Source organism: Pseudomonas sp. NPDC089392, from assembly GCF_044749595.1.
GTDB lineage: Bacteria > Pseudomonadota > Gammaproteobacteria > Pseudomonadales > Pseudomonadaceae > Aquipseudomonas.
This window is the reverse complement of record NZ_JBIVIF010000001.1, coordinates 340,391-396,449: the sequence shown is the minus strand read 5'-3', so window position 1 is coordinate 396,449 and position 56,059 is coordinate 340,391. Positions and strand designations below refer to the sequence as shown.

Annotated in this window: 48 protein-coding genes and 2 pseudogenes (1 of these 50 only partly in view); 26 read left to right on the top strand and 24 right to left on the bottom strand. The window is 63.6% G+C overall.

Features of this window, described 5'->3' with window-relative positions; all coding sequences use genetic code 11:
• On the top strand, positions 1-513 hold the 3' portion of the coding sequence (locus tag ACIP1G_RS01740) for a LysR substrate-binding domain-containing protein (protein WP_400733037.1). Its footprint begins 414 nt before the window's first position; only the last 513 of its 927 coding nucleotides appear in the window; the start codon falls outside the window, past its left edge; it ends in the stop codon at positions 511-513.
• A gap of 112 nt (positions 514-625) precedes the next feature.
• Here ACIP1G_RS01740 and ACIP1G_RS01735 read toward each other — a convergent pair whose 3' ends face one another.
• Complete coding sequence (locus ACIP1G_RS01735) at positions 626-2,020, bottom strand: VOC family protein (RefSeq protein WP_400733035.1); 1,395 nt, start codon at positions 2,018-2,020, stop codon at positions 626-628.
• 203 nt (positions 2,021-2,223) lie between these two features.
• Entirely contained in the window at positions 2,224-3,114 is an 891-nt protein-coding gene (locus ACIP1G_RS01730) for a LysR family transcriptional regulator (RefSeq protein WP_400733032.1), read from the bottom strand.
• A 136-nt stretch (positions 3,115-3,250) separates the two neighbouring features.
• On the opposite strand from ACIP1G_RS01730, the gene ACIP1G_RS01725 reads away from it, so the two are divergent.
• Together ACIP1G_RS01725 and ACIP1G_RS01720 are read left to right on the top strand one after the other, a co-directional pair.
• Positions 3,251-4,741, top strand: a complete 1,491-nt coding sequence (locus tag ACIP1G_RS01725) for an aldehyde dehydrogenase family protein (RefSeq protein WP_016712672.1) — start codon at positions 3,251-3,253, stop codon at positions 4,739-4,741.
• 181 nt (positions 4,742-4,922) lie between these two features.
• Complete coding sequence (locus ACIP1G_RS01720; RefSeq protein ID WP_400733029.1) at positions 4,923-6,209, top strand: NAD(P)/FAD-dependent oxidoreductase; 1,287 nt, start codon at positions 4,923-4,925, stop codon at positions 6,207-6,209.
• Between the two features lie 89 nt (positions 6,210-6,298).
• Here ACIP1G_RS01720 and ACIP1G_RS01715 read toward each other — a convergent pair whose 3' ends face one another.
• Positions 6,299-7,726, bottom strand: a complete 1,428-nt coding sequence (locus tag ACIP1G_RS01715) for a mechanosensitive ion channel domain-containing protein (RefSeq protein WP_400733027.1) — start codon at positions 7,724-7,726, stop codon at positions 6,299-6,301.
• Positions 7,727-8,087: 361 nt separating this feature from the next.
• Here ACIP1G_RS01715 and ycaC (ACIP1G_RS01710) point away from each other — a divergent pair, with 361 nt between their 5' ends.
• The 4 genes from ycaC (ACIP1G_RS01710) (at position 8,088) to ACIP1G_RS01695 (ending at position 12,220) form a co-directional block, all read left to right on the top strand.
• The gene (gene ycaC, locus ACIP1G_RS01710; RefSeq protein WP_009681621.1) at positions 8,088-8,717 is read left to right on the top strand and encodes an isochorismate family cysteine hydrolase YcaC; all 630 of its coding nucleotides are present in this window, start codon (positions 8,088-8,090) and stop codon (positions 8,715-8,717) included.
• Between the two features lie 117 nt (positions 8,718-8,834).
• The gene (locus ACIP1G_RS01705; protein ID WP_400733024.1) at positions 8,835-9,143 is read left to right on the top strand and encodes a hypothetical protein; all 309 of its coding nucleotides are present in this window, start codon (positions 8,835-8,837) and stop codon (positions 9,141-9,143) included.
• Between the two features lie 39 nt (positions 9,144-9,182).
• Positions 9,183-10,001: an alpha/beta fold hydrolase gene (locus tag ACIP1G_RS01700; RefSeq protein ID WP_400733021.1), complete on the top strand. Its 819-nt coding sequence runs from the start codon at positions 9,183-9,185 to the stop codon at positions 9,999-10,001.
• 236 nt (positions 10,002-10,237) lie between these two features.
• Complete coding sequence (locus ACIP1G_RS01695) at positions 10,238-12,220, top strand: amidohydrolase (protein WP_400733018.1); 1,983 nt, start codon at positions 10,238-10,240, stop codon at positions 12,218-12,220.
• Positions 12,221-12,387: 167 nt separating this feature from the next.
• Here ACIP1G_RS01695 and ACIP1G_RS01690 read toward each other — a convergent pair whose 3' ends face one another.
• The 3 genes from ACIP1G_RS01690 to ACIP1G_RS01680 all read right to left on the bottom strand — a co-directional run bounded on the left by ACIP1G_RS01690 (position 12,388) and on the right by ACIP1G_RS01680 (position 16,368).
• Complete coding sequence (locus ACIP1G_RS01690) at positions 12,388-13,986, bottom strand: MFS transporter (protein WP_400733016.1); 1,599 nt, start codon at positions 13,984-13,986, stop codon at positions 12,388-12,390.
• 1 nt (position 13,987) lies between these two features.
• The gene (locus ACIP1G_RS01685; RefSeq protein ID WP_400733013.1) at positions 13,988-15,250 is read right to left on the bottom strand and encodes an OprD family porin; all 1,263 of its coding nucleotides are present in this window, start codon (positions 15,248-15,250) and stop codon (positions 13,988-13,990) included.
• 206 nt (positions 15,251-15,456) lie between these two features.
• Entirely contained in the window at positions 15,457-16,368 is a 912-nt protein-coding gene (locus ACIP1G_RS01680) for a LysR substrate-binding domain-containing protein (protein ID WP_400733011.1), read from the bottom strand.
• 280 nt (positions 16,369-16,648) lie between these two features.
• Between ACIP1G_RS01680 and ycaC (ACIP1G_RS01675) the strand changes: the two genes are divergently transcribed.
• Complete coding sequence (ycaC, locus tag ACIP1G_RS01675) at positions 16,649-17,278, top strand: isochorismate family cysteine hydrolase YcaC (protein WP_400733008.1); 630 nt, start codon at positions 16,649-16,651, stop codon at positions 17,276-17,278.
• Between the two features lie 195 nt (positions 17,279-17,473).
• On the opposite strand, the gene ACIP1G_RS01670 is transcribed toward ycaC (ACIP1G_RS01675), so the two are convergent.
• Both ACIP1G_RS01670 and ACIP1G_RS01665 read right to left on the bottom strand, forming a co-directional pair.
• Positions 17,474-18,052, bottom strand: a complete 579-nt coding sequence (locus ACIP1G_RS01670; protein ID WP_400733006.1) for a PBECR2 nuclease fold domain-containing protein — start codon at positions 18,050-18,052, stop codon at positions 17,474-17,476.
• 172 nt (positions 18,053-18,224) lie between these two features.
• Positions 18,225-18,516: pseudogene (locus ACIP1G_RS01665) on the bottom strand (hypothetical protein).
• A 684-nt stretch (positions 18,517-19,200) separates the two neighbouring features.
• Between ACIP1G_RS01665 and ACIP1G_RS01660 the strand changes: the two are divergent.
• Both ACIP1G_RS01660 and ACIP1G_RS01655 read left to right on the top strand, forming a co-directional pair.
• On the top strand, positions 19,201-19,479 hold the full coding sequence (locus ACIP1G_RS01660; RefSeq protein ID WP_400733003.1) for a type II toxin-antitoxin system RelE/ParE family toxin: 279 nt from the start codon (positions 19,201-19,203) through the stop codon (positions 19,477-19,479).
• Between the two features lie 12 nt (positions 19,480-19,491).
• Positions 19,492-19,776 (top strand): HigA family addiction module antitoxin, encoded by a 285-nt coding sequence (locus ACIP1G_RS01655; RefSeq protein ID WP_400733001.1) that lies wholly within the window; start codon positions 19,492-19,494, stop codon positions 19,774-19,776.
• A 4-nt stretch (positions 19,777-19,780) separates the two neighbouring features.
• On the opposite strand, the gene ACIP1G_RS01650 is transcribed toward ACIP1G_RS01655, so the two are convergent.
• Together ACIP1G_RS01650 and ACIP1G_RS01645 are read right to left on the bottom strand one after the other, a co-directional pair.
• Positions 19,781-21,568, bottom strand: coding sequence for a monovalent cation:proton antiporter-2 (CPA2) family protein (locus ACIP1G_RS01650; RefSeq protein ID WP_400732999.1), 1,788 nt, complete (start codon positions 21,566-21,568; stop codon positions 19,781-19,783).
• Between the two features lie 226 nt (positions 21,569-21,794).
• Entirely contained in the window at positions 21,795-22,769 is a 975-nt protein-coding gene (locus tag ACIP1G_RS01645; RefSeq protein ID WP_400732996.1) for a GlxA family transcriptional regulator, read from the bottom strand.
• Positions 22,770-22,949: 180 nt separating this feature from the next.
• Between ACIP1G_RS01645 and ACIP1G_RS01640 the strand changes: the two genes are divergently transcribed.
• Positions 22,950-23,312: a helix-turn-helix domain-containing protein gene (locus ACIP1G_RS01640; protein ID WP_400732994.1), complete on the top strand. Its 363-nt coding sequence runs from the start codon at positions 22,950-22,952 to the stop codon at positions 23,310-23,312.
• Positions 23,313-23,383: 71 nt separating this feature from the next.
• Positions 23,384-24,010, top strand: coding sequence for an isochorismate family cysteine hydrolase YcaC (gene ycaC / locus ACIP1G_RS01635; protein ID WP_004375560.1), 627 nt, complete (start codon positions 23,384-23,386; stop codon positions 24,008-24,010).
• A 131-nt stretch (positions 24,011-24,141) separates the two neighbouring features.
• Here the strand turns inward: ycaC (ACIP1G_RS01635) and ACIP1G_RS01630 are convergent, their stop codons facing one another.
• Positions 24,142-29,190: an AAA family ATPase gene (locus ACIP1G_RS01630; protein WP_400732992.1), complete on the bottom strand. Its 5,049-nt coding sequence runs from the start codon at positions 29,188-29,190 to the stop codon at positions 24,142-24,144.
• Between the two features lie 240 nt (positions 29,191-29,430).
• Between ACIP1G_RS01630 and ACIP1G_RS01625 the strand changes: the two genes are divergently transcribed.
• From ACIP1G_RS01625 to ACIP1G_RS01615, 3 genes are all read left to right on the top strand, one after another.
• Complete coding sequence (locus ACIP1G_RS01625) at positions 29,431-30,423, top strand: response regulator (protein ID WP_400732989.1); 993 nt, start codon at positions 29,431-29,433, stop codon at positions 30,421-30,423.
• Entirely contained in the window at positions 30,420-30,788 is a 369-nt protein-coding gene (locus ACIP1G_RS01620) for a response regulator transcription factor (RefSeq protein ID WP_400732987.1), read from the top strand. The genes ACIP1G_RS01625 and ACIP1G_RS01620 overlap by 4 nt, the downstream gene beginning before the upstream one ends.
• 204 nt (positions 30,789-30,992) lie before the next feature.
• The gene (locus ACIP1G_RS01615; RefSeq protein WP_400732985.1) at positions 30,993-31,421 is read left to right on the top strand and encodes a DoxX family protein; all 429 of its coding nucleotides are present in this window, start codon (positions 30,993-30,995) and stop codon (positions 31,419-31,421) included.
• 33 nt (positions 31,422-31,454) lie between these two features.
• Here ACIP1G_RS01615 and ACIP1G_RS01610 read toward each other — a convergent pair whose 3' ends face one another.
• On the bottom strand, positions 31,455-32,945 hold the full coding sequence (locus ACIP1G_RS01610) for a YifB family Mg chelatase-like AAA ATPase (protein WP_400732982.1): 1,491 nt from the start codon (positions 32,943-32,945) through the stop codon (positions 31,455-31,457).
• A gap of 256 nt (positions 32,946-33,201) precedes the next feature.
• Between ACIP1G_RS01610 and ACIP1G_RS01605 the strand changes: the two genes are divergently transcribed.
• Positions 33,202-35,196, top strand: a complete 1,995-nt coding sequence (locus ACIP1G_RS01605; RefSeq protein ID WP_400732980.1) for a DUF4034 domain-containing protein — start codon at positions 33,202-33,204, stop codon at positions 35,194-35,196.
• A gap of 122 nt (positions 35,197-35,318) precedes the next feature.
• Here the strand turns inward: ACIP1G_RS01605 and ACIP1G_RS01600 are convergent, their stop codons facing one another.
• Entirely contained in the window at positions 35,319-35,747 is a 429-nt protein-coding gene (locus ACIP1G_RS01600) for a molybdopterin-binding protein (RefSeq protein ID WP_400732978.1), read from the bottom strand.
• A 24-nt stretch (positions 35,748-35,771) separates the two neighbouring features.
• Complete coding sequence (locus ACIP1G_RS01595; RefSeq protein WP_400732976.1) at positions 35,772-36,035, bottom strand: accessory factor UbiK family protein; 264 nt, start codon at positions 36,033-36,035, stop codon at positions 35,772-35,774.
• 386 nt (positions 36,036-36,421) lie between these two features.
• Between ACIP1G_RS01595 and glnK the strand changes: the two genes are divergently transcribed.
• The 3 genes from glnK (at position 36,422) to sutA (ending at position 38,897) form a co-directional block, all read left to right on the top strand.
• Complete coding sequence (gene glnK / locus ACIP1G_RS01590; protein WP_002555808.1) at positions 36,422-36,760, top strand: P-II family nitrogen regulator; 339 nt, start codon at positions 36,422-36,424, stop codon at positions 36,758-36,760.
• A gap of 46 nt (positions 36,761-36,806) precedes the next feature.
• On the top strand, positions 36,807-38,138 hold the full coding sequence (locus ACIP1G_RS01585; RefSeq protein ID WP_400732974.1) for an ammonium transporter: 1,332 nt from the start codon (positions 36,807-36,809) through the stop codon (positions 38,136-38,138).
• A gap of 429 nt (positions 38,139-38,567) precedes the next feature.
• Entirely contained in the window at positions 38,568-38,897 is a 330-nt protein-coding gene (sutA, locus tag ACIP1G_RS01580) for a transcriptional regulator SutA (protein ID WP_201207493.1), read from the top strand.
• Positions 38,898-39,076: 179 nt separating this feature from the next.
• On the opposite strand, the gene ACIP1G_RS01575 is transcribed toward sutA, so the two are convergent.
• From ACIP1G_RS01575 to ACIP1G_RS01550, 6 genes are read right to left on the bottom strand one after another with little or no spacing between them, the layout of a single operon-like run.
• Positions 39,077-39,772, bottom strand: a complete 696-nt coding sequence (locus ACIP1G_RS01575; RefSeq protein ID WP_400732972.1) for an HAD family hydrolase — start codon at positions 39,770-39,772, stop codon at positions 39,077-39,079.
• Positions 39,769-40,668, bottom strand: a complete 900-nt coding sequence (gene xerC / locus ACIP1G_RS01570; RefSeq protein ID WP_400732970.1) for a tyrosine recombinase XerC — start codon at positions 40,666-40,668, stop codon at positions 39,769-39,771. The genes ACIP1G_RS01575 and xerC overlap by 4 nt, the downstream gene beginning before the upstream one ends.
• The gene (locus ACIP1G_RS01565) at positions 40,668-41,378 is read right to left on the bottom strand and encodes a DUF484 family protein (protein ID WP_400732968.1); all 711 of its coding nucleotides are present in this window, start codon (positions 41,376-41,378) and stop codon (positions 40,668-40,670) included. The genes xerC and ACIP1G_RS01565 overlap by 1 nt, the downstream gene beginning before the upstream one ends.
• Positions 41,379-41,391: 13 nt before the next feature.
• Positions 41,392-42,222: a diaminopimelate epimerase gene (dapF, locus tag ACIP1G_RS01560; protein ID WP_400732966.1), complete on the bottom strand. Its 831-nt coding sequence runs from the start codon at positions 42,220-42,222 to the stop codon at positions 41,392-41,394.
• A gap of 4 nt (positions 42,223-42,226) precedes the next feature.
• The gene (gene lysA / locus ACIP1G_RS01555; protein WP_400732964.1) at positions 42,227-43,474 is read right to left on the bottom strand and encodes a diaminopimelate decarboxylase; all 1,248 of its coding nucleotides are present in this window, start codon (positions 43,472-43,474) and stop codon (positions 42,227-42,229) included.
• 9 nt (positions 43,475-43,483) lie between these two features.
• Complete coding sequence (locus tag ACIP1G_RS01550; protein WP_400732961.1) at positions 43,484-43,699, bottom strand: lipoprotein; 216 nt, start codon at positions 43,697-43,699, stop codon at positions 43,484-43,486.
• 297 nt (positions 43,700-43,996) lie between these two features.
• On the opposite strand from ACIP1G_RS01550, the gene cyaY reads away from it, so the two are divergent.
• The 3 genes from cyaY to rnk all read left to right on the top strand — a co-directional run bounded on the left by cyaY (position 43,997) and on the right by rnk (position 45,112).
• Complete coding sequence (gene cyaY, locus ACIP1G_RS01545) at positions 43,997-44,329, top strand: iron donor protein CyaY (protein WP_346646228.1); 333 nt, start codon at positions 43,997-43,999, stop codon at positions 44,327-44,329.
• Between the two features lies 1 nt (position 44,330).
• Positions 44,331-44,555: a DUF1289 domain-containing protein gene (locus tag ACIP1G_RS01540; RefSeq protein WP_400732959.1), complete on the top strand. Its 225-nt coding sequence runs from the start codon at positions 44,331-44,333 to the stop codon at positions 44,553-44,555.
• A gap of 146 nt (positions 44,556-44,701) precedes the next feature.
• The gene (gene rnk / locus ACIP1G_RS01535; protein ID WP_016712630.1) at positions 44,702-45,112 is read left to right on the top strand and encodes a nucleoside diphosphate kinase regulator; all 411 of its coding nucleotides are present in this window, start codon (positions 44,702-44,704) and stop codon (positions 45,110-45,112) included.
• Positions 45,113-45,204: 92 nt separating this feature from the next.
• Here rnk and ACIP1G_RS01530 read toward each other — a convergent pair whose 3' ends face one another.
• Positions 45,205-48,060, bottom strand: coding sequence for a class I adenylate cyclase (locus ACIP1G_RS01530; RefSeq protein WP_400732957.1), 2,856 nt, complete (start codon positions 48,058-48,060; stop codon positions 45,205-45,207).
• A gap of 170 nt (positions 48,061-48,230) precedes the next feature.
• Between ACIP1G_RS01530 and ACIP1G_RS01525 the strand changes: the two genes are divergently transcribed.
• Complete coding sequence (locus tag ACIP1G_RS01525) at positions 48,231-48,683, top strand: YaiI/YqxD family protein (RefSeq protein ID WP_400732954.1); 453 nt, start codon at positions 48,231-48,233, stop codon at positions 48,681-48,683.
• A 144-nt stretch (positions 48,684-48,827) separates the two neighbouring features.
• Here ACIP1G_RS01525 and elbB read toward each other — a convergent pair whose 3' ends face one another.
• Positions 48,828-49,487 carry an isoprenoid biosynthesis glyoxalase ElbB gene (gene elbB / locus ACIP1G_RS01520; protein ID WP_400732951.1) on the bottom strand — a complete coding sequence of 220 codons (660 nt, stop codon included), beginning with the start codon at positions 49,485-49,487 and terminating at the stop codon, positions 48,828-48,830.
• Positions 49,488-49,593: 106 nt separating this feature from the next.
• Between elbB and ACIP1G_RS01515 the strand changes: the two are divergent.
• Positions 49,594-50,226: pseudogene (locus tag ACIP1G_RS01515) on the top strand (sterol desaturase family protein); the annotation flags it as partial.
• A 501-nt stretch (positions 50,227-50,727) separates the two neighbouring features.
• Here ACIP1G_RS01515 and ACIP1G_RS01510 read toward each other — a convergent pair.
• On the bottom strand, positions 50,728-51,372 hold the full coding sequence (locus ACIP1G_RS01510) for a DedA family protein (protein WP_400732948.1): 645 nt from the start codon (positions 51,370-51,372) through the stop codon (positions 50,728-50,730).
• Between the two features lie 213 nt (positions 51,373-51,585).
• Here ACIP1G_RS01510 and ppk1 point away from each other — a divergent pair, with 213 nt between their 5' ends.
• Positions 51,586-53,868: a polyphosphate kinase 1 gene (gene ppk1, locus ACIP1G_RS01505; protein ID WP_400732946.1), complete on the top strand. Its 2,283-nt coding sequence runs from the start codon at positions 51,586-51,588 to the stop codon at positions 53,866-53,868.
• Here the strand turns inward: ppk1 and ppx are convergent.
• Positions 53,855-55,357, bottom strand: coding sequence for an exopolyphosphatase (gene ppx / locus ACIP1G_RS01500; RefSeq protein WP_400732943.1), 1,503 nt, complete (start codon positions 55,355-55,357; stop codon positions 53,855-53,857). The genes ppk1 and ppx overlap by 14 nt on opposite strands.
• Before the next feature lie 257 nt (positions 55,358-55,614).
• On the opposite strand from ppx, the gene trxA reads away from it, so the two are divergent.
• A complete protein-coding gene (gene trxA, locus ACIP1G_RS01495; RefSeq protein ID WP_012274768.1) occupies positions 55,615-55,941 on the top strand; it encodes a thioredoxin TrxA in 327 nt (108 codons plus the stop codon).
• The last annotated feature ends 118 nt before the right edge of the window (positions 55,942-56,059 follow it).

The window sequence follows — 56,059 nt, the reverse complement described above, 5'->3', positions numbered from 1 at the left end:
CAGGAACCGTTCGATTGCGCGGTGTTGCTTGGCGACGGGGTGTTTCCGGCCGACTGGGAGGTGCGCAAGCTGTTCCCGGAGCTGTTGATCCCGGTGGGTGCGCCGGACCTGCTCGACGAAGAACCCTGGGACGTGTGCCGGCTGGCTGGCATCGAGTTGCTGCACCCCACGGTGGACAAGCGCGACTGGCGCGAATGGCTGGAGCGTATGGGCCTTGGCGACAAGGTATCGCTCAAGGGCGGGCAGGTGTTCGATACCCTGGAGCTGGGCATGATTGCCGCGGCACGTGGCTACGGGATTTCCATGGGCGACTTGCTGATGGTGGCCGAGGATGTGGCGCAAAAGCGTTTGAGCCTGCCATGGCCGACGGCGGTGCCCAGCGGCATGGATTACTACCTGGTGTGGCCGCGCACCCGGCGCGGGGGCGAGCGGATGCGGCGGTTGAGTGCATTTCTTGAGCAGGAGGTGGCGGCGATGGATTTGCCCGATGTGGAAATCCTGCCGCCCCTTTGATCGCCTGTACGGGCCCTTTCGCGGGTAAACCCGCTCCCACAGGACTGCGCAGGCAGCAGACCCGTGCGATCCCTGTGGGAGCGGGTTTACCCGCGAAGAGGTCGGTACAGTTTTACATCGAGCCCAGGTTCAACGCCTGCGCACAAGCCTGTAGCGAGCGGCGCTCGCTCTGCGCGTACAGCGCCAGCTCATCCTGCACCTGCAACCCCAATGCCGCTTCAAAGGCATCGCGGTTGGCATTGCTGCCGTACTCAGCCTGCGCATCGTCACCCAGGTTGGACTGGAAAATCCCCGCCGCACTCACCGGCAGGAAGTCCTCGTACACCAGCGCCTCGAAGTGCACATGGCCAGCCTCGATCAGGCCCTGCAGGGTAGTCGGGCGGCCATCCTGGTCACGTGCGGCCAGGCCTTTCTCGGTGGCGAAGTAGCGGAAGTACGCCAGGCCCTGCTCACGCATCTGCGCCAGGTCATCCGGGAATTCGGCAAAGGTTTCTGCAAGCAGCGCCATGTAGCGCTCGGCGTTGGCCTCGGCCGGTGCACCACCCAGGGCGGCGCGGGTAGCATCGAGCAGCTTGTCGTACAGCTGGCGACCTTTCGGTGTCAGTGCCGCGCCGCGTTGCTCGATCTCGCCAAAGCGCGCGGTGTGGCTGCCTTCGTTGCCTTGCTGGTCGCTAAACGCGACCTTTTCCTGCAGGGCCTTGAAGCTGGTCTGGCGCAGCAGGATCGGGTGGCGGCGGGTGGGCGGGCCTTCGACCACGGCCTTGGGCGGGATGCCCTTGGCTGGCATGCCGACCTGGATCGCATCGATGTCCAGGGTGCGCGGCGTCAGGTGGTTGATGTGCGGGCCCTTGAAGGCCACCACATCGGCAATCAGGCGGTGCTGGTCGTGCAATTGCTGGTACTGCTCGGCCGTGACGGTGGCGTCATGGTGCCAGCGGAAGGTGTGCAACGCTTCCTGCACGAACGCCTCGGCATCTGCGGCGTTCAGGCCGCCATCGCGTTCGCACTGGGCGATCAGTTCAAGGGCGCGGGTGGTGAAGATCTGGCGCTTGGCCAGGATGCCCTGGGCCAGCTCACGCAGCTGCGGGTTGTCGATCAGTTCCAGGCGCAGCAGCGAGGTGAACACGCGGAACGGGCTGATATGCAGCGACTGCTCGTGTACGGCGCGGAAGGCGGTGGAGTGCACCGGCACGCCGGCCGAGCTGAGGTCGTAGTAGCCGACCGGCTGCATGCCCATCACCGCGAACAGGCGGGCGATGGTGGCCAGTTCTTCGGCGGTGCCGACACGGATGGCGCCGTGGCGCTCGTGGTCCAGGCGCTCGATTTCGCCGGTCCAGCGCAGAGCCTCGGCAACCTCGGGTTGCTGGGCCATGACCTGCTGGTTGATTTCGCTCACCAGCTCCAGCAGCGTGCCGTACAGCGGCACTTCCTGTTTGTACATGAGCGACATGGCGGCAGAGAACTGCGCGCGGATGCTGTCGGGGCTGACGAAATCATGGGCGGGCATCGCTAGCTTCCTGGTTAGGTTCGGACGCTTACATGAAAGCTGGGAATGCACTTGGCTCACAAGCGAAAAAAAGTGAGTGTGTCATTCCTTTTTTGATCGACCTTCAGGGCCCTTTCGCGGCTAAAGCCGCTCCTACAAGGTAATGCACATGCCTTGAACCTTGCGCGGGCCCTGTAGGAGCGGCTTTAGCCGCGAAGAGGCCTTCAAGCCTGCAACTGCTCGCGAATCCACTCCACCAACGCCCTTACCTTGGGCACCTCCGCCGCATGCTCGGCATACGCCAGGTAATGCGCCCCGGCACTGCGCATCGCATGGTTCCACGGCACCACCAAGCTACCGTCAGCCAGTTCCTTCGCCGCCAGGTAACGCGGCACCAATGCCACCCCGCACCCGGCCTGCGCCGCACTCAACGCCATGTAGAACGTATCGAAACGCGGCCCATGGTAGGCACTCACGCTCTGCAGGTCTTGCTCCAGGAACCACTCGTGCCAGGCCTCCGGCCGCGACGTGCTCTGCAACAGCACCAGCTCGGCCAGCTCCGCAGCATCGCCCAGCGTGCGCCCGGCCAGCAGCTCTGGCGCACACACCGGCACCACCTCCTCGCGGAACAGCTCCACGCAGGTAGCCCCTGGCCAAGTGCCCTGGCCATAGAAGAACACCACATCCGCCGAGCCCTGCAGCAGGGCGAACGGCTCCATCTCGTTGCGGATGTCCAGGTGGATATTGCTGTGCCGTTTACCAAAGCCCTTGAGGTGCGGGATCAACCAGCGCACGCCAAAACTCGGTTGAGTGGCTACCTTCAATATCTCGGTCTGCTCGCCGTAGGTGAGCACGTAGCGGCTGGACATGTCCACCTGGGTGAGGATCTTGTTGACCTCGGCCAGGTACAGGCTGCCGGCCGGGGTCAGCTGCAAGCGCCGGCGAATGCGCAGGAACAGGTGGTGGCGCAGCATGTCTTCCAGCTGCGCCACCTGCTTGCTGACCGCACTCTGGGTCAGGTGCAGCTCTTCGGCAGCACGGGTAAAGCTCAAATGGCGGGCTGCAGCTTCAAAGCACTGCAGGGCGGTCATGGAGGGCACCAGGCGTTTGGACATAGTGGTCTCTGCGGTTCAAATCATTACCTGATGGAATGATATGCGGAATAAAGGTCGTTTGTTGCACCGGTGCGATCGGATTAATACTGATCCACATCATTTTTCCACCCCATCACCCGATGTAGGAGATGCACAAATGGTTGCTGGATTGCTCGAGCGCCTTGGCGTTGCCGCCGAGGCTTACACCCAGGGCGACTACCCTGTTCACACGCCGATCGACGGCAGCCAGATCGCTTCGGTGAAACTGCTCGGCAAAGCCGAGACCATCGCCCGCATCGATCAGGCCCAGAGCGCCTTCGAAGCCTGGCGTACTGTGCCAGCTCCACGTCGTGGCGAACTGGTGCGCCTGTTCGGCGAAGTGCTACGTGAGCACAAGGCCGACCTCGGCGAGCTGGTTTCGATCGAAGCTGGCAAGATTACCCAGGAAGGCCTGGGCGAAGTGCAGGAAATGATCGACATCTGCGACTTCGCCGTCGGCCTGTCGCGCCAGCTGTACGGCCTGACCATCGCCTCCGAGCGCCCTGGCCACCACATGCGTGAAACCTGGCACCCACTGGGCGTGGTCGGCGTGATCAGCGCCTTCAACTTCCCGGTTGCCGTATGGGCCTGGAACACCGCCCTGGCCCTGGTGGCCGGTAACTCGGTGGTATGGAAGCCGTCCGAGAAAACCCCGCTGACCGCCCTGGCCTGCCAGGCTTTGTTCGAAAAAGCCCTGAAAGCCTTCGGCGATGCCCCGGCTGGCCTGGCGCAACTGGTAATCGGCGGCCGTGAAGCCGGCGAAGCCATGGTCGACGACCCACGTGTACCGCTGGTCAGCGCCACCGGCAGCACCCGCATGGGTCGCGAGGTCGGCCCACGTGTGGCTGCCCGCTTCGGCCGCAGCATCCTCGAACTGGGCGGCAACAACGCCATGATCCTGGCCCCGAGCGCCGACCTCGACCTGGCCGTGCGCGGCATCCTGTTCTCGGCTGTCGGCACCGCCGGCCAGCGTTGCACCACCCTGCGCCGCCTGATCGTGCACCGCTCGATCAAGGACGAAGTGGTTGCCCGCGTCAAAGCCGCCTACGGCAAAGTGCGCATCGGTGACCCACGCAAGGACAACCTGGTTGGCCCGCTGATCGACAAGCTGTCGTTCGACGCCATGCAGGGCGCGCTGGCCAAGGCCCGCGACGAAGGTGGCCAGGTGTTTGGTGGCGAGCGTCAGCTGGCCGACCAGTACCCGAACGCCTACTACGTGTCGCCCGCCATTGCCGAAATGCCGGCGCAAAGCGACGTGGTGCGCCACGAAACCTTCGCCCCGATCCTGTACGTGCTGGCCTACGACGACTTCGAAGAGGCCCTGCGCCTGAACAACGAAGTGCCACAAGGCCTGTCGTCGTGCATCTTCACCACTGACATCCGTGAAGCCGAGCGCTTCCAGAGCGCCTCGGGCAGTGACTGCGGCATCGCCAACGTCAACATCGGCACCAGCGGCGCCGAGATCGGCGGTGCATTTGGTGGCGAGAAGGAGACCGGCGGTGGCCGTGAGTCCGGCTCGGATGCCTGGAAAGGCTACATGCGTCGCCAGACCAACACCGTGAACTACTCGCGCGAGCTGCCATTGGCGCAGGGTATCGTGTTTGACTGATAAGTAGGTGCTGCATGGCCGGGGGCGTGGCCCCCGGTTCGCGGGTGAACCCGCTCCTACAGGGACTGCACAGATTTTGGAACCTGTGCGGTCCCTGTAGGAGCGGCGGTGCGGCGTTCCGATTTACCCGCGAATGGGCCGCCCTGCGGCCCCAACAAGAACAAATTGCTGGAGCCGGGCCATGTCCGAATTGCGTCAAGAATGCTTGTGGGAATTCGTCAGCAAACCGAGCGTGGCCGCCCAGGCCCTGGCCGGTGAACACAAGGCCGATGTCTGTGTGATCGGCGGCGGCATTACCGGCCTGTCGGCGGCCATCCACCTGCTCGAACAGGGCAAGTCGGTGATCCTGCTGGAGGCCTGGAAGATCGGCCACGGTGGCTCCGGGCGCAACGTCGGCCTGGTCAACGCCGGCACCTGGATCCGCCCCGACGACGTCGAGGCCACCCTCGGCCAGAAGCAGGGCAGCCGCCTGAACAAGGTGCTTGGCGAAGCCCCGGGCGAAGTGTTCGCCATGATCGAACGCCTCGGCATCGACTGCCAGGCCCAGCACAAAGGCACGCTGCACATGGCGCACAACGCCACCGGCATCGCCGACCTCGAAGCCCGCCACGAGCAATGGCGCCGCCGCGGTGCCGACGTCGAGCTGCTGACCGGTGCGCAGTGCCAGGAATACTGCGGTACCAACAAGATTTCCGCCGCGCTGCTCGACCGCCGCGCCGGCACCATCAACCCGATGGGCTACACCCAGGGCCTGGCAGCTGCGGTGGCGCGCCTGGGTGGCAAGCTGTTCCAGCAGTCCTCGGTCGAAGGCCTGGAGCGTGAAGGCGATGCCTGGCGGGTGAAGACTGCCCGTGGCTCGGTGCGCGCCGACAAGGTGGTGATTTCCACCGGCGCCTACACCGAAGGCGACTGGAGCAACCTGCAGAAGCAGTTCTTCCGTGGTTATTACTACCAGGTGGCGTCCAAGCCGTTGCAGGGCGCTGCGGCCGACAAGGTGCTGCCACATGGCCAAGGCTCGTGGGACACCCGCACCGTGCTCAGCAGCATCCGCCGCGACGACCAGGGCCGCCTGCTGCTCGGCAGCCTGGGCCGGGTCGACAACAAGCCGGCGTGGTTCGTGCGCAGCTGGGCCGACCGGATCCAGAGCCATTACTACCCGGAGCTGGGCAAGGTCGAGTGGGAGATGCACTGGACCGGCTGTATCGATTTCACCCCTGACCACCTGATGCGCCTGTTCGAGCCAGCGCCGGGGCTGGTGGCGGTGACCGGGTACAACGGGCGGGGTAATACCACCGGTACCGTGATTGGCCGGGCGTTTGCCGAGTTTCTGCTGAAGGGCGAGGCGGACAGCCTGCCGATACCGTTCTCGCCGATGAGCGGCGTGAGTGCGCCTTCGCTGCGCACCGCGTTCTACGAATCCGGGTTCTCGCTGTACCACGCGGGGCAATGCTTGAGGGTTGTGTTGTAAGTACCGGCCTCTTCGCGGGTGAACCCGCTCCTACAACGATCGCGGTCCTTGTAGGAGCGGGTTAACCCCGCGAAGAGGCCGGTCCAGGCTTACTTGTGCAACCAGCTGAGGAAGCCGCCTTTCTTGATCAAGGCCGGCTTCTGCAGCAACAACGACTCCCGGCTCTGGCGCCGGAACCGCTGCAACTTGCTCAGCGCCGTCTGCACATCGCCACGCTGCACCAGGCAACTCTTGACCTGTTCCTTGTCGATCCGGTACAGCACGCAACTGGTCAAGGTGCGGAACTCGGCAAACGAATCGTCTTCATCGATGATCCCCTCGATCCCCAGCACCTCGCCCGGCCCCATGCGCCCGGCTTCCAGCAGCTTGTCGCCATCACGCACCGACGCCGACACCACGCCGCTGCCAATCACCAGCAAATGGTCGGAATGCCCGCCCACCTCCAGGATCACCTGATCCGCCAGGTACTCCACGGCAGTCATGCGCTGGCTCAACGCATCGCGTTCCTCAGCGCTCAGTGAGCGGAACACCCGCACCTCGTCCAGCACCTCGCGCTGGCGGCTGCGCGGCGGCAGGGCCAGGTCGACGTTCCACATCACCCCGCTGGCCTCCAGGTGCCGGTGGGCCAGGTCGAACAGTTGGTTGCGTGCTTCGGTCTTGCCGCCCATGTCGGCAATGAAGCCGCTGGCTTCGTACTCCACCGACTCCAGTGTCGAAGCCTTCACCGTAACCTTGGGTGCCGGTGAGGTGAGGATCGCACGGGTGCCCTGCAAGGCCTTTTCCAGGGCATCGAACACCCGCCTGGGGCGCACCTTGGCCGGCACTACCACATTGATCGATACCCCGTGCACATCGGCCGGCCGGCTGTGGTTGAGCAGCCGCGCCTTGGCCGCCACCGAGTTGGGGATCACCGCCAGGCTGCCTGTGCCGGTGAGCAGGCGGGTGGCACGCCAGTCGATTTCCAGCACCTTGCCATCGGTGCCGTCGATCGAGATCGAATCGCCAATCTGGTACGGCCGCGTGGTGTTCAGAATGATGCCGCTGAACACGTCGGCCAAGGTGCTCTGCAGCGCCAGGCCGATGACGATGGCCATCACCCCCGAGGTGGCCAGCAGGCCCTTCACCGGCAATTGCAGCACATAGCCTGCGGCAGCGACCACGGCGACCAGGAAGATCAGCGCCCCCAGCACATCTTGCAGCAGGCGCCCGCCATGGCTGCCCCGGGCCACCAGCAACAGGCCGAACACCACCGTTACCGTGCGCGCGCCGAACAGCCACCAACCGATGGCCAGCACCGTGGCCATCAAGTTGCGCGAAACATCGTCGGGCCAGGGTGGCGGTTGCAGCGGGCTCATGCCGGCGGCCACCAGTACCGAGCTGAATAACAGGAAAAGCACCAGCCGCGTGCCGATGCGCCAGGCCCGGTGCTGGAAGGGGATCAACTGCCAGAGCACGAGGTCGAGCAGGATCAGGGCGGTACCGAGCAACAACGGGGACGACTGGATGAACGCCAGCATGGTGGTCTCGGGTGTGAGGGGAGGGCTGTGGGTAGTAATAGAGCAGGTTGCTGTTGCAGGCAATGGGGCCTGCCCCTTCGCGGGTAAACCCGCTCCCACAGGGCGTGCGCTGGATTTTAATTCTGTGTAATCCCTGCAGGAGCAACAGGTACTGCACTGGCTTTGAATCCTTTGCGATCCCTGTGGGAGCGGGTTTACCCGCGAAGAGGCCAGTAAATCCAACGCCAATCTATCGTTCACAAAACAGAACGCTAAAGCCAAAAACCACTATCTACCGCTCAAAAGGTGATGATTTTAATCTTCTCCCATCAACGCGAAACACCCAAATTACTGAAAATCAAAACCCTTAGGAGCTACCCCCATGACCAACTTCAAATACAACCGCCTGAACAAAGACGACGCCGCCGTACTGCTGGTCGACCACCAGGCTGGCCTGCTGTCCCTGGTCCGCGACATCGAGCCGGACGCGTTCAAGAACAACGTGCTGGCCCTGGCCGACCTGGCCAAGTTCTTCAACCTGCCGACCATCCTCACCACCAGCTTCGAACAAGGCCCCAATGGCCCGCTGGTGCCCGAGCTGAAAGCCCTGTTCCCGGACGCCCCGTACATCGCCCGCCCAGGCCAGATCAATGCCTGGGACAACGAAGACTTCGTCAAGGCCGTGAAAGCCACCGGCAAGAAGCAGCTGATCATCGCCGGCGTGGTCACCGAAGTGTGCGTAGCCTTCCCGGCGCTGGCCGCCCTGGAAGAAGAGTTCGACGTGTTCGTGGTCACCGATGCCTCCGGCACCTTCAACGCCATGACCCGCGACGCCGCCCATGACCGCATGAGCCGCGCCGGCGCCCAGCTGATGACCTGGTTCGGCGTGGCCTGTGAGCTGCATCGCGACTGGCGCAACGACATCGAAGGCCTGGCCGCGCTGTGCTCCAACCACATCCCGGACTATCGCAACCTGATGACCAGCTACAACGCCTTCAACGCCAACAAGTAAGCCCACCCGCCGCGGGCAGCGCCAGTCGGTGCCCGCCCAGGGCAGCACACCTATCCAATCCTCCGCCCGTTCGCCGTTGCACAGTGGATGCGGGCAAGCTCATCCCAAGGAACGCCGATGAACACCGCACTCCAGAACAACCGCGAAGTGGTAACCGTATGCCTGCAGCACCAGGTTGTTGAAAACCCGCCCGGTACTGCGATGGCGCAACCACCGCGCTGGAAGCAGGCACTGCTGACCTATCTGGTGATCTGCCCGATGACCATGGTCATTCCGCAACTGCTGGCGCCGCTGTTCGCGCGCTTTCCGCAGCTGGGTGGCCCGATCAGCGGCAACCTGATCGTCAACCTGTTCGTCATCCTGCCCGTGGTGTTCTACATCATGCCTTGGGTAACCCGCCGCTGCGCCAACTGGCTGCGCGGCTGAGCCACGCCTTCACCTCGACACTATCAAGGAGATACCGTTATGAGCACGTTCGTTACCCGCGATGGCACTTCGATCTATTTCAAGGACTGGGGCAGTGGCAAGCCCGTGCTGTTCAGCCACGGCTGGCCGCTGGATGCCGACATGTGGGACTCGCAGATGGAGTTCCTGGCCAGCCGCGGCTACCGCGCCATCGCCTTCGACCGCCGCGGTTTCGGCCGATCGAGCCAGCCGTGGAGCGGTTATGACTATGACACCTTTGCCGATGACATCGCCCAGCTGATCGAACACCTCGACCTGCGCGACGTGACCCTGGTGGGCTTCTCGATGGGTGGCGGTGACGTCAGCCGCTACATCGCCCGCCACGGCAGCGAGCGGGTAGCCGGGCTGGTGCTGCTGGGTGCGGTAACGCCGGTGTTCGGCAAGCGTGACGACAACCCCGAGGGTGTCGACCTGTCGGTGTTCGAAGGTATCCGCGCCGGCCTGCGTGCCGACCGCGCGCAGTTCATCGCCGATTTCGCCACGCCGTTCTATGGCATCAACCATGGGCAGCAAGTATCCCAGGGCGTGCAGACGCAGACCCTGAACATCGCGCTGATGGCCTCGATCAAGGGCACCCTGGATTGCGTTACGGCGTTCTCGGAGACCGACTTCCGCCCGGACATGGCCAAGATCGATGTGCCGACTTTGGTGATCCATGGTGATGACGACCAGATCGTGCCGTTCGAGACCACCGGCAAGCAGGCGGCGGAGCTGATTCGTGGGGCTGAGCTGAAGGTGTATGCCGGGGCGCCGCATGGGTTTGCAGTGACCCATGCGCAGCAGCTGAATGAGCACCTGTTGGCGTTCCTCCAGCAGTAATCGTGGGAGGCCTTCGCGGGTAAACCCGCTCCCACATGCATACCACAATCTTCCAGGCCTGTGGTGTACCTGTGGGAGCGGGTTTACCCGCGAAGAGGCCGGCCCAGCCAACACAAAACCTGATCAAGGCTAACCTTTCACAACCCACCGCACATCCATCCAAGCCTTGGCCCTGCTCCAACCGGCATGCTCCGCAGTCGCGCCTGCCGCCGCCGCACCCCGAGACGGAGAGCCCCATGTCCCAGGACCGTAACGACAAGACCCGTCGCCAGTTCCTCGCCACCAGCACCGTGCTCGGTGCCGCCGGCGCGCTCTGGTCCGCATTGCCTTTCTCCGGCCAAGCCGGTTCCGCTCACGCATCCACCCAAGGAGGTTCCATGACCGCCGATCTGATTCTGTTCAACGGCAAGCTGCACACCGTTGACCGCGAAAAGCCCACCGCGACCGCCGTCGCCATCAAGGACGGCCGTTTCATCGCCGTGGGCAATGACGCCGAGGCCATGGCCCACAAGGGCGCCACCACGCAAATCATCGACCTCAAGCAGCGCACGGTAATCCCGGGCCTGAACGACTCGCACCTGCACCTGATCCGCGGTGGCCTGAACTACAACCTGGAGCTGCGCTGGGAAGGCGTGCCGTCGGTGGCCGATGCCCTGCGCATGCTCAAGGACCAGGCCGCCCGCACGCCAACCCCACAGTGGGTGCGTGTGGTCGGTGGCTGGAACGAATTCCAGTTTGCCGAAAAACGCATGCCGACCCTGGAAGAAATCAACCAGGCCGCCCCCGACACCCCGGTCTTCCTGCTGCACCTGTATGACCGCGCGCTGCTCAACCGCGCCGCGCTCAAGGCCGTCGGCTACGACAAGAGCACCCCGAACCCACCGGGTGGCGAAATCCAGCGTGACAAGTTCGGCAACCCGACCGGCATGCTGATCGCCCGCCCCAACGCGATGATCCTCTACGCCACCCTGGCCAAGGGGCCGAAGCTGCCGCTGGAATACCAGGTCAACTCCACCCGCCAGTTCATGCGCGAGCTGAACCGCCTGGGCCTGACCAGCGCCATCGATGCCGGCGGCGGCTACCAGAACTTCCCCGATGACTACTCGGTGATCCAGGAGCTGGCCGACAACAACCAGCTGACCGTGCGCATTGCCTACAACCTGTTCACCCAGAAGCCCAAGGAAGAGCTGGACGACTTCAAGAAGTGGACCTCCAGCGTCAAGCTGCACAGCGGCACCGACTTCCTGCGCCACAACGGCGCTGGCGAGATGCTGGTGTTCTCCGCTGCCGACTTCGAGGACTTCCTCGAACCGCGCCCGGACCTGCCGCAGACCATGGAAGAAGAGCTGGAGCCGGTGGTGCGGCACCTGGTCGAGCAACGCTGGCCGTTCCGCCTGCATGCCACCTATAACGAATCGATCACGCGCATGCTCGACGTGTTCGAAAAGGTCAACCGCGACATCCCGTTCAACGGCCTGCCGTGGTTTTTCGACCACGCCGAAACCATCACCCCGCAGAACATCGAGCGCGTGCGTGCGTTGGGCGGCGGTATTGCCATCCAGGACCGCATGGCGTTCCAGGGTGAGTACTTCGTCGACCGCTACGGCGCCAAGGCTGCCGAGCAGACCCCGCCGATCAAGCGCATGCTCGACATGGGCGTGCCGGTCGGTGCCGGTACCGACGCCACCCGCGTGTCCAGCTATAACCCGTGGACCTCGCTTTATTGGCTGGTCAGTGGCAAGACCGTTGGCGGCATGGAGCTGTACAAGGAAGGCCTGGACCGCGAGACTGCGCTGCAGCTGTTCACCCAGGGCAGCGCCTGGTTCTCCAGCGAGCAGGGCAAGAAGGGCCAGATCAAGGTAGGCCAGCTGGCTGACCTGGCGGCCTTGTCGCTGGACTTCTTCAGCGTCGAGGAAGAGGCGATCAAGGGCATCGAGTCGGTGCTGACCATTGTCGATGGCAAGGTTGTGTACGGTGCCGGCGAGTTCGATCGCCTCGGCCCACCGCAGGTGCCAGTGCTGCCGGAATGGTCGCCTGTGGCCAAGGTGCCAGGTCACTGGCGCGTGGGCACGCCATCGCTGGCGGCAGCCGTGCACCAGTGTTCGGGGCCGTGCGGGGTGCATGCGCACAGCCATGACAAAGCGCGCAAGTCGAGTGTGCCGGTCAATGACTTCCAGGGCTTCTGGGGGGCGTTGGGGTGCTCGTGCTTTGCTTTCTAAGCTGAGCTGATATGCAGAAGGGGGCCAGTATCTGGCCCCCTTTTTTGTTCATTCAGTGCCGGCCCATTCGCGGGTAAACCCGCTCCTACAGGGGCTGCACAGCCCTCAGGATCTGCGCAATCCTTGTAGGAGCGGGTTTACCCGCGAAGAGGCCGGAACTGGCGGAATCAATGGTGAGCCTTATGCTCCCCACCAGCCAACAGATGCCGAATCCTCACCTCAACCCCATCGGTCTGCAGCAACCGCACCCGCGCCTCGATCTTCAGCTCCCCGCGGGTCACCCGATGGTGATGCCGCAAATGCTCCAGCCACGACTCTTCAAAGAAGAACTCCAGCCACACCGCCGGGTCCGCACTGTCGCGCATCAACCCCCACGACAACGCGCCATTGCGCTTGCGCATCGCCTCCAGCTCCCGCGCCGCCAGCTGGAATGCCTCGGCCTTGTCCGGGGCAATGTGGTACTCCACGGTCACCATCACCGGCCCGCTTTCCTTGTCCATGTCATCGCTCAGCACCGGCACCGGCCAGTGCAGCGACGGCGTCAGCTCTTCAGCCTCGGTTTCCGGCAGCGTCACCTTGCAGGTCAGCACTGTGCCCAGCGCCAGGCCAGCTGCGGCAAACAGCAGGCTGACTGTGATCGATACGTGGCTGGCAACCGTACCCCACAGCAAGCCACCACAGGCCATGGCGCCGAAGAAGATCAGGATGTAAACCGACAACGCCCGCGCCCTTACCCAGGCTGGTACCGAGGTCTGCGCTGCCACCTGCATGTTGGACAGCACGGCGATCCATGCCGCGCCGCTGAGCAGCATCGCTGGCAGCAGCACATAGAAGTTGCGTACCAGTGCCAGGGCCAGCAGGAACAGCGCATACAGCAGGCTCGCTACCATCACCAACCGATCGCGGCTGATATGTTCACGCAGGCGCGGCAGCAAGGTAGCGCCGGCCACCGCGCCGATACCGATCGCCGCCAGCAGCAAGCCGAAATCGGCGGCAGTGCCGTGCATCTCGCCACGCACGATCAACGGCAGCAACGACGTGCCGGCGCTGGCGCAGAAGAAGAATGCCAAGGCCCGCAAGAGCACAGCCTGCAAGGGTTTGGCACTGCGCGCAAAGCGCAGGCCGGTGCGCATGGCCGCGACAAAGCGTTCTGCCGGCAGCAGTGGCTCCTTCACCTCGCGTTTCCACAGGAGCAACACCAGGATCACCCCGGCGAACGACACGGCGTTCAAGGCAAAGGTCAGCCACGGGCCGACCATGCTCACCACCACGCCCGCCAATGCCGGGCCGATGGCGCGTGACACGTTGATGCCGACGCTGGAAATGGCCACTGCGTTGGCCAGGTCTTGCTTGCCCACCAGCTCCGGCGTCAATGCACTCCAGGCCGGCATCATCAGCGCGGTGCCAATGCCCAGCGCCAGGGTCAGCCCCAGCAGCAAGGTAACGTTCATCAGCCCGAGCAGGGTCAGGGCCGCCAGTACCACGGCCACCGACGACATCCACAGTTGCACCAGCAACAGGTAGCGGCGCTTGTCGACGATATCTGCCGCCGCACCCGCCGGCAGGGCCAGGAAGAACATCGGCAGCGAGCCGGCCACCTGGATCAGCGCCACATGCAGCGGGCTGGCTGACAGCGTGGTCATCAGCCAGCCGGCGCCCACTTCGTGCATCCAGGTGCCGATGTTGGAGGCGATGGTGGCGATCCACAGCATGCGGAACGTGATGTTGCGCAACGGGCTCCAGGCGCCTGAAGGGGATGTGCTCATGTCAGAAGCTGCCTTTGAGTGGGTATTCGATGATCAGGTAGATGCGGTCGATGTCATCGCCGGCCTGGGCCTGGTTGGCGCGGTGGCTGACGTGCGAGAACGACAGGCTCAGGTCCTTGGCGGCACCCGACTGCACCACGTATTTCAGGTCGATGTCGCGTTCCCAGTGCTTGCCGCCGTCGCCGTACTGGTTCACATAAGCGCCGCCTGCCGGGGTATGGCTGCCATCGATGCCGCGGCCGCTGACGTAGCGGCCCATCAGGCTCAGGCCAGGTATGCCGAGGGTGGCGAAGCTGAGGTCGTAGCGCAGTTGCCACGAGCGCTCGCCGGGGCCGTTGAAGTCGGCGTACTTGATCGAGTTTGCCAGGTAGATGGAGTCGCCGCCGACGAAGTCGAACGGGGTGTCGCCCTCGACCTTCTGGTAGGCCAGGCTCAGCGCCTGGGCGCCGAAGCTGTATTTGCCCATCAGGCTGTAGGCGAGGGTGTCGATTGCCCCGGCGCTGGCGTTCCCGGTGTCGCGGGTTTTGTACAGGTTGCCGTCCAGGCGCCAGTTGCCTTCGGCCAGGTTCAGGTTGAGATAGGCCTGGCGCCAGGTGTCCTGCAACTGCCCGGCATACAGCGCACCGCCGAACGGGCCGGCGGGCGCGAAGGTAGCGCCCGCCAGGCTGATGGCGCGGTTGTGGGTGGTGGCGCCGTAGCCGCTGAAGTCGTCGTGGGTCGAGCTGTTGTCCTGGTTGTTGAAGGCGGTGAAGCGCCCGGCCTGAAGGCGCCAGTCGGGCAGGTCGGTGTTCTCCACGAACCAGCCGGTGGCGTATTCCGGGTGCAGGCGCTTGTCGCCGGTGTCGAACACCGGGGTTTCCACCATCATCTCGCCGTAGCGCAGCTGGGTGTTGCCCAGGCGCAGCTTTAGCGCGGCGCCGGCGCTGGAGTAGTCGGATTCGGCGCGGCCATCGCTGTCGCGTGGCAGCAGGCCGGTGCCGGCATGGCCACGACCGCCGTCGAGCTTGAGACCGAGAAAGCCATGGGCGTCGATGCCGACGCCAACCGTGCCTTCGGTGAAGCCCGAGCGGACCTCGCCGATGAAGCCCTGGGCCCATTCCTGGCGGTAGTTCTGGCCACTGCCGGAAGGTGAGCGGAAGTCGCTGTGCAGGAAGTAGTTGCGGCTGAGCAGCGACCAGCCGGGGTCGTCGGCCTGGCTGAGAGCCGGGCACAGGGCGAGGGTGGCGAGCAGGGCGCGGCCTGGTCCGTGAGTGGCGCGGATCATGGGTGGCTCCGGGGGATGATCCGGGAGTGTGGGTGAAGGATAGGTCAGGGGTCTTGTAAGGGTGTGCTGGGTGGGATTTGCATTTCCTGTACCGGCCCTTTCGCGGGTAAACCCGCTCCTACAAGGGTTCACCGGTTTCAGGGCCATCACCACTCGTTGTAGGAGCGGCTTTAGCCGCGAATGGGCCGGGACAGGCGGCAACCAAATCAAGCCATATCGCTGATCGCAAACTCCTCAGCCAGATGATCGATCAATGCCCGCACCGACGGCAGCAACCCGCGCCGCGACGGGAAAATCGCATGCACGATGCCACACCGCGGGTGCCAGTCCGGGATCAGCTCCACCAGCCGCCCTGCCGCAAGGTCCTCGCGCACCGCCACCCGGGGCAAATGCGCAATCCCCACCCCGGCCACCACGAAATGGCGCAAGGCAAACAGGTCGTCGGTGACCATGCGCGGCGTATGCGGGATGACAATGCTGCGGCTGGTGTCCTCGCCCTGAAACAGCTCCCACTGGTACTCCCGCTGGGCACTGCCCCAGTGCAGGCTCGGCAATGTGCTAAGCAACTGCGGGTCAAAACCCTTGGGCAGCTGTTCCAGGTACTGCGGCTGGCCAACCAGGCACTGGGTACTGTTGCTGAGCACCTTCATCACCATGTCGGTGTTCTCCAATGGTGGAAAGCGCACCCGCAGGGCGATATCGAAGCCCTCGTGCAGCAGGTCGACGCGGCGGTTGGTACTTTCGATGAACAGCTCCACCTGCGGGTACTTGAGCATGTAGCGGGTCAGCATCGGCCCCACCCAGGAGTTGAGCAGCGTGGTCGGGCAACTGATGCGCACCAGCCCGCGCGGTTCGCTGCGGTTGCGTTCGATGATCTCCGCCGCGCCTTCGGCCTCCACGCGCATGGCCAGACAGCGGTTGTAGTAGGCCTGGCCGATCTCGGTCAGCGAGCAGTGGCGGCTGGTGCGGTGCAGCAGGCGCACGCCCAGGCGGTCCTCCAGGTCGGCGATGCGCCGGCTGAGCTTCGACTTGGGCATGTCCAGCGCCCGCCCGGCCGGGGCGAAGCCACCGTGCTCGACTACCTGGGTGAAGTAGTAGAGGGAGTTGAGGTCTTCCAATGATCGGTCTCCAGGTATTCGGTTGCCTGTGCCGGCCCTTTCGCGGGTGAACCCGCTCCCACAGGATCACCACAGGCCCTGAGACTTGTGCATTACCTGTGGGAGCGGCTTTAGCCGCGAAGAGGCCAGCACAGCCCCTACAAATCCATCGTTCATAAAACGGAACGCTAAAGCCAAATTCTGCTAACTACCGCCGCAAAGGTGATGATTTTAATCTGTGCCCATCAACGCGAAACACCCCGAATTGCTGAAAAATTCATAACCCTTAGGAGCACAGACCATGAGCAAATTCACCTACAACCGCCTGAACAAAGACGACGCCGCCGTACTGCTGGTCGACCACCAGGCTGGCCTGCTGTCGCTGGTGCGTGACATCGAGCCGGACAAGTTCAAGAACAACGTGCTGGCCCTGGCGGACCTGGCCAAGTTCTTCAACCTGCCGACCATCCTCACCACCAGCTTTGAGCAAGGCCCCAACGGCCCGCTGGTACCCGAGCTGAAAGAACTGTTCCCGGACGCCCCGTACATCGCCCGCCCAGGCCAGATCAACGCCTGGGACAACGAAGACTTCGTCAAGGCGGTGAAGGCAACTGGCAAGAAGCAGCTGATCATTGCCGGTGTGGTGACCGAGGTTTGCGTGGCGTTCCCGGCGCTGTCGGCCTTGGAGGAAGAGTTTGAGGTGTTCGTGGTGACCGATGCTTCCGGCACCTTCAATGAAATGACCCGTGATGCAGCGCATGACCGCATGAGCCAGGCAGGGGCGCAGATGATGACCTGGTTTGGGGTGGCCTGTGAGCTGCACCGTGACTGGCGTAATGATGTGGAAGGGCTGGCGGCGCTGTGCTCCAACCATATTCCGGATTATCGGAACCTGATTACCAGCTATAACGCGTTGACTGCGGGGAAGTAACACCAAGTAACCTGATAGGTGGATTCCACTGAGGGCCATCGTTGACTTGATGCAAGAGTGTTGTTAGCGTTTCAGTTGAGCGCGAAACCAGCTGCCATTCAGCGGCAACAGTTGGCGTAGGAACCCCGTCGATGGCTGAATCATCAGCGTCGGGTGAGACCTCCACACCCCGGCTTGAGGGTGTGTATATGAATATCAAGCATGCTTACAGGGCCACTGGTGACAGTGGCCCTTTTCTTTGCTCGGTAGGAATGTGTAGCGCTTGTAGATCAGCTTCCCGTGGCGATGCTTGTTCAGAGCTTTTGCATCGCACTGCATGAAATTCCACAGCATGTTGCCTTTGTCGAGGGTTACGACCACCAGCATCTGCCGCTTGGTCTCGTAAACGCCTATGAAGGCAAGCCTATTGGTGTCATTGGTGTATGCCACCTGCCACACTTCAAATGGTCCGATCAATGTATCCAGGGCGACTTTTACATAGCGCTCCCGGGCGTCCTGTCGCTTCTCGACGATGTGATGGATGCAACTACGCTGAATTAGGATGTCGCCCATTGGGCTTTTGACGATTACCCGGCTGGCATCGTCTCTGCTCAAGCCCAGGTAATGCGCAGCGAGTTCAATTGCGGCGTCATGTGAGTCTGCAGCAGCTAGTTCTTGGATAGCCTGGGCGCGCAGTTCACGCGCAAGCGTTTTTAGGTCGGGGAGTTTTTCGTCCACCCAATTGTTTTGGCCTTTGCTCTCGGCGACTTTCGCGGTTGGGTGGTTGGGGCTCAATGAGATACCTGGCTGCGATGATTGTCGCTGACGCGGTGGTGGCCAAGTGAGCCTAGAGAGAAGGGTTTCGGTGAACAATCAGACGCGGGGTGACGCGCTTTGTAGGGGGTTTCCTATATTGAGGCTGAGCAGGCCAGTCACCGCAGCCTGCTCGTGGCGGATGTAATGCGCTTCAACTTACAGGCTGCGACTCAATCCCCTCCAACAAGGCTTCAACCAACCCTTCTGCCATTTCGAGTGCATTCAGATTGCTCCAGAACAGGCTCTTGCCTGTGTCATCCAGATGCTCCAAGGCTTTGTAGCCACAGTCATAGGCACCGCGCAGGTACTGGGCGACATGCACCAGGGCGTCGTGGGCGGAAACGCCCGGGTTTACTGTGAACAAGGGTGGGTGGCCGGCATCGCAGCGGCTGAAGGCGCGTTGGGCTGTGTCGGAGGGGTGGATTGGGGACAATCTTTTTCATAGCCAAACTCCGATAGAGGTTGGCCGGCACCATCCGTTTCCACGCGAAGGGTGGCGGCTGCACGCGGGGTGGAAAGCCGGGCTATCGGAACCCCGGCAGGCCATTCGGCCTCCCGCGCACAGCTGCCATGACAACAGCTGTTCCGATAACCTGCCGGGTTTCCACACCCGATCGCTGAACCGACAGCGACCCGGTCAGCCTAGAGAGCAGGCTTTCCCCGGACAATCAGACGGGCGTCGACACGGTGCGTAGGATAATTCCTTGGGATTGGCGTGAACGTAGGAAATGGTTCGCGGGGAAGTAGGACCTGGCTGAGAATCGGGCGATTTTTTGATGGTTTTTCTGTGTTCGCGTAATGGCGGCGAGGTGATCGTCAGGAGATTGCATGATGGCTTCCAGGTGCCTGGCGACAGGTATTGGGCGCCTATGAGATCGAGCGCCGCGCGGGCGGCGCTCGATCTCATAGGCGCTGCAACCCTCAAGGCATGCACTCAAAGGCCTCAATTCGGCCTCGGCCATATCCTTTTTGGGAAACTTCTTACATTGAAAACGGATGGCATGACGGCCCCAAGCTGCAAGGCCAAGCGCAAACTGGGCAACCCGGAAATCCTTCAGGAGTGCCCTCATGTTCCGTCCCTGTACTAGCTTGAAAAGTGTAAGGCATGACCTTACACTCAACCTTCAATGATAAGAAGTTTCAGGCACAAGGGCCTGAGGCTGCTCCATCAGCAGCGTGACGCATCTGGTGTGCGTGCGGATCATGTCAATCGCTTGCGGCGTTTACTTGCTTCCCTTGAGGTCGCACAAACGGCCGCAGACATGAACCGCCCCGGTTATCGTCTTCATCCCCTGCATGGAAAGCTGGATAGCTTTTGGGCTGTGAATGTTTCAGGCAACTGGCGTCTGGTGTTCCGCTTCGTGGGTACCGATGTGGAGCTTGTTGACTATCTGGACTACCACTAGGAGGCTTCAATTATGGCTATGTTCGATCCTCCCCATCCAGGGGAGTCGTTGCGAGAAGACGTGTTGCCCACAATCGGCATGAATGTCTCTGAGTTGGCTCGCCACCTTGGCTATTCGCGGGGGCAGTTATCCACTGTGCTCAATGGGCGCGCCGCCATTTCTGCCGATCTTGCTTATCGCCTTGAGCTGGCGGGTCTGGGGCCTGCCCGGCAGTACCTCGCCGAACAGGCAGCTTACGATCTTTGGCAGGCTGCCCACCGTGAGCATCCTCAGATAGAGCGCTTGGTGCTCGCCTGACGCCTCAATCCGCATCCGAATCAAACAACCGCTCCAGCTCCACCCGCGCCTCCTTTGCCGTCTGCATCACCTTGGCCCGGTCATCGCGCACCTGCCCCTGGGCCACCAGCACCTCTTCATCATGCTGGGTAAACCGTGCAATCCGGTCCGCCGCCTGCTCATCACTCAACCCCAACCCCACCAGCGCGCGGCGGGTCATCTCCAGGCTGGAATAGAACGTCTCGCGAATCGGCTCGGCACCGACATCCGTCAACTTGTGCACATGCTGACGGTTACGCGCGCGGGCCAGCACTTTCAGGTGTGGGTACAAGCGCTTCACCCGTTCTGCGGTATGAATGGCCGCTTCCGGGTCATCGATGGTGATGATGAAGTACTCCGCCTCACCCACCTTGGCGGCATGCAGTACTTCCGGGCGCAGCGGGTCGCCGTAGAACACCGGTACCTGCTCGAACATGCGGGTCATCTCGATGGTGTCCACCGAGGTTTCCAGGGCAATGAACGGGATCTTCTGTGCCCGCAAGATGCGCGCGACGATCTGGCCCATGCGGCCCATGCCGACGATCACCACCCGTGGCGTATCAGTCTGGATCTGCTTGTACTGCTCGGGCACCTCACGCACCGCTTGCGGGCGCTTGAGGGCGTGGGCGCAGCCAATCATCAGCAGCGGGGTAATGGCCATCGACAGGGTGATGGTCATCAGCAGCAGGTCGTAGGTCTGGGTGTCGAACAGGCCCTGGTCCTTGCCCAGCTTGAACACCACGAAGGCGAACTCGCCACCGGCCGCCAGCACCATGCCCAGGCGCAGCGCGTTGGCGCTGCTCAGGCCACCTGCCAGGCGGCCGACACCGACCAGCAATACAAGCTTCACCGCCACCAGCAGCAGGGTCAGGCCCAGCACCACCAGCGGCATTTCCAGCAGCAGGCGCAGGTTGGCGCCCATGCCGACGCTGATGAAGAACAGCCCCAGCAGCAGGCCCTTGAATGGTTCGATCTGCGATTCCAGCTCGTGCCGGTACTCCGAGTCGGCCAGCAGCAGGCCGGCGAGGAAGGCGCCCAGGGCCATGGAGATGCCGGCCTCTTCCATCAGCCAGGCGGTGCCGATCACCACCAGCAACGCGGTGGCGGTAGACACTTCCGGCAGGCCGGTGCGGGCAACGGTGCGGAATACCGGGCGCAGCAGGTAGCGGCCGCCGATGATCACCACGGCGATGCTGGCGAACACTTTCAGGCCGTGTTGCAGGCTGTCGCCGTGGCTGGTGTCCGGGCCGCTGGCGGCCAGCAGTGGGACCAGGGCGATGAGTGGAATGGCGGCGATGTCCTGGAACAGCAGGATGGCGAACGCCAGGCGGCCGTGCGGGGCGTTGAGCTGCTTGCTCTCGGCCAGGCTCTGCAGGCCGAGGGCGGTGGACGACAGCGCCAGGCCCAGGCCGAGCACGATGGCGGCCGGTAGCGTCTGGCTGAAACCGAACAGGGCGATGGCGCCGATCAGCGCGCCGGTCAGCAGTACCTGGGCAGTGCCGACACCGAACACCGACTTGCGCATCAGCCACAGGCGTTTGGGGGACAATTCCAGGCCGATGATGAACAGCAGCAGGACCACGCCCAGCTCGGAAATGTGCGCCACGCTTTCGGTGTCGCGGATCAGGCCCAGCGCTTGTGGGCCGATGACCACGCCAGCCAGCAGGTAGCCGAGCACGGCACCCAGCTGCAGGCGCTTGGCCAAAGGGACGGCGAGGACGGCGGCGAGCAGGAAGATCACCGCGGTTTGCAGAAGGCTGCCTTCGTGTGGCATTGGCTCGTACTCCATGAGCTGCCGGGGCAGCGTTTGAACAGTTTGGCGGACAATTCTGAGGGGCGGGGTGGCGTTAGACAATCTGCCATTGGGGAGAAAGATTGTCCTGAAAAATGAGACAACCTGTGCAGGCCTCTTCGCGGGTAAACCCGCTCCTGGCAGGCCTATACGATCCCTGTGGGAGCGGCTTTAGCCGCGAAGAGGCCAGCACAGGAAAAACACCGACTCAACTACCACCAAACTGCGCCCGATACTGCGCTGGGGTCATGCCAATCCGCTCACAGAACACCTTGCGCATATGCCGGTCACTGCCAAACCCGCACTGCGCCGCCACCACCTTCAACGGCAGGTCGCCGCATTCAAGCAGCTTGCGCGCCCGGTCGATGCGCGCATTCTGCAAATACTGCAGCGGCGTAATCCCCACCTCACGCTGAAACGTCCGGGCAAAGTTGCGCCCGCTCATGGCCACCAGGTCGGCCATTTTCTGCACGGTGAACGCCTGCTCGATGTGGTCGACGATATAGGCCTGCACCCGGGCAACCGGCGAATCATCGCGTGGCACCGCCGCCAGCAGCGGCCCGTACGGGGTCTGCCCGCCCTGGCGGTGGCGGGCGACCAGCAGCACCTTGGCCACTTCCAGCGCCAGCGCCTTGCCGTGGTCCTCGGCCACCACCGCCAGTGCCAGGTCGATACCCGCCGTGATGCCGCCCGAGGTGATCAGGCAGCGGTCGATCACATAGATCTGCTCGGTTTCCACCTTGGCTTCGGGAAACGCACGTGCCAGGCGCTCCACGTAGTTCCAGTGGGTGGTGCAGCGATAGCCGCCCAGTAGCCCGGCCCGGCCCAGCAGGAATACACCGGTGCAGATGGCGCCGAACCGCTTGGCACCCCGCACGGCCTGCGGCAGCCAGCGCTCGATCGCCGGCAGGGCGACGTCGTAGGCGCCCGGGCCGCCGGGCACCAGCAACAGGTCGACGGCTTCCGGCAAATCCTCCAGGCGCAAGTCCGCAACCACTTTCAACCCGCATGAGCCGCGTACCGCCGCTTGCCCCTCGGCCAAGGTGATCAAGCGGTAGTGCCGCTCTGCGGGCAAAAAACGGTTGGCGATGGCGAACGCATCCATTGGCCCGGTCACGTCCAGCAACAGCACATCGTTGAACAGCACCATGGCCACGGTGCGGTGAGCGCGATTTTCCTGCATACCTCTTTCGCCTTGATTGCCGGCCGCTGGCAGCGGCCTGAAACTGAATGCCAAACGCATCGTAGGGTATCGGCAAGGCCGCAAGGGCCAGCAGGGCACAATTAACAATAATTCAGGTTTGGCTCAGGACTTTGTCATGTGCCGGAGGCGAGACTTTCTCCATTGAACAGGAGAGTCGCCATGCCCCCTGGGACGCCCCAAGAGCAGCTGCTAACCCCCGGCGCGCTGACGCCGGCGCGCTTGCGCCAAGCCAAGGAACTGATGCTGCGCAGCTCGCTGTCGATCATCGAGATCGCTGGCGTGTGCAACCTCACCCGCAGCCATTTTTCCCGCGCATTCAAGGTCAATACCGGCCTCTCGCCCCAGGCCTGGCGCCTGCTGGCGCGCATGGAAAAGGCCAAGCGCCTGCTCGCCACCGAGGCGCCTATCACCCATGTGAGCCTGGAATGCGGCTTCTGCGACCAGGCCCATTTCACCCGTGCCTTCAGCCGCCTGGTCGGCCAGCCGCCCAAGGCCTGGCGCCAGGCGCAGGTCATTCCTTAAGACGAATCTATCCACCGGTATAGCCCCGTGTGGGCAGTGCCGGCCCGTTTCCCAACCCAAGGAGTCACCCCATGAGCCAACCCGATTACAAGCGCCTGAACAAAGACGACGCCGTGGTGCTGCTGGTCGACCACCAGACCGGCCTGATCTCGCTGGTACAGGACTTCTCGCCCAACGAGTTCAAGAACAACGTGCTGGCCCTGGGTGACCTGGCCAAGTTCTTCGGCCTGCCGACCATCCTCACAACCAGCTTTGAGCAAGGCCCGAACGGTCCATTGGTGCCCGAGCTGAAAGAAATGTTCCCGGACGCGCCGTACATTGCCCGCCCTGGCCAGATCAACGCCTGGGATAACGAAGATTTCGTCAAGGCGATCAAGGCTACCGGCCGCAAGCAGCTGATCATTGCTGGCGTGGTCACCGACGTGTGCGTGGCCTTCCCGACCCTGTCTGCGCTGGCTGAGGGCTTTGAAGTGTTCGTGGTGACCGATGCCTCGGGCACCTTCAACGAAACCGTGCAGCAGGCGGCGTGGGTGCGCATGACCCAGGCGGGCGCGCAGATGATGAACTGGTTTTCGGTGGCCTGTGAGCTGCACCGCGACTGGCGCAACGACATTGAAGGGCTGGGTAACCTGCTGTCGCAGCGGATTCCCAACTACCGCAACCTGATGAACAGCTATGCGGCTCTGAGCGCCCGTTGATTTAAACCTGTAATGGCCTGTTCGCGGCGGTTCGGCGCTCCGATGAACCCGCTCCTACAAAGGCAGCGCGGCCCTCGGGTTGTGCACTATCCCTGTAGGAGCGGCTTTAGCCGCGAAGAGGCCGGCACAGGCTATGAATGACTCACAGGCAGACTAAAACGAATCCGGCACCCACCCAGCTCCGACACCAGCGCCTGCAACTGCCCCCCATGGGCCTGCACCACCGAGTTGCAGATAGCCAGACCCATGCCCATGCCACCGCTCTTGGTGGTGTAGAACGCCCCAAACACCCGCTCCAGCTCGTCGGGCGCAATCCCCGGCCCGTTGTCATCCACGCAGACCTCCACCTTATCCCCAACCAGCGCCGACGCAATCCGCAGCACGCCATCACTGCGATACCCCGCCAGCGCCTCCAGGCCATTGCTGATCAGGTTGAACACCAACTGCTGCAACTGCACCGGGTCGGCCATCACGCTCACCCCCGCCTGCAACCGCGTCTGCACAGCTATCGGGCCTTTGGCGGCATCGGCCGACGTCAAACGCACTACCTCACGGATCAGTTCATCCAGCTTCACCGTCTTGAGCTGCATCGGCGACTGCTTGGCCAGCGATCGCAACGCACGCACGATGTTGGCGGCGCGCTCACCGTCGTTGCGGATGTCTTCCAGGCCGGCAATCGCCTCTTCCAGGTTGGGCTGGGCGCGTTTCAACCAACGCAGGCTGGCGGCGGCGTTGGAGGTAATGCCCAGCAACGGTTGGCTGATTTCGTGGGCGATGGACGCCGACAGCTCGTTCATCACTTGCAGGTGCGCGCTGCGCGCCAGCTCTGCGCGTGACCGGCGCAGCTCGGCCTCCATCTGCGCACGGGTCTGGTTGTCTTCGGCCAGGCGCGTATAAAACTTGGCGGTCTGCAGCGACACTGCCGCCTGCGAAGCGAGGATTTCCAGCATGGCCAGGCGCTGGCTGCCGAACAGGTTCGGCACCAGCCGGTTTTCCAGGTACACCAGGCCGATCAGCACACCCTGGATCACCAGCGGCAGGCACAGCACCGAACGGGCGTTGCGCGCTTGCAGTTCCTGGCGGAAGGCCTCGGGGCAATCGCGTTGGGCATCGTTGAGCACCAGGGGTTTCTTGGTGCGCATGGTGGCGTTGATGATCGACAGTGGCGCCTGGGTCATGAACTTCTGGCAGTTGTCCATGCTCACGTGCAGCCCGGTATCGTCGATGTAGGCGAGGGCGGCCATCTGGAATTCCGCGCCGCTGACGATCAGTAGTGCGCCATGGTCGGCACCGGAATGCTGGGTCAGGTGGCCCATCAGGGTTTCGATCAGGCCTTCAAGCAGCACCTCCTCGGACAGCGCCCGCGCCGCTTCGATGCCGGCTTCGAGGTCCAGCTTGGCCTGGTGAGTGGCGCGGTAGGTTTCTTGAATCGGCTGGGTGCGCAGGAACGGGTGCAGCGTCTCCAGCTGATGCACCTTGCCGGTCGCGCCCCAGATATGGAAGCAGTCGCGGGCGATGCGCAGGTGCAGGTTGGCGCCAGAGATCAGGCCGCTGGGGATGCACACCTCGGCCAGCTGTTCGTGGGCCAGTGCCTGCTCATGAATGAAGCCAGCGGCGGTAGCGGCGATCTGCGCCTGGTCGAAGCAGCGGATGGCGGCCAGGCCGTCGCCTTCGAGCTTGGCGATCACGCCTTCGATCAGCAGCAGCTTGTTGCGGAAGGTGGCCGGATTGAAGCCGGCCCAGCGACCGAAGCGCTCGCGCAGGGCCTGCAGTTCGCTCAGCTTGTCGACAAGGCTGCCGGGCGCCTCCGGGCTGCCCAACGCCAGGCCTTGGAACAGGTAATAGTCGGCCAGGTTGATGTGCGCCGGTACTGCCCAGGTGTTGTCTGCGGCCAGTGCCAGGTTGCGCATGGCCTGCGGGATATTGCCCAGGTAGAAGGCGCCCATGCCGGCCAACAGGTGCTGAAAGAACCGCGTGGCGGGCGATTTCGAAGCTGCGGCCGAGGCCGGGCAGGGCGTGCCGCTCAGGTTGGCGACGAACGCATGCTGGGCCTGCAGGATCTGCTCGACATCGCGGTAGCCATGACGACGCAAGGTGGCCAGGCCTTGCGCCACTTCTTCGGCCACGTCCGGCAGGTAGCGGCCCATGAACAGCGAGTCGGAAACCAGGTGGCTGCAGGCATGGCAGCTCATCGCCAGGTCGCCGCTCAGGCGCGCCGAGCCGACCGCTTCCAGCGCGGTGCGGCGGGCGAATTCCATGGGCGAGGTCCAGGCGCTGACCTGGTCCAGGGCCAGTAGCGCGCTGGTCAAGTCAGCCTCGAAACCGTGCCGCTCGATCAGCTTTAGCGCGGCCAGGCAGCAGGCATGGCCATCATGGTAGGCGCCGAAACGCTCGGCAATCATTACCCCGAACCAGGCCATGCCGTAGGTGCTGCCCGGTGCGACGCCGTGCAGCAGCGACAGCTCCATGAGCTTGGCCAGGTGCAGGAAGCAGATGTCGTCCTTTACGAAAAACGATGACGACAGGGTGCCCAGCAGGCTGATGGCAACCGTCACTTCTTCCGAATCGCAGCGTGGCAGCGACTCCAGGCAGTGCCGGCCTTTTTGTTCGATCAACGCCTGTACATGGGCATGACTGGCCTCGACCTGTTGCCAGTCGACGCCCCGCACCGTGCTTATACCTAGCAAGTCCAGGCCGGATATGGCGCAGTCGATGGCCGCTTGATAGTCGCCGTGCAAGGTGTACAGCCGCGCCTGCAGCCGGCATACCCGCGCCCGGTCCAGCGCCGAGCGTGCGCGCTGGTTACATTCGCTGACCCGGGCCTCGGCCGCTGCCATGCGCGACAGTTGCATGTTGCACTCCGCCGCCATGCAGGCAATGGCAAAGCCATGTGCGGCGCGGCTTTCAAGCGAGGCACCGTGGTGCAGCAGCTGCTCGGCCGTTTGCAGGTAGCCTGCGGTCTGTTCGAAGGCGCCACTGTCACGTGCGCGTAGCACCGCTTCGCGTAAAAGTTGCAGGAACACTTCGCAGTCATCCGCTGCAAACCCGCATGGGCTGGCGCGTTGCAGCTGGTTGGCGACATCGAACAGCACCTCATGCAAGTGCGCTGGCCAGGCCCGAAGCATGGCCAGCGCAATACGTGCATGCAGCGGGGCGCGCTCGGGTATGGGCGTAAGTACGTACGCGGCCTCCATCACCCGGTCATGAGCGAAGCCCAAGCCTTTCTGGCCCGGTTGCAGGAAACCCGCACCTATCAAGGCCTTCAACGGTTCGCCCGGCTGTTCAGCAAGCACCTGGCGAAGCACGCGCTCATCGCAGCGGTTGCCCGCCGCGCTGGCAACCCGCAACACGTCGCGCTGGGGCGCTGGCAGGCGTGCCAGGCGGTGGATCATCAGGTCTGCGACATTGTCGGAGTAGCGGTGCCTGGCCACGGCCTGCAGGCTCCACGACCAGCGCATGGCCTGGGTCTCGAAGGTGAACAGCCGGTCCTCGACCATGGCCCTGAGGATCTGGTTGATGAAGAACGGGTTGCCCGCCGTCTTGTCATGCACCAGCTCGGCGACCGGCAGCGCCTCGTCGGGGCTGACGTGGTAGCGCTCGGCGATCAGCTCGGTCACCGCGCCCACGGCCAGGGGCCGCAGGTTCAGCGTGGTGCTGCGCACCGCTGCCGGTATGGCGAGTGGTGCACTGCTGGTTTGCGCATCATTACGCCGGGCGAAGATCAGCAACAGGTTGTTGGGTGCGTGAGCCAGCAGCTGCGCCAGCAGGTGCTGCGTGGCGTCGTCGGCCCATTGCATGTCATCGAGAAACAGCACCAATGGCTGCCCTGGGCGGCTGAACACCTGCAGGAATTCGACGATCGCCTGCAGCTCCTTCTGCAGTGCCAGGCGCGTGGGCTTTGCCGGCAGCTCGGGCAAGGGCCCGAGGACCAGTTGCAGGTCTGGCGCCAGCTTGCCGAGCAGCCGGCCGTGGCCTTTGATGCGGCGCAGGATCTCGCGGCGCAGGGTGTCGAGGTCCTGGCTGTTCTTGGCCAGCAGTTGGGTAGTCAGCGTGCCGAGGATCTCTACCCAAGGCGCGTAGGGCACGGCCTGCCCCAGGCCGTTGCACTTGCCGACCGCCCAGTAGCCTTCGGCGTTGACCTTGAGCGCGCTCTCGACCAGGCTCGACTTGCCCATGCCGGCAGCACCATTGATCAACAGCACTTGTGGCTTGCTGTCGCGGCGCATGGCCTTTAGCAGCAGGGCGATGGCCTTCAGTTCGGCGCTGCGGCCATACAGGCGTGCGTGGCTGGGCGAAACCGGGTCGGCGCAGCCAAGTTCGAACGTTGCCATGGTCTTGCTGGCGGCCCATTGCCGCTGGCAGTGGCCCAGGTCCACCGCCAGGGCGTGGGCAGTCTGATAGCGGGCATCTGGTTCCTTGGCCAGGGCCTTGGCCAGGATCCGGCTGAGTGCTTGCGGCACCTTGCTGTCCACTTCACAGGCCGCGCGCGGCTGCACGCCGGCATGCAGCTGGCGCCAGTGCTGGGTGTCGCGCCCGGTCAGCGGCAGTTCGCCTAGCAATAGCTGGTAGAGGATTGCGCCCAGGGCATAGATGTCGCTGCGCTGGTCGCTGCTACTGCCGTGCGGGCAGACCTGCTCCGGCGCCAGGTAAGCCCAGTTGCCGAGCGGGGTACCCTGCTCGCAGATCAGCTCTGCTGGGTCGGCGCGAAAACAGCCCAGCCGCACCCGCTGGTTGGCTTGCAGGCATACATGCTCGGGCTGCAGCGCACCGTGCAGCACATTGCGCTCGTGGGCCAGGGCCAGGGCGCTGGCGGCGTTCCGCGCAATGTCGAGAAACGGCGCCAGGGCCACCGGGCCTTCAGCGATCAGGTCGGCGATGGAGCGGCCGGCCGGGTATACCAGCAGCGGGCCTTCGGCCGAGCGCACGAATGCCGAGGGGATCACCGCCCACTGCGGGTCCAGCTGCAGGCGGTAGTCGCGCTCCAGGCGCTGGCAGGCGGCGGGCGCCTCAAGCGGAGCACGCACGGCAATCCAGGCTTGCTGGCTGGCGGGGTCGCGCAGGCGGAAGTAGCTGAGCTCGCCTTCCTGGCCCAGCGCGGTGATGTCGCACCGGTTCAGCCAGCCCTCATCGATCGACTGGTCGTAATCGATGGGCCTGTGTGCAAGGCGTTCATCGAGCATAAAGCACCCCCTGCTAGCGACATCCAGACGCGCGAGTATACGCAGCGGGCCCAGTGAGGATGCGGGTTACAGCCCGCTTGGCAGGAACGGGCACGCTGTTGTCCGTTATCGTACCCTGGCGGTTGGCGGGTGCTTGTATAGTCCTGAGGCAAACCTATCCCTCGGGATAATTGTCTGAACGCGTGCGCTGGCCTAGGCTGCCCGGGGCTGCGCAAACGCCCGTGCCCGTGCGAGGAAGCCATGATCCGAATAGGCAATGCCCAGGTGTCGCTGGAGCGGCGAGAAGTGTTTCTCGACGGCAAGCCGATCCTGTTGGGTGGCCGCGCGTTCGAGGTGCTGGCCACGCTGATCAAGGCCAAGGGCCGGGTGGTTGGCAAAGACGAGCTGTTTAGCCAGGTGTGGGCCGGCACGGTGGTCGAGGACAACAACCTGCAGGTGCAGGTATCGTTGTTGCGCAAGGCCTTTGGCGACCGTGGGTTGATTCAGACGGTGCCGCGCCGAGGTTACCGCCTGGCCGCCGAGATCAGCTTCGATGTGCCTTGCCAGGCGCTGGGTCGCTCGCCATTGGGTGTAGGGGCCGATGCGCTTGAACCGTTGGACGACAGCGCGAACGTGCCGGTGCTGGTGGTGGACGACGACCAGTCGGTACGCACGGCGCTGGGTCGCCTGCTGCGTTCGCAGGACATCCCGCATCATTTGTTTGCCAGTGCCGAGGCGCTGTTCGACACCCGCCTCGAAACCCCCTATGCCTGCCTGCTGCTGGACATGCACCTGCCCGACACCACTGGCCTGGAGGTGCAGGAAACGCTGCGCCGGCTGGCTTTGCCCTGGCCGATCGTGTTCATGACCGGCTTCGGTACTATCCCGATGACGGTCCAGGCCATGCGCGCCGGGGCCATGGAATTCCTGACCAAACCCTTCGATGAAGAGCAGCTGCTGACACTGCTACAGGCGGTGCGCGCCCGTGCCGTGGCCGAAGGGCGCAAATGGCGCCATGCACGGCAGGTCGAGGATAAGTACCAGCGCCTGACCCAGCGTGAGCGCCAGGTGTTCTCGCTGGTGGTCGGTGGCCTGTCGCACAAGCAGATCGCCAAGGAAATCGGCACCAGCGAAGTGACGACCAAGGTGCACAAGAAGAACATCATGAACAAGATGCAGTCCCGCTCGCTGCTGGAGCTGGTAGCCATGCACAACGTCATCGGGGCGCGGCCTGAGGGCTTGGCTGGCGCATGAGCAGATGGGTGTGCATCGTCGACGACGATGCTTCGGTGCGCAAAAGCCTGGCCAACCTGCTGCGTTCGGCCGGGTTCGAGACCTTGGCGTTCGCTGCGGGTGATGTGTTCCTGGCCTCGCAGCTGGCGCGCGAGGCGGGTTGTGTATTGCTTGACCTGAAGATGCCGGGGATGAGTGGGCTGGAGGTGCAGCGTGAGCTGGCGCGGCTGCAGTGGACGGTGCCGGTGATCTGCATGTCGGCGCATTGGGATGATGGTGCGGTGCACGCGGCGATGGGGCTTGGCGCGCTGGCCTGCCTAGGCAAGCCGTTTTCTGAAGAGGTGCTGCTGAAGGTGGTTGAAGAGGCTTTGGTTGGTAGTCAGTGATGTGCTGCCTGTGCCGGCCTGTTCGCGGGCTTGCCCGCTCCCACAGGTATTGCACAGTTCTTGAGGCCAGTGCAGTACCTGTGGGAGCGGGCAAGCCCGCGAACAGGCCGGTAGCTTTAACATCCATCTCAGCACACATGCGCAATCAAACACTGGTTAATTGGGCAATGCTCCGGAGGTTGATCGATAAGCGAGCCCATTGCCATGCCCCGCCTGAATACCTTCCTTGACCCCCAGTCCCCAACCCTGACCGCCACCGGCCTGCTGTTCATGCGGGTAACGGCCGCCTCGTTGCTGCTGTTCATCCACGGCCTGCCCAAGCTGATGGACTGGAGCGCAGAGCTGCAGCGCATTGAAGACCCCTTCGGCCTTGGCGCGCCGCTGACCTTTGGGCTGGCGATATTTGCCGAAGTGGTTTGCCCGCTGTTGCTGATGCTTGGAGTTGCGGCACGCCTGGCTTGTCTGCCGGTGCTGGCGGTGTTGCTGGTGGCGCTGGTGGTGGTGCACTCGGATTGGACGCTTGAGCAGGGGCAGTTTGCCTGGCTGCTGCTGGCGCTTTATGGCGGGTTGGCCTTGACTGGGCCTGGGAGGTATTCGGTCGCCGGGCTTTTCTGGCGGAACAAGGTTGCCTGATCGATCTTGGGGCTGCAAAGCAGCCCCGGCAATCTAACTGCTCCCCGGCCGGTACTGCAGGGCCTCGGCCAAGTGCGCCCGGCCAATGGCCTCGCAGCCCTCCAGGTCCGCCAGTGTCCGCGCCACCTTCAACAACCGGTGCGCCGCCCGCAATGACAAGGTCAGCCGCTCACAGGCCCCCTCCAGCCAGGCCTGGTCCGCCGCCGCCAACTCGCAATGACGGCGCAACCCTTCAAGGTTCAAAAACGCATTCGCACACCCTTGCCGCCTGTGTTGCACTTCCCGTGCCTCAGCCACTTTGGCCGCTACATCGGCACTGCTCTCACCGCAAGGCTGGTTGTTCAACGTGGTGCTCTCGCGGGCCACGGTCAGGTGCAGGTCGATGCGGTCCAGCAGTGGCCCGGACAGTTTGTTGCGATACCGCGCGATCTGCTCGGTGCTGCAGCGGCAGCGGCCGGTGGGGTCGCCCAGGTAGCCACAAGGGCACGGGTTCATCGCCGCCACCAGCTGGAAGCGCGCGGGGAAACGTACTTTGTCGCGGGCCCGGGCAATCACGATCTCGCCCGATTCCAGTGGCTCGCGCAGCACTTCCAGCACGCGCCGCTCGAACTCCGGCAACTCGTCGAGAAACAGAACGCCGTGGTGGGCGAGGGTAATTTCACCCGGTTGCGGTCGGCTGCTGCCACCCACCAGCGCCGGGCCGGAGGCGGAGTGGTGAGGGTGGCGAAACGGTCGCTGAGGCCAGCTGCTTAGCGGCGCATGCCCGCTGACCGACTGGATCGCCGCCACTTCCAGCGCTTCGTGTTCGTCCAGCGGTGGCAGCAGCCCTGGCAGGCGGCTGGCGAGCAGGGTCTTGCCGGTGCCCGGTGGCCCGGTGAATAGCAGGTTGTGTGCTCCGGCCGCCGCCAGTAGCAAGGCACGCTTGGCCGCCAGTTGGCCCTGCACTTCGCTCAGGTCCGGGTAGGGCCGTTGCTGCAGGATCAAGCCGTTGGCCGCGTACGGCGGCAGCGGCACTTGGCCGTTCAAGTGGGCGACCAGCTCCAGCAGATGTCCCACCGCATACACCACCAGCCCGCCTGCCAGGCTGGCTTCCTCGGCATTCTCCCGAGGCACCACCAGCGCCCGGCCTGCTTCACGTGCCGCCAGTGCCGCAGGCAACACCCCTTGCACCGGGCGCAGTTTGCCAGACAGCGCCAGCTCGCCCAGGCATTCGATATCGATGAGGGGCGCTGCTGGCACCTGGCCGTCGGCGGCGAGGATGCCCAGGGCAATGGCCAAGTCGTAACGCCCGCCATCCTTGGGCAGGTCGGCGGGGGCGAGGTTCTGGGTTATGCGCCGTTGCGGGTACTTCAACCCGGAGTTGACGATGGCGCTGCGCACCCGGTCCTTGCTTTCCTTGACCGTGGTTTCTGGCAGGCCGACCAGGGTGAGGTGTGGCAAGCCATTGGTCAGGTGGGTCTCAACACTGACGGCGGGTGCCTGCACGCCCACCTGGGCGCGGCTGTGGACGAGGGCTAGGGACATGGACGCTCCGTTGTCGCTGAAAAGGGCCGCTTCCTGCGGCTGCGCCAAGAATAGCCAGCGCGGCCTCAACAAACGCAAGAAGTGTGCGTCGTGATTTTTCAGGCCAGGTATTTCCCCTGGCAATTCATACAAATCGACAAAGATGGATCCAATTAACTTTGCGCATCACCCGGGTATGGCTTAGGGTTATTGAGCAACTGCCGCTGCCATGGGATGGCACTGCGGCTTATTTCAAATGGACTTGAGGTGTTGCTCCGTGCAAACGCTCACCCGCACGCGCCAGGTAATTCAAGAGCTGGTGCAGGCCAGTGCATTCGTTGAACTCAATCGCTTTTTCGACAGCTTAGAGGCGCAATGGCATCAAGCTCCGACCGGCGCGTTTCCTGTCTACCTGGCGGCCATTGAAGGGCACATGCTGGTCGACGTAAGTTGCCAGGGCGGCAGGGCCCTGAGCCAGGTGCTCAAAGCCTGGATCGAAGCCTGCCCCAGGGCATATCACCCGCAGGTGGTGATGGGCTTCCACTGCCTCCAGCGGGCCTGCCAGGTGCAGGGCAGCGGCCAACGCAATGCCGCATGCTTGCTGGCGGTCGAGCAAATCTGTGAAACCGCCACCGCACACCTGTTGTGTGCCATGGGCCGTTCAGCCCAGCCCGTGGCAGCGGCCATTGGCATGTTGCGTATCAGTGCGCGACTGCGTGAACCTGGCTGGCTGATTGAGCTGTTCCAAGGTCAGCCAGCGCGTTTCAGGCCCAATGCCCATGCCGATGTGGAAGTGCAGGAGGCTGCGGCGCCGTTGCTGGTGAAGCACGGGATCGTGCCGCTGGTCGAGCTGCCGCAGGCTTTACCCGCTTGCCTGGGCGCGCGCGTCGATCACGAGAAAGAAGACCCGCGCTATTACTGGTTACGCCATGCCCTGGTGGCACGGCCCGGCTGCTTTGAGGCTATCCAGGCCCTTGCCGTTTACCTGCTGCCGAGTCGCGGTGGCAGCGCTGATGCGATCGAGGTGTTGGTCAATGGCCCACTCTGCGAGCAGTGGGACGAAGCGTTGCGCAATGCCTTGCGCTGGATGGCCATCGAAGAGCGGCTGGTGTTGCCGCGCGTCGACCAGTCACGGGCGGCCGTTGCCTGGCTGCAATGCTTCGATGACTGGGCACAACGCCCGCTCAGGCCCAGGGACCAGGCCGTTGTGCTGGCCTGGCGAGGCGCATTGCGCAGCAGTACCGGGCACGCCCCGGCAGCCGCCTTGGGCGATTTTGTCGCTTGCCTGGAGCACTACACCGACCAAGGTTTCATCAGCGCAATGGGCGAACCTCTGCGTTGCCTGGCCCGCCTGATTCTGGTGGGCGGTGTGCTGGATGAACGTCAGGCGTTGCGTATCACCATCGAGCGCTTGAGCGCAGGAGATTCACACGCCGCCGCCTGTGCATTGCGTGCCGCCGGGCACCGCTTTGGCCTCTGGGGGTTACCGCGCTCGGCCGAGCAGGCCAAGGCATGGTCGCAGATTGCGGTAAAGCGCCAGTGTGCGGGGCAGGCGCCGGGCTTCGCTGTGCTCGATGTTGCACGGCTGCTCTGGGCTGCCAAGCGGCATGAAGTGGCCTGCTACCTGTATGAGCATTGTGCCGAGCTAAACCTGCCGGGGGCTGCCCTTGCGCTTTACGAACTGCATCATGGCGGCCTGGGCAGCACCCCGGAGCATTACCTGGATGACGAGGCGGCCGAGTACTGGCTGCAGCGTGCGGTGGAGGCGGGCAGCCGGCAGGCCAAGTACAACCTCGCCCGCCTGCGCATGGAGGGCGACGAAGACCTGAACGAGCGCAGTGCCATGCTGGCGGTGCGGCGCCTGCTGGTCGACGCGCTTGGCAACGCGAAGACCAATGCGCGCGCACGTTTGCACCTGGGGATTTTGTTGCGCCAGTTTGGCGAGCAGCAGGAACGGGCCGAGGCGGTGGCCTACCTGCTGAGCCTGGTCGAGCACCCGGACCCAGGGCTAGCCGGGCGTGCCAGTGCCGAGCTGGGGCTGGCCTGGATGCAGGGGCGCGGCACCCGCAAGCAAAGCCGCTTTGCTGCCATCGAATGGGTCAACCGGGCGGCCACCTTGCAGCCGGGGAATTCGGCCATCGAGGATATCCAGGCGGAGATTCTGAACTCGCATAACCGGGTGAAGACATTGTTTACCCAGTGTGGGGCTGCGCTGTTTCGTGGCACCTTGCATGCCAGTGAGCTGCCGCCGAAGCAGGCCTATATAGCCTAGCGTAGCCCCCCTGTGGGAGCGGGTTTACCCGCGAACACCGGCAAAGCCGGTGCCATACACCTCGTTGGATTCTTCGCGGGTAAACCCGCTCCCACAGGGTACCCTCAGGGCTCAGGTAGGGCTCAGGGTTTGGCGCCAAGGATGATGTGCGATGCCTTGATCAGCGCCGTGGCTTTCACACCCGGTGCCAGCCCCAGCTCCTGCACCGCTTCACGGGTCACAATTGCATACACCTCGGTACCGCCAGCCAGCTTCAGCACCACTTCGGCGTTCACCGCGCCATCGCCAACCCGCACCACTTCGCCTTCCAGCGCATTGCGCGCCGACAGCTTGTAGCCGGCCGCATCGGTCAGCAGCACCACCCACGGCGCCTTGACCAGCGCCACGGCATCTTTGCCGATGTTGATGTTGAGGTTGTGCAGGCTGGCCATGGTGACCACCGCCACCAGCTTTTCACCGCCACCCAGGGTCAGCTCGACTTCGGCATTGACCGCTCCGGGATGAACGTTAGTGACTTTGCCTTCGAAAACATTGCGTGCGCTAACTTTCATGGGAAACGCTCCGTGTGTCGATTGTTATTCCTGCGTGGCGGGTGCCAGCCGTGCTTCCAGCTCGGCGAGCTGTTTTTCCAAGGCCTCAAGACGTGCCCGAGTGCGCGCCAGCACGACCATCTGGCTGTCGAATTCGTCGCGGCTGACCAGGTCCAGCTTGCTGAAGGCCCCTTGCATCAGCACCTTGAACTGGCTTTCCAGTTCTGCGCGGGGCTGGGCGGTATCGCTGCTGAACAGGCGCGAGGCCTGGTCGCTCAGGGCATCGAGAAGGGCTTTGGGCGCGAGCATGGGGCTGTCCACTGAAACTTGAGAATGGCCGGCAGTGTAGCACGCACAAACCTGACGCCTGAGTGCACGTCGGTCCTTGTGGGAGGTTGCACATTTTTCGCGCAATGCGCCCTGCCGCTACGCACCGAAACTGTGCATGTTTTCCATGCTGGCGACTGGCCAATCCCGAGTTATTCACATAACCCACTGTTTTCCTGCGCTTTGCCGGAACTGGCAAGGTTTCTGCAAAGACCATTACGAGCCATGCACTGATGCAGTTCTTTGTGACCAAGCAGTGCGCACGCGGAGCCGGATGCCGACGACGCGTTACAAAGCCAACCGCTGCGCTTAGACTTGAGACGGGTTTGTTTTCCTGGGGCAAGTCCACCAAATCGGGAGAGAGTTTCATGAAGCTAGTCACAGCCATCATCAAGCCGTTCAAGCTGGACGACGTGCGCGAGTCGCTGTCGGAAATCGGCGTGCAGGGCATCACCGTCACCGAAGTCAAAGGTTTCGGTCGGCAGAAGGGCCACACCGAGTTGTATCGCGGTGCTGAATATGTGGTCGATTTCCTGCCCAAGGTGAAGATCGATGTCGCCATCGATGACAAGGACCTTGATCGGGTAATCGAAGCCATCACCAAGGCAGCCAACACCGGCAAGATCGGTGACGGCAAGATTTTCGTGGTGAATCTGGAGCAGGCGATCCGTATCCGTACCGGCGAAACCGATACCGACGCGATCTAAGCAGCAACAAAGCCTCACCAAACCCAACGCCCCAGGAGAAAACAACATGACTCTGCGTAAGATCGCAGGGCTAGGAGCCCTATTGTCCCTCGTAATGCCTGGGCTTGCCCTGGCAGAGGAAGCTGCCCCAGCGCTGAACTCCGGCGACACCGCCTGGATGCTGACCGCAACGGCGCTGGTGCTGTTCATGACCATTCCGGGCCTGGCCTTGTTCTATGGCGGCATGGTGCGTTCCAAGAACGTGCTGTCGGTGATGATGCAGTGCTTTGCAATCACCGGCCTGATGAGCATTCTCTGGGTCGTCTACGGCTACAGCATGGCCTTCGATACCACCGGTATGGAAAAGGGCGTGCTCAACTTCAACTCCTTCGTCGGCGGCTTCTCCAAGGCCTTCCTCAGTGGCGTCACGCCCGATAACCTGACCTCGGCCACCGCACTGTTCCCTGAAGCGGTATTCATCACCTTCCAGATGACCTTCGCCATCATCACCCCGGCGCTGATCGTCGGTGCCTTCGCCGAGCGCATGAAGTTCTCCGCGATGCTGGTGTTCATGGGCATCTGGTTCACCTTGGTGTATGCGCCGATCGCGCACATGGTGTGGAGCGGTGACGGTGCACTGATGTGGGACTGGGGCGTGCTGGACTTCGCTGGCGGCACCGTGGTGCACATCAACGCCGGTATCGCAGGCCTGGTCTGCTGCCTGGTGCTGGGCAAGCGCAAGGGCTTCCCGACCACCCCGATGGCCCCGCACAACCTCGGTTACACCCTGATGGGCGCGGCCATGCTGTGGATCGGCTGGTTCGGCTTCAACGCAGGCTCTGCCGCTGCCGCCAACGGCACCGCCGGCATGGCCATGCTGGTAACCCAGATCGCCACTGCCGCCGCAGCGCTGGGCTGGATGTTCGCCGAGTGGATCGGTCACGGCAAACCGAGCGCCCTGGGCATCGCCTCGGGTGTGGTTGCCGGCCTGGTTGCGATCACCCCGGCTGCAGGCACCGTGGGCCCGATGGGCGCCCTGGTGATCGGCCTGTCCTCGGGCGTGATCTGCTACTTCTGCGCCACCAGCCTCAAGCGCAAGCTGGGCTATGACGACTCGCTGGACGCCTTCGGTGTGCATGGCATCGGCGGTATCGTCGGGGCCATCCTTACCGGTGTATTCGCAGCCCCGGCGCTGGGCGGCTTCGGCGCCGTGACCGACATCGGCATGCAGGTCTGGATCCAGGCCAAGGGCGTGATCTTCACTGTGGTCTACACCGCCATCGTCACCTACGTGATCCTCAAGGTGCTGGATGTGGTGATGGGCCTGCGGGTCAACGAAGAAGAAGAGTCGGTCGGCCTCGACCTGGCTCAGCACAACGAACGCGGCTACAACCTGTAACTGCGACGCGGTAAAAAATTGCCCGGCTTGCCGGGCATTTTTTTGCAAGTTTTTTAGCATTTCCCGCTCGGCAAACGGTTTATTCGACACGTTCGCGACGTAGGTAGAAAACTTACAAGTCGTAAGGCATTTATGGAGCTTTGCTTTTTCCACGGGCGCGCTAGAATGCGCGCCGAAGGGTGTTTGACGAGTAGTCCACACACTTTCCCAGCCTTTGCTAGGCTTGCCAATAGCGTGTGGCCAGCAGGGGCTAATGGATTTGTCAGGTCCTGCCAGGAGCAGGGCCTGCAGGGTGCCGCCTCCCATCAGGAGCGCCGACCCAAGGGCAGTGGCCTAACCCACGGCCAGTTGAATTTTCACTGGTGGCTGCCGGTCTACGGCTGCACTGGTCTATAACTAACCTGCTTTTCGCAAGTCATGAGGTAGAACATGAGCGACGACGATCTGGAAAATGATGACCTCGAAGTAGGCGACGAAGACGAGGGTGATGAAGGCCTCGAAGCGGCGGCTGATGATGGCGCCGAAGACGCTGGCGATGACGACAGCAGCCCGGCACCCGCTGCCAAGGGCAAATCCAAGGCGGCAGTCTCGGTAGACGAGATGCCGAGCATGGAAGCCAAGCAGAAAGAGCGTGATGCCCTGGCCAAGGCGATGGAAGAATTCCTTTCGCGCGGTGGCAAGGTGCAGGAAGTCGAGGCCAACGTGGTCGCCGACCCGCCCAAGAAGCCGGACAACAAGTACGGCAGCCGCCCTATCTGAGTGGCTGATCGCAAAATAGCCCGCCGTCGCTGCGGGCTTTTTTGTGCCTGTGGTTTTGTGTTGGCTGTGCTGGCCTCTTCGCGGGCATGCCCGCTCCCACAGGATCACCGCAGGCCTGAGCCTTGCGCAGTCCCTGTAGGAGCGGGTTCACCCGCGAATGGGCCGCAAAGCGGCCCCTGTCAGCGCCAGCGCGCAAGCACGTCAGGCAACTGGGACAGCCGCTGGATCTCTGCATCCGGCGCCCGGTCACCCGCCCAGGCCTTGCCCTGCGGGTTGAACCACACCGCCCGCAGCCCGGCACGCTGGGCACCGGCAATGTCATCGCCCGGGTGGTCACCAATGTGCACCGCCGCGCTGGCGTCCACAGCGCCACGGCGCAGGGCCTCCAGGAACGGTGCCGGATCTGGCTTGCCGATACCGAGGTCCTCGGCACACAGGGCAAAGCGGAAGTAGTCCGCCAGCCCCAGCCGGCTCACATCGGCATTGCCGTTGGTGACCACGCCCAGGGTGTAGTGATGGCGCAGAATCTCCAGCACCGGCTGCACCTCGGGGAATATCTCCACCTGGTGGCGAGCATGCAGGAACACTTCGAAGCCTTCGTTGGCCAGCTCCTGCGCGTGCTTTTCGCTGTAACCGACCTCTTCCAGGGCATGGAACAGCACGCGCCGGCGCAGGGCGCTGATGCGGTGCTTGAGGCCAGGTTCGGCCTGTACCAGGCGCTCGCGGATGGCGAACAGGTGCTCTACCGGCACGCCGCCAAGGATCGGGGCGTTGGCTTCGAGCCAGTCGCGCAGCACGACTTCCGCGCTGGCAATGACCGGCGCGGTGTCCCACAGGGTGTCGTCGAGGTCGAAGGTGATCAGCTTGATGCTCATGAGTCTGTGCCTTTGCTGCGTTTGGCCCGGGGGTGGGCGCTGTCGTACACCGCGGCCAGGTGCTGGAAGTCCAGGTGGGTATAGATTTGCGTGGTGCTGATGTCGGCATGGCCGAGCATCTCCTGCACCGCGCGCAAGTCCTGGGACGATTCCAGCACATGGCTGGCGAAGGAATGGCGAAGCATGTGCGGGTGCAGGTGCTGGCCCAGCTCGCGCTCGCCGACGGCCTTCACCCGTTGTTGCACGGCGCGGGGGCTGATGCGGTTGCCCTGGCGGGTGATGAACACGGCGCGGTCGCGCGGGTTGCCGATGCCGCGCAGGCGGTACCACTCCTGCAGCGCCTCGCGGGCCTTGCGGCCAACCGGCAGCACGCGGGCCTTGCCGCCCTTGCCCAGCACCTGCACCAGGCCGGCGGTGAGGTCGAGGTGGTCGAGGTCGAGGTTGGTCAGCTCGGACAGGCGCAGGCCTGACGAATAGAACAGTTCGAGCATGGCTTGGTCGCGGCGGGCAATGAAGTCGTCGTCGACGCCGCCATCAAGCAACTGCAGGGCACGGTCGGTGTCCAGCACCTTGGGCAGCCGGCGTTCGCCCTTGGGTGCGCTAAGGCCGGTGGCCGGGTCGTGCTGGCACAGGCCTTCGCGGTTGAGGTAGCGGTACAGACCGCGCACGGCCGACAGCAGCCGCGCCAGGCTGCGCGAGGACTGGCCATGGTGGTGCAGGCGGGCGATCAGCTGGCGCAATTGCTGGATCTGCAGCGCCTGCCAGTCGGCGATAGCGTGTTCCTTGCAATAGGCAATGACCTTGTCCAGGTCACGTCGGTAGCCCAGCAAGGTGTGCTCCGACACCTGGCGCTCGTTGCGCAAGTGTGCGCAATAAGCCTCCAGCTGGCGTTCCATCAGCGCACCGGGCGCAAGGTCTGGGTAACGCGCGGCACAACGCGGCCGAGCACTTCGGCAATATAGCCGAGGAACAGCGTGCCGACGCTGCTCTTGTAGTGTTGCGGGTCGCGGCTACCAATCGCCAGTACCCCGTGCAACCCCTGGTATTCAAGGGCAGCCACGGCGCTGGAGCCCACTTCCCGGCGCTGTTCTTCACCGAACAGGAAGGCCAGTTCGTGGTCGCGCAGGTTGCCACTGACCGTCCTGCCGCCGCCCAGCAGGGCGCCAATGGCCTGCTGCGCCTCGGCGTTGCTGACCCAGCGCCCGACCGGCGCGACGTTGTCACCGAACAGGATCAGACTGACGAAAGGCACCTGGAACTCCTGGCGCAGGCTGTCTTCGACCGCCATGACCACTTCTTCCAGGCTGCCGGCATCGAGCAGGTCGAGGATCAGCCGGCGGGTCTTGTCGAACAGCCGGTCGTTGTCGCGGGCCACGTCCATCAGTTGCGACAGGCGATGGCGCATCTCGATGTTACGGTCGCGCAGCAGCTTGAGCTGGCGCTCTACCAGCGACACGCTGTCGCCACGCTGGTGCGGGATGCGCTGTTCGATCAGCAGCTCGTCGTGCTCGGCGAAGAAGGCAGGGTGGGCGCGCAGGTAGGCGACCACCGCCTCGGCATCGAGCTCGGCGGACTGCTGGGGTACAACCTTGGGCTGATCGGTCATGGCGGTTACTCGCTTAGAGACGAACCTGTCCTTCGTAGACGCGTACGGCCGGGCCGGTCATCACTACGGGCTTGCCGGGGCCGGCCCATTCGATGTGCAGGCGGCCACCCGGCAGGTCGAGGGACACTGGAGAGTCCATCCAGCCCTGGCTGATCGCCGCCACGGCCGCGGCGCAGGCGCCGGTGCCGCAGGCCTGGGTTTCGCCCGCGCCGCGTTCCCATACGCGCAGGTTGGCGCGGTGGCGGTCGATGACCTGGAGGAAGCCGGCATTCACCCGCTGCGGGAAGCGTGGGTGGTTTTCGATCTTCGGGCCCAGCTCATGCACGGGGGCAGTACGCACGTCGTCGACACGCAGCACGGCGTGCGGGTTACCCATGGACACGGCAGCAATCGAATGCAGCTGGCCGTCGACTTCCAGTGGGTAGTTCAGCGCCTGCTCGTCGGCGACGAAGGGAATTTCGGCAGGGATGAAGCGCGGCGGGCCCATGTCGACACTCACCTGGCCGTCGTTCTGCACGTCCAGCACGATGATGCCGCTCTTGGTTTCCACGCGGATGCGTTTTTTCGCGGTCAGGCGCTTGTCCAGCACGAAGCGGGCAAAGCAGCGCGCACCATTGCCGCACTGCTCCACCTCGGAGCCGTCAGCGTTGAAGATGCGGTAGCGGAAGTCCACTTCCGGGTTGTTCGGCGCCTCGACGATCAGCAACTGGTCAAAGCCGATGCCGGTGTGGCGATCACCCCATTGCTTGGCGTGCTTGGGCTGGATGTGCGCGTGCTGGCTGACCAGGTCGAGGACCATGAAGTCGTTGCCCAGCCCATGCATCTTGGTAAAACGCAGCAGCATGGGCTTACTCCGGCAGCAGGCTTTCGCCAGCGAACAGTTCGGCGATGGTCTCGCGGCGGCGTACTTCGAAGGCCTGGTCGCCGTCGACCAGGATTTCAGCGCAACGGCCACGGGTGTTGTAGTTGGAGCTCATGACAAAACCATAGGCGCCCGCAGACTGCACGGCCAGCAGGTCACCTTCTGCCAGGTTCAGCACGCGGTCCTTGCCGAGGAAGTCGCCGGTCTCGCAGATCGGCCCGACCAGGTCATAGGCACGGCCTTCGCCTGCACGTGGCTTGACCGCGCTGACACCCATCCAGGCCTGGTACAGGGCCGGGCGGATCAGGTCGTTCATCGCCGCATCAATGATGGCGAAGTCCTTGTGCTCGGTGTGCTTGAGGTATTCCACGCGGGTCAGCAGCACGCCAGCGTTGGCCACGATGTAGCGGCCCGGCTCGAACACCAGGGCCAGCTCGCGGTCGCCGACGCGCTCGCGGATGGCCTTGATGTAGTCGGCCACCAGCGGCGGCTGCTCATCGCGATAACGCACGCCAACACCACCGCCCAGGTCAAGATGGCGAAGGTGGATGCCGCATTCGGCCAGGCGGTCGACCAGCACCAGCAGGCGGTCGAGGGCATCGAGGAACGGCTCGACGGTGGTCAGCTGCGAGCCGATGTGGCAGTCGACACCGACCACTTCCAGGTTCGGCAACTGCGCGGCGCGCACGTAGATGGCCTCGGCGTCGGCGATGGCGATGCCGAACTTGTTTTCTTTAAGGCCGGTGGAGATGTACGGGTGGGTGCCGGCATCGACGTCCGGGTTGACCCGCAGCGACACCGGGGCCACCTTGCCCATCTCGGCGGCCACCACTTGCAGGCGCTCCAGCTCGTCGGTGGACTCGACGTTGAAGCAGTGCACGCCGATTTCCAGGGCGCGGCGCATGTCTTCGCGGGTTTTACCCACACCGGAGAACACTACGCGGTCAGCACGGCCGCCAGCGGCCAGCACGCGCTCCAGTTCACCACCGGAGACGATGTCGAACCCTGCGCCCAGGCGTGCCAGCACGTTCAGCACGCCAAGGTTGGAGTTGGCCTTGACCGCGAAGCACACCAGGTGTTCGGCGCCTTGCAGGGCGTCGGTGTAGCTGCGGTACTGCGCCTCGATATGGGCGCGCGAATACACATAGGTGGGGGTGCCATGGCGTTCGGCAATGGCCGACAGGGCCACGCCTTCCGCGAACAGCTCACCGTCGCGGTAGTCGAAAGCGTTCATCTGAATTCCTTACTGCTCTGGCGTTTGCTCGGGCAATTGCTCGGGCTGGAGAGGCTGCTCTTCTTGCGGCTGTACGGCCGGAGCGTGCTGGTGTTGATGCGACTTGTGGCTGCCTTTGCCGTCCTTGCCGTCTTCCGGCAGGTACAGGGGGCCTTTCTGACCGCAGGCCGAAACGAGGCAGGCAACCGCGACCAGCGCCGCGAGCGAGGAAATCAGGCGCTTCATGGGTGAAATCCTTAGGAAAATGCAGTATTGCGCCCGAGTATACCGAGCGACCGACGGCTTGCCTATGCAAGAGCCGGTCCGCCGGGCGGGCTATTCTTACCGCCTGCAAGGGCCCTTTCGCGGCTAAAGCCGCTCCTACAGTTACTGCACCGGTCCCAGGCCTTGCACAATCCCTGTAGGAGCGGCTTTAGCCGCGAAGAGGCCGGTGAAGGCAACGGCTAAACCTTTGCATTCGGCGGCAAGCGCCCGTATCTTGCCCGGCTTGCCTGTAACGCAGCCAATTTCGAGGTTCCTGCAATGAGTTTGAGTGAAGCGCGTTTCCATGATCTGGTCGACGCGACCCAACAGGCCCTGGAAGACCTGTTCGACGAGAGCGGCATGGACCTGGACATGGAGAACTCCGCTGGCGTCCTCACCGTCAAGTTCGAAGGCGGTGCCCAGCTGATCTTCAGCCGCCAGGAGCCGCTGCGCCAGCTGTGGCTGGCCGACCGTTCCGGTGGTTTCCACTTCGATTACGACGAAGACAGCGGCAAGTGGGTGTGCGAGAAGAGCGAAGAGCTGCTGGGCGAAATGCTTGAGCGTATCGTGTGGGAGCGGGCCGGCGAGAAGCTGGACTTCGACGAGATCTGACATGAGCAGCGCCCAACCCCGGCCGCCCAAGCCGCTGTACAGCAACGTCAGCCCCGCCGTGCCATCACCCTGCATCAGTGTTTGCCGGCTGGACGAGCAGCGGGTATGCACCGGCTGCCATCGGCATGTCGAGCACATCCGCGAATGGCGCTCGGCCGATGATGAGCGGCGCCGGCAGATCTGCCGCGAGGCCCAGGTTTTGCGCGAGCAGGCTAAGGCACACTGAGCGCAGGGGCTTGAGTATTTACCCGGCTGTGGTAGTGTCGGGTTCTGCGTCGGAGACGCCAAAGCCTTAACAAACCCCGCCCTTGGGCGGGGTTTTGCTTTATCTGTACATTGAAAACTGCCTGTTCAAAGGAGTCTGACTGGATCATGAGCACCAAGCCCTCCCTCATCCTCACCCGATTGGACGTACAACGTCTGGAGCGTCTGATCGACAGCCTCGACGAGAGTACGCCGGGTGTGCTCGCCCTGCAGGACGAGCTGGACCGCGCCGAGCAGGTGGTCGGTCACGAGGAAGTGCCAGCGGGCGTGGTGACCATGAACTCGCGCGTACACTGCCGTGAGGAGGCCAGCGGCAAGGACTACCACCTGACCCTGGTGTACCCGAAGGACGCCGGGCCGGAAGGCAAGGTCTCGATCCTGGCGCCGATTGGTTGCGCGTTGCTGGGGCTGTCGGTGGGTGAGCAGATCGACTGGCCGGCACCGGGCGGCAAGACCCTCAAGCTGAAGCTGCTGGAAGTGGAATATCAGCCGGAAGCGGCGGGCGATTTCGACCTGTAAAACCCCGGGGCCGCTTTGCGGCCCATTCGCAGCACAAGGCTGCTCCTACAGGGAGATGCGATCCCTTGTAGGAGCAGCCTTGTGCTGCGAATTCAGGATCCTTCCGCCAGAACCTGCTCCAACCCCTCATTCAAAGCCTGCTCCAGCACCCGCTTGTAGCTCAGGTACAGCTGCGTCGCCCCCAACCGGTCATCCAGCAACTCGGACAAATCCAGGTCAGTGATATAGCACCTGTACTGCGCTGCACCACGCCGCTGGCCAATGATCTGCCGGGCCACCACCGCATACAACTGCGCCCCATGCTCCAGCTCGGAAAACTCCTGCTGGTCGCAGTACAGCGTCACATGTGCAGCACCCGCCACACCGGCCTGGATGATGGCCTGCACCTCATAGTAAGGCTGGTCGCTGCCCTCCAGCGGGGCCAGGCGCGGCTCGATGCTGCGGGCCTTGCCAGGGCTGGATGGCAACAGCTGCGCGAAGAGGATATCCAGTGACGCCGGGCGCAGATTGTCCAGCGGTAGCCGGGCATCACGGCGCATCACTACCGAGCGCAGAAAGCGTTGCAGCGGCAGCAGCAGGTGGGCTTCGTCTTGCAACGGCAGGCGCTGCTGCCACAGGGCGTTGTATTCATCCAGTACATACAGCTCGGCCCAGCCGCCCTGCAGGCGGTAGAACACCTGGATGCAGGCCGGCCTGCCTTGTTCCAGCACCAGGCGCAGGTCGTGGTCTTGCAGTGCGTTGGCGTCCAGGTAAAGCGGGCTGTAGGCGCTGCGTTCTTCGCCCAGGTAAGCCAGCAGTGCCTCATGATCGGCCAAGGTGGCCAGGCTGACATGCTCGGGCAGCAGTTCCAGTACATGGGTGTGCTGGGCCACCTGCAGCAGGTAGCGGTGGTTCAGGCCTTGGTCGAGCAGCAACTGCACGGTGTCGAAAATCTCCTCCACACGCTGGCCAATGGCCTGGGCACGGCTCTGGCAGAAGCAGCGCACCCGCACCCGTGGCCGGTGGCCGTGCAACACCGGGCTGTTGAGGAAGTCGCGCAGGCAGCGCACCAGCGCGTGTTCGCCGTCATAGCGCTGGACCAGCACCTCGTTCCAGCTGTTGAGGGTGACCTGGTCCAGGGTCAGCACCAGGTTCTCGCGCACGCCTGCGTAGCTCAACGAGTCGGTGCGTTCGGTGGTCATCAGGATGTTCAAGTCGCGGTGGTGGCGCAGCGGGTCAATGGCGACGTTGACCAGCAGCAGCACTTCGTCGGCAACGCTGGGCTGCAGCAGGCGTACTTCGCTGACTGTCGGCAAGGGCAGGGGGATGCTTTGCTGCAGGCAGCCCACCAGGTTGAACAGCTCAAGTTCGCTGAGGTCGCTGACGCCCGGGTGCAGCGCCAGGCGTGTGCTGCTGTCGATCACGCCGTTGCGATGGGCCCAGGCCAGCAGTTCGAGCAGTTCCCGACAGCGTTTTATCGGGCTGAAGTGTTGCACTTCGTGGCTGCTGAGGTTGCCGGCGTACAGCTCCCAGTGGTGGTTGCCGGGTTCCTTGCGGTTGCCTGCCTGGGCCAAGGTCAGGGTGCCTTCGGCAAGGTCCGGGGCGATGCCGGGGTTGATCACTTCGACCTTGCCGGCACGGCGCTCGAAGGCTGCATACAGGCGCCGGCCCAACACATTGAGGTCGCGCTGATCGGCGCGGCTGCTGGCGTTTTGCGTGCGGGCGAACTGGCTGAGGAAGCGGTAGCTGTGGTTCAGCTCGGCCACCAGTTCGCGGCGCTCGACGGCCACCTGCAGCACTTTCCATTGGCTGCGGCTGTCCAGCAGGGCCAGCTGGCGCTCGTCCCAGCCCCATTCGTCGGCCAGGCGCTGCAGCAGACGGCGTTGCCAGCCATTGGCGCGGCTCTGTTCGCTGAGTTTCTTGTTCACCTTCAGGTACAGGCTGCGGCGTACCAGCTCCAGGCGCGCGGTCTCACCACGTTGCAGCAGGTAGCGTTCAATGCGCCGGTAGACCATCACGTAGGGGTCCAGCTCATCGAGGTCGAGCTGGTTGGCGAACACTGCCTGCTTGTAGTCCAGGCTCAGGCAGCGCACGGCGGGGTGTTCGCTGGCGTAGGCTTCGGTCAGCAGCAGCTTGAGCAACGACTTGTAGGGCGAGTCGATGCCTTTGAACAGTTGCCACAGGCCGGCGCCGACGAACTCGCCAGGTGGAATGTGCGCCAGGTTGCCGAGGTCCAGGGCGTCCTGGCTGCGGATGAAGCGCTTGGACAGCAGGGTCTGGGTGTAGTCGTGGTAATTGTGTTCTTCGTAGACCGGCACCAGCCACCACAGCGGCGTGCGCCCGGCCAGCCACAGCGTGGTGCGGTAGAACTCGTCCAGCAGCAGGTAGTGCTGGGTGGTGCCGCAGTCGTCGGAGCCGAGCTGGCCATCGCGCTGGCCTTGGGCGAAGCCCTGCGTGTCGATGAGAAAGAAGTGCGCCTCGGCACCCAGGCTGGCTGCCCAGGTTTCCAGCAGTTGGCACTTGCGGCGCAGTTCATCAAGCAGCGGCTCGGGCAAGCCTGGCGCATGGCACACCCATACATCCATGTCGCTGTGCTCGGCCTGGGCCAGCGAGCCCAGGCTGCCCATCAGGAACAGGCCGTGGATTGGGCGCGGCGGGTTGCCATGCTGGGCCTTGTAGGAGAATGAGCGGGCGAAGCGTTGGGCTTCTGCCACCCGTTCGGCATCTGGCTCGTAGCCGGATACACCTGCGGGAGTGCTGCCAGAAACATAACCCGGTAACAGCGGGTGGTTCACATGGAACAGCAGCGGCAGCAGCGTCAGTACCTGTTGTTGGCGTGTCGACAGGCCTTCCATCGCCCTTTGCAGCCGGCCCTGGTTCAGATGCAGGAAGCGCGCACGCAGTGTTGCCAGGACTTTGCGGTCGATGCCTTCGTCCAGGTCAGGGCGGATTTCGTGGGGGTGGTTCATTGCGCGCTCGGGCAGGCCAGTGAAACTGTGGCGAGTTTAGCCTGAGTGGCGGGGTCGGATAAGCGCTAAATGAAATATTGGCGCCATTTTCCCAGCGCTTGCGGGCCAGCTCCAGCTTTCGCTGCACATGAGGCATGATGGGCGCATTCAGTTGATGAAGAGAGTTTCCGATGCGTGTATGGATCGATGCCGATGCCTGCCCCAAGGCGGCCAAGGATCTGATCGTCAAGTTCGCCCTCAAGCGCAAGTTCGAGGTGGTGATGGTGGCAGGGCAGGCCGTGGCCAAGCCGGCGTTCGCCATCGTGCGGCTGGTCGTGGTGCCCAGCGGCATGGATGCGGCCGATGATTACCTGGTCGAGCACGCTGTGCCCGGCGAGCTGGTGATCTGCAGTGACGTGCCGTTGGCCGACCGCTTGGTGAAAAAGGGCGTGGCAGCGCTGGACCCACGCGGGCGCGAGTTCGACGAGCGCAACATGGGTGACCGCCTGGCGGCGCGCAACCTGTTCACCGAGCTGCGCGAGCAGGGGCAGGTGGGGGGAGGGCAGGCGACTTATGGTGAACGCGACAAGCAGGCGTTTGCCAATGCGCTGGACCGGATCATTGCCCGTCTCTCCAAACCCTGAGGGGACCCTGTAGGAGCGGCCTTGTGTCGCGATCGGGCCGCAGCGCGGCCCCAGGATTTCAGCTTCGCCGCATAAATTGCCAGGGCCGCTTCGCGGCCCGATCGCGACACAAGGCCGCTCCTACACAGGGCGCGTTTGCAGGGCTTACTCGTGAGTCAGCTCCAGCACCCGGTCCACCAGCTTGTAGATCCCGCCAGCCGCCTCGCTGATCGACTTGGCCTCCATATAAGCCGGGGTCGTCACCAGCTTGCGTTGGGTGTCTTCGACAATGTCGTGCACATCGCACTCTTCATGGGTGCCACCCATCTTCACCACGGCCGCCGCAGTGCCAGCGTCGCTACCAATGGTGCAGACCACGCCCGGCCCGTAAATCTTCGCTGCCAGCGCCGGCGAAATGCAGATCAGGCCAACCGGCTTGCAGGCATCGGCAAAGGCTTCGGCCAAGGCCAGTACATCCGGGTGAACGCTACAGTTGGCGCCTTCCACGGCAAAGTTGGACAGGTTCTTCGCCGCCCCGAAACCGCCTGGCACGATCAGCGCATCGAAGTCTTCGGCCTTGGCTTCGCGGATGTCCTTGACTTCGCCGCGGGCAATGCGCGCCGATTCCACCAGCACATTGCGCGACTCGGGCATTTCTTCGCCGGTCAGGTGGTTGACTACATGCATCTGTGCAATGTTCGGCGCGAAGCACTGCACCTGCGCACCGCGCTGGTCGAGGCGCAGCAGGGTGATCACGCTTTCGTGGATTTCGGCGCCGTCATACACGCCACAGCCGGAAAGAATCACCGCTACTTTTTTTGTCATGCTCAATACTCCAGTGTCGAGGCGCTAAATGTCCTCTAGTTTGGCAGATGTCGCCATAGGGATTGCTGCGGGCGCGGCCTAATCTTGATGGATACCACCTGAGGTCATGCTCATGGACCTGATATTGCTGGCCGTGCCGTTCTTCTTCGTGCTGATTGCCGTCGAGCTGGTGGCCGACCGTGTGCGTGGCCAGCGCAACTTCACCCTGGCCGACTCGATCAACAGCCTGAGCACCGGCGTGCTGTCGACCAGTACCGGGTTGCTGACCAAGGGTGTAGGGCTGGTCACCTATGCCCTGGCCTTCGAGCACCTGGCGCTGTTGCGCCTGCCGGCACACGCGTGGTGGGTGTGGTTGCTGGCCTTTGTCCTGTACGACTTCTGCTACTACTGGCTGCACCGCCTGGGCCACGAGCGCAATGTGCTGTGGGCGGCGCACTCGGTGCATCACCAGAGCGAGGAGTACAACCTCACCACCGCGCTGCGCCAGACCAGCAGCGGCTTCATTTTCTCGTGGATCTTCTACCTGCCGCTGGCGTTGGTCGGCGTGCCGCCACTGGTGTTCATTACCGTGGCCTCGCTCAACCTGCTGTACCAGTTCTGGGTGCATACCCGGCATATTCCCAAGCTTGGCTGGCTCGAGTGGGTGTTGATCACGCCATCCAATCATCGCGTCCACCATGCGCAAAACCCTGCTTACTTGGATCGCAATTACGGCGGCGTGTTCATTCTCTGGGACCGTCTGTTCGGCACTTTCAAGGAAGAAGACCCGGCCGAGCCGGTGGTGTTCGGGGTGACCACGCCGCTGGCCAGCTGGAACCCTTTGTGGGCCAACCTGCAGTTCTATGCCCAGCTCTGGCGCGACGCCCGGCGCACCGCCAGCCTGTGGGACAAACTGCGTATCTGGTTCATGCCTACAGGCTGGCGCCCGGCCGATGTAGCTGCGCGCTACCCACAGGCCAAGCAGGACCTGGCGCTGTTTCGCAAGTTCGGGATTGCCCTGGGCCGCGCGCAACAAGCCTATGTGGCGGCGCAGTTCGTGGTTTACGTGGCGCTGGGCAGCTATTTGATGGGCGCGGCCGAGCGCGTGCCAACCGCCGCGCTGGTGCTCGGTTGGTCGCTGATGGCGTTTGGTTTGTTCGTGCTGGGCGCGTTGCTGGAGAACCGGCCCTGGGCTGCGCGCCTGGAGCTGGCGCGGCTGCTGCTGAATGCGCCGGCGCTGTACCTGGCCGGCGTATTGGGCCTAGCGGTGGTCGCGCCGCTGGCCTGGATCCTGCTCGTGGCTTACAGCTTGCTCAGCCTCTGGGGACTGGGCCTGGTCCGCCGCCTTGCGCTCCGCGCGCAGGGTACGGAAGCGCCGGCGCAGCCACAGCAGGCCACCCAGCGCCAGCAGGCCGCCGAGCACCCATAGCTCATAGCGCTTCACGTTGCCTAGCAGGCCTTCGAGGATGGCACCGAAGTGGTACGCAGCCGCGCCCAGGGCCGCAGCCCAGATCGCCGCGCCAATACCGTTCAGCAGCAGGTAGCGGCGTGGCGGGTAGCCCGACAGGCCGATGGCCACCGGCATGACCGTGCGCAGGCCGTAGACGAAACGGAAGCTCAGCACCCAGATGTCGGGGTGGCGGCGGATGTGGTCCAGCGCCCGGTCACCCATCGCCTGCCAGCGCGGTTTGCGCGCCAGAATCCTGCGCCCATGTCGACGGCCCATGAAGTACCACAACTGGTCGCCGGCATAGCTGCCGAAGAACGCCACCAGGCACACCAGCTTGATGTCCATGTAACCGCGGAACGCAAGGAATCCCGCAAGCACCAGAATGGTCTCGCCTTCGAAGAAGGTGCCTAGAAAAAGGGCAAAGTAGCCGAAATCCTGCAGGAATTGTTGAAGCATTTTCTGAGGTGCTGGCGAAATGAACGCGCAGCCTACCCCTTCGCGCGCATTCGTGAAAGTGTCCAAATGTGTCTCGACGTGAACAATTCCTACGCGGACAATGCCAAGGGCCACATGCTGCGGCTTGCCCTGGTGTGTAACACAGGCGTCATAATGGGCGCTTATCTTGCCGCTCAATAGATGATAGGGCATTAACGTCCTCAGGAACGCCAGATGAATAATGAAGTGCTAACACCTGTCGCGATCAAGGATGCTCAAGAGCTCCCCGAAGAGATGGTGCAAACCCCGCCAGACCTGCCGCCTCCGGCGCCGGACGTGGCGGCGGACCTGGCTTCGGACGTTGCGCCGGAGCCTGCAGCGGAACTGGTGGCCGAGCCTGTGGCACCGGCCCCGGCACCCGCACCGGCCATCAGCGTTCCCGGCCTCGACGACAGCAGCCTGTACATTCATCGCGAACTCTCACAGCTGCAGTTCAACATCCGCGTGCTGGAGCAGGCACTGGACGAGAACTATCCGCTGCTCGAACGCCTCAAGTTCCTGCTGATCTTCTCCAGCAACCTCGACGAATTCTTCGAAATCCGCGTCGCCGGCCTGAAGAAGCAGATCAATTTCGCCCGTGAACAGGCCGGTGCCGACGGCCTGCAGCCGCATCAGGCGCTGGCGCGCATCAGCGAGCTGGTGCACTACGAGGTGGAGCGCCAGTACGCGATCCTCAACGACGTGCTGCTGCCCGAGCTGGAAAAGCACCATATCCGCTTCATTCGTCGCCGTTACTGGACGCCCAAGCTCAAGACCTGGGTGCGCCGCTACTTCCGCGACGAGATCGCCCCGATCATCACCCCGATCGGCCTCGACCCGACCCACCCGTTCCCGCTGCTGGTGAACAAGAGCCTCAACTTCATCGTCGAGCTTGAAGGTGTGGACGCCTTCGGCCGCGATTCGGGCCTGGCGATCATCCCGGCCCCGCGCCTGCTGCCGCGGGTGATCCGCGTGCCGGAAGAGGTGGGTGGCCCGGGCGCCAACTACGTATTCCTGTCGTCGATGATCCACGCGCACGCCGACGACCTGTTCCAGGGCATGAAGGTAAAGGGCTGCTATCAGTTCCGCCTGACCCGTAACGCCGACCTGGCGCTGGACTCCGAAGAGGTCGACGACCTGGCCCGTGCCCTGCGCGGCGAGCTGTTTTCGCGCCGCTACGGCGACGCCGTGCGCCTGGAAGTGGCCGACACCTGCCCGAAACACCTGTCGGACTACCTGCTCAAGCAGTTCAGCCTCAGCGAAAGCGAGCTGTACCAGGTCAACGGCCCGGTCAACCTTACCCGCTTGTTCAGCATCACCGGCCTGGACAGCCACCCGGAGCTGCAATACACACCGTTCACCCCGGCGATCCCCAAGCTGCTGCAGAACGCCGACAACATCTTCAGTGTGATCAGCAAGCAGGACATCCTGCTGATGCACCCGTTCGAGTCCTTCACCCCGGTGATCGACCTGCTGCGCCAGGCCGCCAAGGACCCGCACGTGCTCGCCGTGCGCCAGACCCTGTACCGCTCCGGGGCCAACTCGGAAATCGTCGACGCCCTGGTGGATGCGGCGCGTAACGGCAAGGAGGTCACTGCGGTGATCGAGCTGCGTGCGCGTTTCGACGAAGAATCCAACCTGCAGATGGCCAGCCGCCTGCAAGCGGCGGGTGCGGTGGTGATCTACGGCGTGGTCGGCTTCAAGACCCACGCCAAGATGATGCTGATCCTGCGCCGCGAGCAGGGCGAGATCGTGCGTTATGCGCACCTGGGTACCGGCAACTACCACGCCGGCAACGCCCGCCTGTACACCGACTACAGCCTGCTGACCTCTGACGACGCCCTCACCGAAGACGTCGGCAAGCTGTTCAGCCAGCTGATCGGCATGGGCAAGACCCTGCGCATGAAAAAGTTGCTGCACGCGCCGTTCACTCTGAAGAAGGGCATGCTCGACATGATCGCGCGGGAAACCCAGTTCGCCCTCGAAGGCAAACCGGCGCACATCATTGCCAAGTTCAACTCGCTGACCGACGCCAAGGTCATCAAGGCGCTGTACAAGGCCAGCCAGTCAGGCGTGAAGATTGACTTGGTGGTGCGTGGCATGTGCTGCCTGCGCCCAGGCATTCCGGGGGTTTCGCACAACATCCAGGTGCGCTCGATCATCGGCCGCTTCCTGGAGCACACGCGGGTGTTCTACTTCCTCAATGGCGGCGAAGAGCAGATCTACCTGTCCAGTGCCGACTGGATGGAGCGCAACCTCGACAAGCGTGTCGAGACCTGCTTCCCGGTGGAAGGCAAGAAGCTGTTGCTGCGGGTGAAGAAGGAGCTGGAAGGCTACCTGACTGACAACACCCACGCCTGGACCTTGCAGCCAGACGGGCGCTACTTGCGCAGCACCCCGACCGGCAACCAGAACCCGCGCAGTGCCCAGGCGACCCTGCTGGAGCGCCTGAGCAACCCGGTCCTCAACGTACGCTGAGGACGAAGCCGACCCGGGCCAGCCATTCCGCCTCGTTGGCGAAGTCGGCCTGGGTCAGCTGGTTCTGCTCCAGCCAGCCTTCAGGGAAGGCGACATCCAGGCTGTCCCCCCCGGCCTTCAGTTCTACCTTGGGCATCTGCTGGGTGCCGCGGATGTGATGGAACAGGATGGCAAAGCGCAGCAGCACGCACAGGCGGATCAGCTGCACACCTTCATCACCGAACTCGGCGAACTTGTCCTTGGGGATGTTGCGGCGGTGGCCGCGCACCAGCAAGGACATCATCTGCTGGTCCTCGCGAGAGAAGCCTGAAAGGTCGGAGTGTTCAAGCAGGTAGGCGCCATGCTTGTGGTAGTGGTAGTGGGCGATATCCAAGCCAATTTCGTGCACTTTCGCCGCCCAGCCCAGCAGATCGCGCCAGTTCCCATCTTTAAGTTGCCAGGTTTCGGCCACTTGGTCGAAGGCGTGCAGGGCTTTGCGCTCGACGCGCGCGGCCTGCCCCTGATCGACGTGGTAACGCTCCATCAGCGAGTTCAGGGTGCGCTCGCGCACGTCTTCGTGGTGGTGGCGGCCCAGCAGGTCAAACAGCACGCCTTCTCGCAGGGCACCGTCGCAGTGGTCCATGCGTTGCAGTTCCAGGGCGTCGAAGATCGCTTCGAGAATCGCCAGGCCCGCCGGGAAGATGGTGCGGCGGTCCGGCTTGACCCCGTCGAAGTCGATCTTGTCGACCTCACCCAGCTTGAACAGCTTGCGCTTGACCCAGTTCAGGCCTTCGGCGTTGACCTCGCCATTGCCCAGGCCACCGGCCTTGATGGCGGCGCCGATGGCACGGATGGTGCCGGACGAGCCGATGGCCTCGTCCCAGGTCAGGCGGTGCAGGGCATTCTCGATGCTCATCAGCTCCAGGCGCGCGGCGGTGTAGGCCTGGGCGTAGCGGGCCGGGGTGATCTTGCCGTCGCGGAAGTAGCGTTGGGTGAAGCTGACGCAGCCCATTTGCAGGCTTTCGCGCAGCAGCGGCTCGAAGCGCTGGCCGATGATGAACTCGGTACTGCCGCCGCCAATGTCGGCGACCAGGCGCTTGCCGGGGGTATCGGCCAGGGTATGCGACACGCCCAGGTAGATCAGGCGCGCTTCTTCACGGCCGGAGATGACCTCGACCGGGTGGCCAAGGATGGCTTCGGCGCGCTGGATGAATTCGTTGCGGTTGCGCGCTTCGCGCAATGCGTTGGTACCGACGATGCGCACGGAGCCTGCCGGCATGCCGTTGATCAGTTGAGAAAAGCGCTTGAGGCAATCCAGGCCTCGTTCCATTGCCTCTTCACTGAGTTTGCGTTCTTCGTCGATGCCGGCGGCTAGCTGAACCTTCTCGCCGAGCCGCTCGAGAATGCGGATTTCGGTATGGTGGGCCTTGGCCACGACCATGTGGAAACTGTTGGAGCCAAGGTCGATGGCGGCGATCAGGGACAGGTTCTTCGCGATGGTATGCGGCATGATCTGGTTGTTCTCGGTCGTTTACCTGGCAATCGTGCCACGATAGCAGGCTGTCGCCAACGCGTGGTACGCAAGCCTTTGAGCTGGCCTTGATACAAGGCAATGTGCCATTCGATGCTATGACACTTGTGTGACAGTTTCGATTCGCAGCGTCTTGCACAACTATAGTTACACTCAATCGTCCGCGGCTTCCTGTAGCGGGCGGGGGCGGCTATGATGGGCAACGTTTTTTATTGCTTACGACCTTGGAGATTTCCATGAGCGACAAAATCAAACACGTCACCGACGCCAGCTTCGAAGCCGACGTACTGCAGGCTCAAGGCCCGGTGCTGGTCGACTACTGGGCTGAATGGTGCGGCCCATGCAAGATGATCGCTCCGGTCCTGGACGACATTGCTGCCACCTACGAGGGCAAACTGACCGTCGCCAAGCTGAACATCGACGAAAACCAGGAAACCCCAGCCAAGCACGGCGTGCGTGGCATCCCGACGCTGATGCTGTTCAAGAACGGCAACGTCGAAGCCACCAAGGTTGGCGCCCTGTCCAAATCGCAGCTGGCCGCGTTCCTCGACGCCCACCTGTGATATGGAAAGCCCCGCAAATGCGGGGCTTTTTTTTGCCCGAAGGGCCTGTGGGAGCGGGTTTACCCGCGAATTCGATGCCGAACCTGCCGCCGCCTTCGCGGGTAAACCCGCTCCCACA

Excerpts from the sequence above, each read along its gene's own strand:
- ACIP1G_RS01735 (WP_400733035.1), bottom strand. The coding sequence starts at position 2,020 with ATGCCCGCCCATGATTTCGTCAGCCCCGACAGCATCCGCGCGCAGTTC.
- ACIP1G_RS01730 (WP_400733032.1), bottom strand. The coding sequence starts at position 3,114 with ATGTCCAAACGCCTGGTGCCCTCCATGACCGCCCTGCAGTGCTTTGAA.
- ACIP1G_RS01725 (WP_016712672.1), top strand. The coding sequence starts at position 3,251 with ATGGTTGCTGGATTGCTCGAGCGCCTTGGCGTTGCCGCCGAGGCTTAC.
- ACIP1G_RS01720 (WP_400733029.1), top strand. The coding sequence starts at position 4,923 with ATGTCCGAATTGCGTCAAGAATGCTTGTGGGAATTCGTCAGCAAACCG.
- ACIP1G_RS01715 (WP_400733027.1), bottom strand. The coding sequence starts at position 7,726 with ATGCTGGCGTTCATCCAGTCGTCCCCGTTGTTGCTCGGTACCGCCCTG.
- ycaC (WP_009681621.1), top strand. The coding sequence starts at position 8,088 with ATGACCAACTTCAAATACAACCGCCTGAACAAAGACGACGCCGCCGTA.
- ACIP1G_RS01705 (WP_400733024.1), top strand. The coding sequence starts at position 8,835 with ATGAACACCGCACTCCAGAACAACCGCGAAGTGGTAACCGTATGCCTG.
- ACIP1G_RS01700 (WP_400733021.1), top strand. The coding sequence starts at position 9,183 with ATGAGCACGTTCGTTACCCGCGATGGCACTTCGATCTATTTCAAGGAC.
- ACIP1G_RS01695 (WP_400733018.1), top strand. The coding sequence starts at position 10,238 with ATGTCCCAGGACCGTAACGACAAGACCCGTCGCCAGTTCCTCGCCACC.
- ACIP1G_RS01690 (WP_400733016.1), bottom strand. The coding sequence starts at position 13,986 with ATGAGCACATCCCCTTCAGGCGCCTGGAGCCCGTTGCGCAACATCACG.
- ACIP1G_RS01685 (WP_400733013.1), bottom strand. The coding sequence starts at position 15,250 with ATGATCCGCGCCACTCACGGACCAGGCCGCGCCCTGCTCGCCACCCTC.
- ycaC (WP_400733008.1), top strand. The coding sequence starts at position 16,649 with ATGAGCAAATTCACCTACAACCGCCTGAACAAAGACGACGCCGCCGTA.
- ACIP1G_RS01660 (WP_400733003.1), top strand. The coding sequence starts at position 19,201 with ATGATAAGAAGTTTCAGGCACAAGGGCCTGAGGCTGCTCCATCAGCAG.
- ACIP1G_RS01655 (WP_400733001.1), top strand. The coding sequence starts at position 19,492 with ATGGCTATGTTCGATCCTCCCCATCCAGGGGAGTCGTTGCGAGAAGAC.
- ACIP1G_RS01650 (WP_400732999.1), bottom strand. The coding sequence starts at position 21,568 with ATGCCACACGAAGGCAGCCTTCTGCAAACCGCGGTGATCTTCCTGCTC.
- ACIP1G_RS01645 (WP_400732996.1), bottom strand. The coding sequence starts at position 22,769 with ATGCAGGAAAATCGCGCTCACCGCACCGTGGCCATGGTGCTGTTCAAC.
- ACIP1G_RS01640 (WP_400732994.1), top strand. The coding sequence starts at position 22,950 with ATGCCCCCTGGGACGCCCCAAGAGCAGCTGCTAACCCCCGGCGCGCTG.
- ycaC (WP_004375560.1), top strand. The coding sequence starts at position 23,384 with ATGAGCCAACCCGATTACAAGCGCCTGAACAAAGACGACGCCGTGGTG.
- ACIP1G_RS01630 (WP_400732992.1), bottom strand. The coding sequence starts at position 29,190 with ATGCTCGATGAACGCCTTGCACACAGGCCCATCGATTACGACCAGTCG.
- ACIP1G_RS01625 (WP_400732989.1), top strand. The coding sequence starts at position 29,431 with ATGATCCGAATAGGCAATGCCCAGGTGTCGCTGGAGCGGCGAGAAGTG.
- ACIP1G_RS01620 (WP_400732987.1), top strand. The coding sequence starts at position 30,420 with ATGAGCAGATGGGTGTGCATCGTCGACGACGATGCTTCGGTGCGCAAA.
- ACIP1G_RS01615 (WP_400732985.1), top strand. The coding sequence starts at position 30,993 with ATGCCCCGCCTGAATACCTTCCTTGACCCCCAGTCCCCAACCCTGACC.
- ACIP1G_RS01610 (WP_400732982.1), bottom strand. The coding sequence starts at position 32,945 with ATGTCCCTAGCCCTCGTCCACAGCCGCGCCCAGGTGGGCGTGCAGGCA.
- ACIP1G_RS01600 (WP_400732978.1), bottom strand. The coding sequence starts at position 35,747 with ATGAAAGTTAGCGCACGCAATGTTTTCGAAGGCAAAGTCACTAACGTT.
- ACIP1G_RS01595 (WP_400732976.1), bottom strand. The coding sequence starts at position 36,035 with ATGCTCGCGCCCAAAGCCCTTCTCGATGCCCTGAGCGACCAGGCCTCG.
- glnK (WP_002555808.1), top strand. The coding sequence starts at position 36,422 with ATGAAGCTAGTCACAGCCATCATCAAGCCGTTCAAGCTGGACGACGTG.
- ACIP1G_RS01585 (WP_400732974.1), top strand. The coding sequence starts at position 36,807 with ATGACTCTGCGTAAGATCGCAGGGCTAGGAGCCCTATTGTCCCTCGTA.
- sutA (WP_201207493.1), top strand. The coding sequence starts at position 38,568 with ATGAGCGACGACGATCTGGAAAATGATGACCTCGAAGTAGGCGACGAA.
- ACIP1G_RS01575 (WP_400732972.1), bottom strand. The coding sequence starts at position 39,772 with ATGAGCATCAAGCTGATCACCTTCGACCTCGACGACACCCTGTGGGAC.
- xerC (WP_400732970.1), bottom strand. The coding sequence starts at position 40,668 with ATGGAACGCCAGCTGGAGGCTTATTGCGCACACTTGCGCAACGAGCGC.
- ACIP1G_RS01565 (WP_400732968.1), bottom strand. The coding sequence starts at position 41,378 with ATGACCGATCAGCCCAAGGTTGTACCCCAGCAGTCCGCCGAGCTCGAT.
- dapF (WP_400732966.1), bottom strand. The coding sequence starts at position 42,222 with ATGCTGCTGCGTTTTACCAAGATGCATGGGCTGGGCAACGACTTCATG.
- lysA (WP_400732964.1), bottom strand. The coding sequence starts at position 43,474 with ATGAACGCTTTCGACTACCGCGACGGTGAGCTGTTCGCGGAAGGCGTG.
- ACIP1G_RS01550 (WP_400732961.1), bottom strand. The coding sequence starts at position 43,699 with ATGAAGCGCCTGATTTCCTCGCTCGCGGCGCTGGTCGCGGTTGCCTGC.
- cyaY (WP_346646228.1), top strand. The coding sequence starts at position 43,997 with ATGAGTTTGAGTGAAGCGCGTTTCCATGATCTGGTCGACGCGACCCAA.
- ACIP1G_RS01540 (WP_400732959.1), top strand. The coding sequence starts at position 44,331 with ATGAGCAGCGCCCAACCCCGGCCGCCCAAGCCGCTGTACAGCAACGTC.
- rnk (WP_016712630.1), top strand. The coding sequence starts at position 44,702 with ATGAGCACCAAGCCCTCCCTCATCCTCACCCGATTGGACGTACAACGT.
- ACIP1G_RS01530 (WP_400732957.1), bottom strand. The coding sequence starts at position 48,060 with ATGAACCACCCCCACGAAATCCGCCCTGACCTGGACGAAGGCATCGAC.
- ACIP1G_RS01525 (WP_400732954.1), top strand. The coding sequence starts at position 48,231 with ATGCGTGTATGGATCGATGCCGATGCCTGCCCCAAGGCGGCCAAGGAT.
- elbB (WP_400732951.1), bottom strand. The coding sequence starts at position 49,487 with ATGACAAAAAAAGTAGCGGTGATTCTTTCCGGCTGTGGCGTGTATGAC.
- ACIP1G_RS01510 (WP_400732948.1), bottom strand. The coding sequence starts at position 51,372 with ATGCTTCAACAATTCCTGCAGGATTTCGGCTACTTTGCCCTTTTTCTA.
- ppk1 (WP_400732946.1), top strand. The coding sequence starts at position 51,586 with ATGAATAATGAAGTGCTAACACCTGTCGCGATCAAGGATGCTCAAGAG.
- ppx (WP_400732943.1), bottom strand. The coding sequence starts at position 55,357 with ATGCCGCATACCATCGCGAAGAACCTGTCCCTGATCGCCGCCATCGAC.
- trxA (WP_012274768.1), top strand. The coding sequence starts at position 55,615 with ATGAGCGACAAAATCAAACACGTCACCGACGCCAGCTTCGAAGCCGAC.